The following is a 57671-nucleotide window of genomic DNA, read 5'->3' as shown; positions in this document are numbered from 1 at the left end:
AGGTAGAGCCACTGGCCCCGCTGGAAACCTCATAAGGAATTTCAGTCCCCTGCTTAATGCTGGCAGTTTGCAAATTCGTCGCCATCAAATGCGGGCTCGCAATAATCTCGACATTATCCTCCTGCTCAAGCGCTGAAAGCTCCAGTTCCAATAAACGGCCACCAATGCGAGCGATCTGAAATCCAGCATTAAATGAACGCCCTTCGGCAGGCAGTCCCATGTTGAATTGGTTCAGCCGAAAATTACTGGAGTCCGAATCTGAAGATGTTGTCTCATCGGAGCCAGCTGTCCCCCAGCGCACACCAAGTTCATTCAGACTTTCGCGATTAATCGTCACAATGTGCGCAGTGAGCTGCACCTGAGACACCGGTTGATCAAGCTCATCTATCCATGCCTGAACCGCTCTGGTGTTCTCAGGAAGGTCTCGCACCAAAATCGTATTCGTCCTAGGATCTGCACTGACTGTTCCCTGAGCGCTTAATAACCCGCCCTTTTGCTGCGTCAGATTTTTTACCACTGCATCAACATCCGCTTGCTGTAACGCGATGGTCAGAGAAATTGGCCGCTGCGCATTTTCCTGCAACTGCTTGTTGTGAACCCGCTCCTGTCGTTTATCAACCACGGCCATTGTCTGCACAAAAAGAATATTGCCTGTCTGCTCTATCGAGAGTTCATGTAGCCGCGCTATTGCCTGCATGGCCCGCTTCCAAGGCACATCGACCAGTTTCAACGAGGTATTGCCTTTCACATCCTCACTAACAATCAGATTAAGGTGTTGATTATCAGCCAGAGCCTGTAATACGTTAACTAATGGAGCATCAGAGAAGGCGAGTGTAATCGGCGTATCATCTCGTATTTTTGTAGCCCATGAGGCAAAGGCCAACGCCCACAGCAGGCAGCCATAACAGCATCCATATTTTAATCTCTTCATTCCCTTGCTCCATCTGCAATACTCTCAACAGCACAACCAAACGGATAAACAGTCGGCCGCCTGATGGCTGAATATTCGGCATGACCTTCGCCTTTAACGTTTTCGTCTTTCACTCGCGGGGAAAATTTAGGCACAGACATTACGCTCTCGCCATTTGGCAAAAGTAACCACACAGTCCAGCAGCGACCATTCCCAATAACCCCAAGAACTCTGGCTGCATCTGACTCTGTTTTTATTGATTCTGGTATCCAAGAGTGAAATGGATCACGCTCTGCCTGTGTGATGGATACCGGCGCCATTTCCAATATCAGCAGCAACGAAAGTCCCCCGAGGCGAATTGTGTGGCTCCACTTCATGACAGTTCACCGACCAGTAGCTGGACTGAAATCATTTCTGGCTCAGAGTGAAGCTCTATCTGCATAATCGGTCTAGCACACTGTGCCAATCTATCGATTAACTGCATCAGCTGAGTGAAGTTAAGCGTGGCATTCATTTGCCATCGCCCACTATTCGGTTCCTGCGTATTTTTGTCCTTCTGCCAGTTAATTTGCTGGGCAAAGCGCTCGCCGACAGGCAAATCGGTACACTGAGTGGCTAATGGCTTTAACAGCAACGTATCAACAGAAATTTTTAGTAGCAGCGTTCTTTGGCTCAAAACATCTTTGACCATGCGTTCTTGATGCATCTCCGCCCCATTTTTGGCTGTCCAAGTCGACGACTCCATCCACTGAGCTAGCGCCGTTAAACCAAGCCTTCCACCAATAAGACAAATCAGACACGCGGCAAGTAAAACAAAATAAAAACGCCGGGGTGATAGCATGCACAGCCAACAGATAAGCGGCTCTAGAGCACCACTATTGATCTTCATGTGAACGTCCCTGTGTATTGTCGCTTTGCCACTTCCCTTGCAACAAAAAGCTCTGCTGGCCTTGCCCCGAGTCAGCCATTTTCAGCAGGTGTAAACCTGCAGCGCTGTCAACTTTGCTGAAACGCTCAATAAAAACGGCGATCGCCTCGGGGGTTAACGCCGTGCCTTCAAGTTCAAGCTGATCCGATTGCAACGACAGGCGTGTAAACCATATTTGCGCGGGTACATAGCGCTGCATATCCACCAAAAGGGCTAAGAGTTGTAACCCTGACTCACGCCCCTTCTCATATCGTTGATACTGGCTAAGTTGCGTCTTTGCCTGAGAACTCCACATGAGTAACTGAGTTTTCTGCTGCTGCAGTCGTTGAGTTCGTTGCTGGTAAATCGCAATATCCATTCGCCAATGGTGCATGTGTCGATAAGCGCTATAGCTGACATAACAGGCCACTAGCGCTAATAAAATCGCAGTTGCTATCGCACACTGCGCGCACTTACGTAGCCGATTAGTGCGCAACGCCGCATACCACGGGCATAAGTTTATCTGCTCCATGATGTTCTCTCTGCGCATAGCGCCAAACCGATAGCCAAAGCAAACATTTCCGGCTGTGCCGGTAGTGGGGGCTGTAGGAAGGTCAATGCGCTAAATGGAGACCAGCCGCTAGATTGCACTGCGCCACAGCACAGCATCGAATGAGCTGGCACATCATATTGAGCAGCATGTGAAGTGACGCGCTCGGCCACGCTGGAATACTCTTCTCCAACCTCTCGTGGGATGTAGCCGAAAGCGAGCGACTGAGAGAACGGCGCAGCCCAAGTCAGCACAGACTCTCCCACATGCAGCAAAAGTGCCGTGGGCGATTGCCGACTGAGTGCGGCAGAACGGCGCATCGCGCAGGGGGTGATATCAGCAATACTGGGCGCTAAACCGGCATTTGCTAACGGAGTCATCCAATCCTGCATATCTTGTTGGCGGACTGCGGTCATTAACCAATCTTTAGGAGAGGAAGGTTGACGGCTGTAATCACATGCAAACTCGGATCGCGGCAATAACAAACTCTTCTCCGCCGCCAAATCAAGTAGGTTTTGCTGCAGACTGGTAGGGACGTCGGCATCCGGCATCGAAATGCTTTGTTGCATAATAATTTCGGGGGAGAGTCCGATTCGGACCGAAGTATTCGAGGGAAGCTGACTTCGCAGCTCGGATAGCAGATGATTCAACCAATCAGACTGGCGTAATCGCCCACTTTCAACCACATTTATGGGTGATGAAAACTGCCACCAACGCTTGAGCTGCCAGCCTTTGCGGTGAAAAGTGATCGCCACGGCACAAAGTGTGCGAGGCTGAATGTCTATCCCTAACTGCCAAGTCCGTGCGAACATATGTAACGATCTCCGAATCGTCAATGAAAGAAAAGAACGTATCCTCCGTGCAGGCTTGCCTTTATACTACTGCGCGTTTGTTTATAAACTGCCCAATTGACAAGTGATGGGAAATTCTAGGTGAAGTTCGTAAAGTATTTAATCATTCTTGCAGTCTGTTGCATTTTGCTGGGAGCAGCCGCTGTATTTGGCCTATACAAATACGTTGAGCCACAGCTACCAGATGTCGCGACGCTAAAAGACGTCCGACTGCAAACTCCAATGCAAGTTTATAGCGCCGATGGATACCTCATCGCGCAATACGGCGAAAAACGTCGTGTTCCTCTGCCGCTTAAGCAAGTTCCGCCGCAGATGGTCAATGCCTTTATTGCGACTGAGGACAGCCGCTTCTTCGAACACCATGGTGTCGACCCGGTGGGGATTTTCCGCGCCGCTTCCGTGGCGTTATTCACCGGTCATGCCTCGCAGGGCGCGAGTACCATTACCCAACAGTTGGCTAGAAACTTCTTCCTAAGTCCAGAACGTACTTTGATGCGTAAAATCAAAGAGGCTTTCCTCGCGATCCGCATTGAACAATTACTGACCAAAGATGAAATTCTAGATTTATACCTCAATAAAATTTATTTGGGTTACCGCGCCTATGGCGTTGGTGCCGCTGCGCAGGTCTATTTTGGCAAAACTGTCGATCAGCTAACGTTGAGTGAAATTGCTATGATCGCCGGCTTACCCAAAGCCCCCTCGACGTTTAACCCGCTGTACTCTCATGACCGCGCGTTGGCTCGTCGTAACGTCGTTCTGAGCCGTATGTTGGATGAAAAATACATCACCCGTGCGGAATATGACCAAGCGCGTAACGAGCCGTTAGAAGCGCGTTACCACGGACCTGAAATCGACTTCTCTGCACCTTATCTTTCTGAGATGGTGCGCCAAGAGATGGTGAAACAGTACGGTGAAAATGCGTATACCGATGGTTACAAGGTTTACACCACGGTAACCAAGCGCTTGCAGTTAGCGGCACAAAGCGCGCTGCGCAACAACGTTATCGCTTACGACATGCGCCACGGCTACCGTGGTCCATCAAACGTGCTATGGAAGGTGGGACAACCAACTTGGTCTCGCGAGCAAATTATTAATTCGCTGAAAACGCTGCCAACTTATGGGCCGCTGTTGCCAGCCGTCGTCACTGAATCCAATGCGGACGAAGCAACGGTTATGTTGGCAAATGGCACCAACGTGACACTACCAATGGCAACAGTCCGTTGGGCTCGTCCGTTTAAGACCGACCGCATACAAGGCCCGACACCGCGACGTGTTAACGATGTGATTCAAGCAGGCCAGCAAATTTGGGTTCGCCAAGATGAAGATCAGAAATGGTGGCTAGCGCAGGTTCCGGATGTTAACTCGGCGCTGGTTTCGCTGAATCCACAAGACGGTGCGGTCAAAGCGCTGGTTGGTGGTTTTGACTTTAACCAAAGTAAATTTAACCGCGTTACTCAGGCTCTGCGTCAGGCTGGCTCGAACATTAAACCGTTCCTGTATACCGCAGCGATGGACAAAGGTTTAACGCTTGCGACTATCCTGAACGACCTGCCAATTTCACGTTGGGATGCCGGTGCTGGCACCGATTGGCGCCCCAAAAACTCACCACCGACCTATGCCGGTCCAATCCGCCTACGTCAGGGATTGGGTGAGTCTAAAAACGTGGTGATGGTACGTGCCATGCGTGCGATGGGAGTGGACTATGCAGCAGAATACCTGCAACGTTTCGGATTCCCTGCGCAAAACATCGCGCATACCGAATCACTGGCATTAGGCTCGGCTTCGTTTACGCCAATGCAGTTGGTTCGTGGCTACGCCGCATTTGCCAACGGCGGTTATCTGATTGACCCTTATTTCATCACCAAAATCCTCGACGGTGAAGATAAGGTCATTTTTGAGGCCAAACCTAAAGTCGTTTGTGAAAGCTGTAACTTGCCGGTTATTTATGGACAGACACCAAAATCCGTTGCCCTGACAGATGACAACGTTGAAAACGTAGCTGTTTCTCAAAGTGGCAACGCTAACTCCACCGTTCCAATGCCACAGCTGGAGCAGGTAACCGCGGCACAAGCTAGCCAAGACTCAGATCAGCAATATGCACCACACATCATCAGCACACCGCTAGCGTTCCTGATGCACGATGCGCTAAACAGCAATATATGGGGTGAACCTGGTGGCGGCTGGATGGGCACCGGCTGGCGCGCTGGCCGCGACCTGAAACGTCACGATATCGGCGGTAAAACAGGTACCACTAACAGCTCGAAGGATGCGTGGTTCTCTGGTTACGGCCCTGATATCGTCACCAGTGTCTGGATCGGTTTCGATGATCATCGCCGTGATTTGGGTCGAACCACCGCGTCTGGCGCGATTAAAGATCAAATCTCCGGCGGAGAAGGCGGTGCCAAAAGCGCTCAGCCAGCATGGGATGACTTTATGAAAGCGGCGCTGGAAGGCGTTCCTGAGCAGAAAATGGCTCCGCCTCCGGGTATTGTCAGTGTCACTATCGACAAGTACACAGGTAAGCTTTCCAGCGGAGGCGCTGGCAGCAAGTCTGAATACTTCATCGATGGTACTCAGCCAACGGAATACTCGGTGCAAGAAGCAGGCACGACGGTGACAGACAGCGGCGGCGAAAGTCACGAGTTGTTCTAACCGGCATTCATCGCAGGTCAGGACAAAAACGAGAAAGGGGCCAATCGGCCCCTTTCTTTTTGATGCGATATCAATCAACTAATCGGTTTTAGATGTACGCGTAGCCAACAGTTCACGCACTAAAAATAGCGCGCTGACGTTACGAGCCTCGCGAAAATCAGGGTCTTCAAGCAGTTCCATCATGCGGGCTATCGGCCAGCGTACCACGGGCATCTGCTCCGGCTCATCACCTTCCAAACGTTCAGGGAACAGATTCTCCGCCAGCACGATATTCATTCGGCTAGAGAAGTAGGAAGGCGCCATGGTTAACTTATGCATAAAGGTAAAATGCTCAGCGCCAAACCCAGCCTCTTCCATTAGCTCTCGATTTGCCGCCTGAAAAACATCTTCGCCAGGATCGATCAATCCTTTAGGGAAACCGAGCTCATAGCTCTCAATGCCTACGGCATATTCTCGAATCAGCAACAGGTCATCACCCAAAATAGGAACAATCATCACGGCTTCACGCTCAGAAGGACGCATACGCTCATAGACTCGGCGTACGCCGTTGCTAAACTCTAAATCCACAGACTCCACATTAAACAAACGTGAGCGTGCGATAGTTTCCACGCTGAGAATTTTTGGCTTTTGTGGGAGTTTTTCCATGATGGCCCCGAATTAATGGTTTTTCCGCAATTAAGTATGATTCGGCAACGGCCAAAAGCACTGGCATAGGGCCAGACATGCGGTATATTTGAAATCCATATCTTACTTTATAGATACAGATCACAGTATTCATCTCATCTTGCATTGTGCGCAGATGACGTTGGATTCGCAACATTTGTTGAGGATATTTTGCAGCTTTGTTTCTGCCCGCATTGACTCACAAAATTCCGCTCAATACTTCTCTATTACTTGCCACACCTGAGAAAAATCGGATAATGCCGATATAATCAGCAGGTGTTGACTGCTAACCTTTTTATACGAATATGCGGCACACCAGTGCAAAACTGTAAATAAAATCACTTCATAACATATATTTATATTCGCTTTATGATTCATCCGTATAATGCCCTTTTTGGGCAAGGTAGAAAGGTGATGATTACCAAACGGGGTCGGCATGAGTGCACCAGTTATCGCATCAATTCTACTGAGCCTCTGCCTGCTGATTGCCGGATGTGTTTATTGGTTTAAGATGAAAAAATCTGCGTTACTAACTACATCTTTCCCATTTATTAAAACTAAACTACGTAAACTGCAAAAAGACGAACTTCAAGCCATTGAGCAATACATCAATAAGCTTGAATCCTCTTCAAGTTCCTCTCAAGCATCCTTGCCCGTAGCTCAACATCGCCTGATGCCTCAGGGGGATCGCGTCTATCCGCTTACCCATGCGATAACACGCTACGAGTTGACCACCGACGATCCCAACAAGCGCCGTTACTACCTCGATAATATCGAGGTACACCTCCCAGTTTTCTGGGAACAGTACATCGCCGACGATAACCAGCTTGAAGTCATTAAAACCCATAGTATTCCATTGGTTATCTCCATCAACGGTCACTCTTTAGTGGATGCGACTCAGGAGGACTTCCTCCCGCCGCCAGACAACACCAGCAGCGCATCCATCCGCCAAACCGAGAGTGAGAAAGTTGAACTGCAAGGCGTGCGTAAAGAGACGCTGCAAGAATACCAACTCAGCCAACAAGGCGGCATCCGCGAATCCGTCGTTATCGTGATCGCCTTGCTCATGCTCTATACTAGCCTCATCAGTCCCAATGCCGTCATGCCTTGGTTGTTAACCACCGCGACCGGACTGATTGCGTGGGGGATCTGGCGTTTATACAGTCGCCCTTCCGAACGCGATCTCAAAGAAGTTCACTGCATTCGAGGCATTCCCAAGCGCTGGGGACTGTTCGGAGAATCCAATATTGGGCAAATTAACAACGTCTCTTTAGGGACGTTGGATCTTATCTATCCAGCACATTGGCAGAACTATATTCAAAAAGATCTCGGGCAAAAAACCGATATCGAAATGTACCTTAACCGCCAAGTCGTCAGGCAAGGACGCTTTCTGTCACTGCACGACGAAGTGAAAAATTTTCCACTGCAACGCTGGGGGCGCAATATTGTCCTCATGAGCGGTGCATTACTGACACTAGCGCTGCTGCTCTCTACCCAACCACTCAGTATTCCATTTAAGCTCAGTTCAGCTTGGCTACATGGTAATCACACCGTAGATGTCAATAACGTAAAGTCTCTCGCGGCACTACCGCTGCATGTAGGCGATAGCTTGAATATTCAGGGCACTGGCATGTGTCATGTTCCGGATTCTTATCAGGAAGGCACTCGCTATCCATTTATGCCTTTCGATTGCTCCGCCATATACTGGAGTAATGCCACGCCAATGGCGGCTCCAGCTTCAGATGTTATTGATAATGCAGCAGCATTACTGAGCACCGTTAATCGCCAACTCAACGCAAATAACGAAGAGCAGAAGGTCAACCCAGGGCTTGCCAATGCCATTCAAAAATCAGGCATGATCTTGTTAGATGACTTTGCTGATATCGTTTTGCGTACTGAAGATCTGTGTGCGCAGGAGTCAGAATGTACTCGGCTAAAAAATTCATTGGTCAATCTTGGCAACAGCCGCTCTTGGAACGCACTGCTGAAGAAAGCTCAAAATGGTGGACTCGACGGTGTGAACGTTCTTCTACGTCCGGCCAGCGCTCAGTTGTTATCTAACATAGTGAATAGTGCGGTTTCATCGTTCTATTACCGAGAAACACATCAGGCAGCTCAGTCACTTAGCGCCACGCCACCGGGCGGTTTCTTGATTATTAGCGACGAAGGAAAACAGCTGGTCAATCATCCGCAACCGGCAATCTCACTCTATGATTACACTGCGATCGATCAGTGGCGCGAGCTTGAATCATTATCACAGCAGCTATTGTCAACGCCGTTCAAAGCTAGCGGTGTCATCACTGAAATCAGCACAGATGCTAACGGTACCCGACATATCATGCTCCACAGTGAGCCTGATGGACTCACGCTGTGGAGATATATCCTGACCTGCATACTGCTCCTTGCCGTGGCGCTTATCATCGTGGTCAACGCCATGATGTTTATGTTCAGGATACAAAAATCAATGAATCGCATCCCTGATATCCAGCGCTATTATGATCAATGTATCAACCACAGTATCATGCCGTTTGATACGCCCCCACGACGCTAATTTCATCGGCTGGCATGACAAGCCATCAGAGTAAAAATATAATTGATTAGCCAGCATTTGCTGGCTTTTTCGTCTATCTCCCAAGGAGCCCTTTTATGTCCCTCATCCCAAACCAACAGCCTGATTTTAATTGGCAGGAAATTGAAACCGTCCTGCTGGATATGGATGGGACATTATTGGATCTCGAATTTGACAGCTACTTCTGGCTCAATCTCGTGCCACAAACGCTCAGCGAACGCCGCGGCATTGAACTCGACGAAGCCAAAAAGCTGATCCGTAATGAATACAACGCCGTTCAGCACACGTTGAACTGGTACTGTTTTGATTATTGGAGCGAACGTCTTGATCTGGACATCTACCAGATGACAACCGAAGTTGGAGCCCGAGCACGCTTACGCCAAGATACTCAGCCATTTTTAGAGGCACTACGCGAGAGCGGAAGAAAAACTATTTTGCTCACCAATGCCCATCCACATGGGCTCGCCGTGAAGTTAGAACACACCGGACTCGACCAACATCTTGATTTATTATTTTCCACCCACACATTTGGTTATCCGAAGGAAGATCAGCGCTTGTGGCAGGCGATACAAAAACGTACCGGTTTTAATCCTGCAACAACGCTTTTCGTCGATGATGCCGAACCCATTCTGGATGCTGCGCAAAGCTATGGTATTCGCTACTGCCTCGGCGTGCGCAACCCGGACTCAAGCATGGCCGAAAAGCAATTCTCACGCCATCCGTCCATGAATGACTACCGCACATTACTGCCAGCCTTTCAGCTACGATAAACGCTATTCACAACGCTGAAAGCCCTGCGCCTTAGGTTATCGCCACAGAGGTAGGAGCCCGTATGAAAGGTAAGAACGAACAGGATGACAGTGCCATTCGTTTGGATAAATGGCTCTGGGCTGCGCGATTTTATAAAACCCGCGCCATCGCACGCGAAATGGTTGATGGCGGGAAGGTTCACTACAATGGACAGCGTGGTAAACCCAGTAAAATTGTGGAAATTGGCGCAGAAATCAAGCTACGCCAAGGAAATGACGATCGCACGATCGTAGTGACTGCGCTCACCGCCCAAAGGCGCGGTGCTGCAGATGCCCAACAGCTCTATGAAGAGACTGCGGCCAGTATCGAAAATCGAGAAAAAGTCGCACTCGCACGCAAAATGAATGCGCTGACCATGCCGCATCCCGATCGTCGACCAGATAAGAAAGAACGACGTACGTTGCTGAAGTTTAAAAACGATCAGGCTTCAAGCGAATAAATTAAACACGGCAAACAAGCCTAATTAATTGGAGCGGCGACAGCGGCTTCAAGTCAGTAAGGGTAAAGCCCTAAGAGAGAAAACCATGTCTAATCACGACCAATTACATCGCTATCTGTTTGAAAATATGGCCGTTCGCGGCGAACTGGTTACGGCCAGCCACACTTTCCAGCAGATGCTCGAAAACCACAGCTATCCGGCACCGGTGCAAACGCTGCTGGGTGAGCTATTGGTTGCCACCAGCCTGTTAACTGCCACGCTGAAATTTGATGGCGATATCACCGTTCAGATCCAAGGTGATGGCCCTCTAAAAATGGCGGTGATCAACGGCAACAACCAGCAAGAAATGCGCGGTGTTGCACGATTACAGGGTGATATCGCTGAAGGCAGCAGCATGCGCGAAATGCTAGGCAACGGTGTGATGGTGATTACTATTACCCCTAACGAAGGTGAACGCTATCAAGGCGTTGTTGGCCTAGAAGGTGAAACGCTGGCCGAATGCCTCGAGGCTTACTTTATGCAATCCGAGCAGCTGCCAACCCGACTGTTCATTCGCACTGGTGAGCATAATGGAACCGCATGCGCGGCAGGTATGTTGCTGCAAATAATGCCCGCTCAACCCAATAACGTGGAAGATTTGTCGCATCTGGCGCAGTTAACCGCAACGGTGAAATCCGAAGAGTTGTTCGGCTTACCCGCTAACGAAGTGCTATATCGTCTGTACCATCAGGAAGAAGTGACTCTGTATGAACCACAAGATGTAACCTTCCGCTGCACCTGTTCGCGTGAGCGTAGCGCTAGCGCCCTGTTGACGGTTCCGGTTGAAGAACTGAATCATATGCTAGAGGAAGATGGCAACATCGATATGCATTGTGAATACTGCGGTAATCATTATGTTTTTGATAAAATTGATATTGAATCGCTGTTTGCCGGTGGACAGAGCCATAATGAAGATTGCGTTCACTAAGCGCTGATTTCTCCCCAAAAAAGACGAAGCCCGCAATATGCCCGATAGATTTGAAGATGACGGGAATGCGGGCTTTTTCATTGATCCTGCTCAGCATATATAGATTATCTGGAGGTAAATTCCGTGTTGTTCATCTCATAACTGAATGAAAGGCGGATGAAAATTGGTTTTTTTGATGATTCTCTCGGTTAAACGAACTTCAATCTCTGACACTAGAAGCAGCTAAAAATCTAATCTTACAAGGAAAGGAGTAGTGTCATGCATAAGAAAGGCTTAACCCCACAGGATTTAGCAGAATATGGAATCACTGACGCAGCTGAAATCATTTACAACCCAAGTTATGACCTGCTCTTCCAAGAAGAAACTGCCCCAGATCTAAAAGGCTATGAGCGTGGCACTGTGACCAATCTAGGCGCAGTCGCGGTAGATACCGGAATCTTTACCGGTCGTTCCCCTAAAGATAAGTACATTGTGCGTGATGACGTCACACGCGATACCGTTTGGTGGTCAGATCAAGGAAAAGGTAAAAACGACAACCATCCGCTTTCCGTTGAAGTTTGGCAGCATTTGAAGTCATTGGTAACCAAAGAGCTTTCAGGTAAACGCCTGTTTATCGTTGACGCATTCTGTGGCGCCAACAGCGATACTCGTCTGAGTGTTCGCTTTATTACCGAAGTCGCTTGGCAGGCGCATTTTGTTAAGAATATGTTTATCCGTCCAACTGACGAAGAACTTGCCAACTTTAAGCCCGACTTCATCGTGATGAACGGTGCTAAATGCACTAACCCACAGTGGAAAGAACAAGGCCTGAACTCTGAAAACTTTGTGGCCTTCAATTTGACCGAGCGTATCCAACTGATTGGTGGTACTTGGTACGGCGGGGAAATGAAGAAAGGTATGTTCTCGATCATGAACTACCTGCTACCGCTGAAAAACATCGCGTCTATGCACTGCTCTGCCAACGTTGGCGAAAAAGGCGACGTGGCTATTTTCTTCGGTCTTTCCGGTACCGGTAAAACAACGCTTTCTACCGATCCGAAGCGCCAGCTTATCGGTGATGACGAACATGGCTGGGATGACGACGGCGTATTCAACTTTGAAGGTGGCTGCTATGCAAAAACCATTAAGCTATCAGAAGAGGCTGAGCCCGATATCTATCACGCGATAACTCGTGATGCGTTATTGGAAAACGTAGTGGTACTAGAAGATGGTTCGGTTGATTTTAACGACGGGTCTAAAACGGAAAACACCCGTGTTTCTTACCCGATCTACCACATCCATAACATTGTTAAGCCAGTGTCGAAAGCCGGTCATGCTAAGAAAGTGATTTTCTTGACCGCGGACGCCTTTGGCGTATTACCACCGGTTTCTCGTTTAACCGCCGATCAAACCCAGTATCATTTCCTGTCTGGCTTTACCGCCAAGTTAGCGGGCACCGAGCGTGGAGTCACTGAGCCAACGCCAACCTTCTCTGCATGTTTTGGCGCAGCGTTCCTGTCGCTGCACCCAACTAAATATGCGGAAGTTCTGGTTAAGCGCATGCAGGCCGCCGGGGCTCAGGCCTATCTGGTCAATACCGGCTGGAATGGAACGGGTAAACGTATTTCGATCAAAGACACCCGTGCGATTATTGATGCCATCCTGAGCGGTGAAATCGATAATGCGGAAACGTTTACACTGCCAATCTTTAATCTGGCAGTACCAACGGCGCTGCCAGGTGTGAACCCAGAGATTCTGGATCCACGCGACACCTACGCCAGCAAAGAACAGTGGCAGGAAAAAGCCGAAGACCTGGCCCAACGCTTTGTCACCAACTTTGATAAATACACCGACACCCCTGCAGGTGCGGCACTGGTGAAAGTAGGACCAAAGGTTTGATTTAATACGATAAAAAACCAAAGGAGCCGTAAGGCTCCTTTTTTACTTAAGAATCCAAGTAAGACCCTATTCAGTGATGAGGCTCTTTATCTTTCTTCTTATGGCTATTTTTGACGCTGTGAGAGGGCGCTGGCGTAAGCTCAGGTGTCAACAGCAAAGCACGAATACGAAGCCCGCCGCGTTCACTGGTACCAATATCCAGACTGCCGGAATGACCATCAATAATTCGCTGCAAAATTGCCAAGCCCAATCCGGTGCCGCTGGTTGTACGAGCACTTTCGCCACGCACAAACGGTTGGAATAAATGTGCCAGCTGTTCAGGCGCAATCCCAGGGCCGTCGTCCTCCACTTGGAACCACGCTTTTTTGCCCTCAGTGCCGCTGCTGACCTTAATCCAACCATTACCGTAACGCGTAGCGTTAACCACCATGTTCACCACAGCACGTTTGATCGACAGGGGATGAGCATCCACCAACAGCTCACCCTCGGCAAAATCAGTATCAATCACACGCTCATAGCCACTTTCAGCCGCGACAACTTCGGCTAAGATACCGTTTAGGTCGCAAACTTCAGTCTGCATCTCTTGTCCGGTGCGCAGATAATCAATGAACTGCTCAATGATGGCGTTGCACTCTTCAGTATCTTTATTGATCGATTCGGCCAGATAACCATCTTCGCTGCTCATCATCTCCGTAGCTAAACGGATACGCGTGAGCGGCGTACGTAAGTCATGACTCACACCGGCCATAAGCAGCGTTCGATCATCAGCGAGCTGCTTAACCCCGGCTGCCATCTGGTTAAATGCACGCGTTACTGAGCGAACCTCTGACGCCCCATATTCTCGTAGCGGTGGCGGTATATGCCCCTTCCCTACCTGAATAGCGGCGTGTTCCAGTTCAACTAAGGGTCGGTTCTGGATACGAATAAATAACCATGCACCGCCTATCGCCAACAGCATAATGGCCAGCGTATATCTAAATAGCGGAGAAAAATCGCCCTGATGGATTTCTGTTAACGGGACTCGAACCCAAATATCAGGCGACAGCCACGTTTTCAGCCACACCACGGGGGTATTTTTACTGATTTCAACACGCACATCAGTTGGGCCACCCAGCTGTTGAGCCATCTGCTGGCTGAGGAACTGATAGTGTTGCGCCCAGCGCAAACCACTCTCCTCCGCCGCAGAATTGGTGTAGAGCGAAATGCCCAACTCACGGTAAATCTCACGACGAAAAGCCGGAGGAACCTCCAGCTGTGTGCCATCTTCCAACTGCAGCTTGTCCGTCATCAACATCCGGACTTCGTAGGCCAACACTTTATTGAACTGCTGTAGGCTTGGCAGAATCGCAAAATTCAGCACCACCAAATACGTTGTCACCAAACTGACAAACAGTAAGGTGACAATCAGCAATAACGTGCGGGCAAACGAGCTACGCGGAGAGAAGCGCAGTCTCCTCATGCTTTACTGCCGTCCGGAACAAAGACGTAGCCGAGACCCCAAACGGTCTGGATGTAACGAGGATGAGCAGGATCTTCTTCAACCATGCGGCGCAGGCGAGAAATCTGCACATCGATGGAACGTTCCATCGCACTGTATTCACGTCCACGAGCCAGATTCATCAGTTTATCGCGAGACAGTGGCTCACGCGGATGGCTAACTAAGGCTTTAAGCACGGCAAACTCACCGCTGGTTAACGGCATAGGTTCGTCTTCACGGAACATTTCGCGCGTGCCAAGATTCAGTTTGAACTTACCAAAGGAGATAACCGCATCTTCCTGTGAAGGTGCGCCCGGTAATTCGTTAGCCTGACGACGTAATACGGCGCGGATACGAGCCAACAGTTCGCGTGGGTTAAACGGTTTAGGAATATAGTCATCAGCACCGATTTCCAAACCAACGATGCGATCGACCTCTTCGCCTTTCGCCGTCACCATAATAATTGGCATCGGGTTGCTTTGGCTGCGCAAACGGCGGCAGATGGAGAGACCATCTTCACCTGGCAGCATTAAATCCAGCACCATCAGGTGGAAAGATTCACGGGTTAGCAAGCGATCCATTTGCTCGGCGTTGGCGACGCTGCGTACCTGAAAACCTTGTTCGGTCAGATAGCGCTCTAACAACGCACGCAGGCGCATGTCATCATCAACAACTAATATTTTGTAGTTCTCTTGCATGGTGTTCTCCCAAAGGCGCCAAAGGCTGGATGCCCGACACGCTGAGCCGTTATAAAAATAAAGGGATCTTTTAAAGACACCTATTGTTCAGAAACTGCGGCAATTGAGACAGCAGATAATGGTTTATATTCTAGCCTAAATTGTTACAAAGGTTATTTATCTTATGCTTACGGACAGTTATTGCACTTTTTATAGCAGAAATGCGATCAAATCGGCATCGTAAGACGACTCGTCTAGGCTCGAATTGTATTCTTGCGGATCCTAAGTTAACGTTCCACCCCCGCACATGGGGAAAATCCTGCAAGTTACAGAGTAGAAGTCAGAATGGCGATAGCTAGGAAGACGAAGGTGACAAGCGGGCATTAATGAGTCTCCCGATTTTTATTTTATGTGTTTTACAGGGCAGCAAAGAATGAAAACGCAACTGATTACACGCGGCGGCTACGAAAAGCTCAAACAGGAACTGGACTATCTCTGGCGAGAAGAACGACCGGAAGTCACGAAAAAAGTGACGTGGGCGGCGAGTCTAGGCGACCGTAGCGAAAACGCGGACTATCAATATAACAAAAAGCGCCTGCGCGAAATTGACCGTCGAGTTCGCTATCTGACCAAATGTCTTGAACAGTTGCGGATCGTAGACTATTCCCCACAGCAAGATGGCAAAGTCTTCTTCGGCGCATGGGTTGAAGTAGAAAACGATGAGGGCACCATCAAACGCTTTCGTATCGTCGGCTATGATGAAATTTTCGGCCAAAAAGACTATATCTCTATCGATTCACCGATGGCGCGAGCCTTACTCAAAAAAGAGGTTGGCGACGCCGTAACCGTCATGACTCCCGCCGGTGAAGCGGTGTGGTACGTAAATGAAATTGAGTATCCGAAGGCATAATTCGGCATTATCTGAGCGCTTCGCGGCCCTCTGAACTGGCATGTTTGTGCATCAAAAAGTATATACTTGCCCATGATTTTTAAACTTACGGACATACTGATTCTATGAATGATTCATTGAGCCGCATTATTGCTAGCGAACTGCAAGCACGGCCAGAGCAGGTTGACTCAGCAATTCGCCTCTTGGACGAAGGTAACACAGTCCCTTTTATCGCTCGCTACCGTAAAGAAGTCACTGGTGGTCTAGACGATACCCAGTTACGTCAGTTAGAAACTCGTTTGGTTTATCTGCGCGAACTGGAAGAACGCCGAGCCACGATCCTGAAGTCTATCGACGACCAAGGTAAGCTCACCGAACAACTTGCTGGTGCCATTAACGGCACAATGAGCAAAACTGAATTAGAAGATTTATACCTGCCCTATAAGCCTAAACGTCGTACTCGTGGACAGATCGCCATTGAAGCCGGTCTGGAACCTTTAGCCGATTCGCTTTGGCAAGACCCACAGCAAGAGCCTGATACTCTGGCGGCAAACTTCGTCGATGCCGACAAAGGCGTTGCCGATACCAAAGCCGCCCTAGATGGGGCTCGCTATATTTTGATGGAACGTTTCTCCGAAGACGCCGCTCTGTTGGCCAAAGTGCGTAACTATCTATGGAAAAACGCCCATCTCGTCTCCAAAGTCGTGGAAGGAAAAGAGGAAGAAGGCGCGAAATTCCGTGACTATTTCAATCATCACGAGCCTATTGCTAACGTTCCTTCTCATCGCGCGCTAGCCATGTTCCGTGGCCGTAACGAAGGCGTACTGCAACTTTCACTGAATGCCGATCCTCAGTTTGATGAAGCACCGCGTGAAAGCTACTGTGAACAAATCATCATCGACCATTTAGGTTTGCGTCTGAACAATGCACCGGCTGATGCGTGGCGCAAAGCCGTAGTGAACTGGACATGGCGTATCAAGGTGTTATTGCATCTGGAAACCGAGCTGATGGGCACGCTGCGCGAACGCGCAGAAGACGAAGCTATCAACGTATTCGCCCGTAACATGCATGATCTGCTGATGGCAGCCCCTGCAGGGATGCGCGCAACGATGGGACTCGATCCTGGGCTGCGTACCGGCGTTAAAGTTGCCGTGGTGGATGGTACTGGCAAACTGGTTGCCACAGATACCATTTATCCACATACCGGGCAGGCCGCTAAAGCCGCTGCGGTGGTTGCAGCGCTGTGTATCAAACACAACGTTGAGCTGGTTGCGATTGGCAACGGTACCGCATCTCGCGAAACTGAACGTTTCTATTTAGACGTACAACGTCAGTTCCCTGAAGTTAAGGGACAGAAAGTCATCGTCAGCGAAGCGGGCGCATCGGTTTACTCGGCGTCAGAATTAGCGGCTCAAGAGTTTCCCGATCTGGATGTATCCATTCGTGGAGCGGTATCTATCGCCCGTCGTCTGCAAGATCCCTTGGCTGAGCTAGTCAAAATCGATCCAAAATCAATCGGTGTTGGTCAGTATCAGCATGATGTCAGCCAAACTCAGCTGGCTCGCAAATTGGATGCGGTTGTCGAAGACTGCGTAAACGCCGTCGGCGTAGACCTGAATACAGCCTCAGTGCCATTGCTAGCGCGAGTTGCGGGTCTAACCCGTTTAATGGCGCAAAATATCGTTGGCTGGCGCGATGAGAATGGCCGCTTCAGCAACCGTGAACAACTGCTTAAAGTTAGCCGTTTAGGCCCTAAAGCGTTTGAACAATGTGCCGGCTTCCTGCGTATCAATCACGGCGATAACCCGCTTGATGCATCCACCGTTCATCCTGAAGCTTATCCCGTTGTGGAGCGTATTCTGGCAGCAACGCGTCAGAGCCTGCAGGAGCTAATGGGTAACCCAACCGAACTGCGTAACCTGAAGGCCAGCGAATTTACCGATGAGCGCTTCGGTGTGCCAACCGTGACCGATATCATCAAAGAGCTGGAAAAGCCGGGCCGAGATCCTCGCCCTGAATTCAAAACGGCAACCTTTGCCGACGGCATTGAAACCATGAACGACCTCCAGCCGGGGATGATTTTGGAAGGCTCCGTAACCAACGTGACCAATTTTGGTGCATTCGTTGATATCGGTGTTCACCAAGATGGTTTGGTTCACATCTCGTCCTTGGCCGATAAGTTTGTTGATGATCCACATAAAGTGGTTAAAGCAGGCGATATAGTGAAGGTTAAAGTCATGGAAGTCGACATGCAGCGCAAGCGTATCGCTTTAACCATGCGTCTGGACGAACAACCGGGTGAAGGGGGTTCACGTCGTGGTAGCGCAGAACGCACCACAGAGCGTCAGCGTCCAGCCAACGGCAATGCGCGTCCCGCACGCAATGATAAGAAACAAGATAGCGGCAATAACAGCGCCATGGGTGATGCATTGGCCGCTGCCTTAGGAAAGCTGAAGCGCTAAGGGAATCCTCAAATCACCTTCCCTCTCTTCGATTTTCGATGAGGGAAGGTGAGATTCATCACATTTTACAAATCTAAATGAGTATTTATTGCAATTACATCAGTGATTCTCACATGTGTTACTCATCCAATTTGATAACAAATAGTTAAAAACAGTTTCTTTGTTGTGTGATTTTTAACATTATTAATGTTTAGAAACTCAGTTTTATTAACCTATTAATTTTCCAACTTTACTGACAAACAGCCACCTTTCATTCTAATTTGTTTCCTTCTCCCTACAAACCTCATGAGTTTTATCAAATATATTGAACATGTAACCGCCATATCATTTAATGTCATGAAGATAAGCCGCGAAAAACATACAAATTATTAACTCTTGTAACCAATGATTCTCATTTGCGATAGCTGAAAAATAGTGCTAAAACGGCACAATAAGGATTGAATTACAGCTAATCCGCCGAGGACGTTGACGACAGATTTCACAGCCCTTGGCGACTTTTTTCCTGTGATTTTAATAATGATTCTCAATATTATTATATTACGCATTCTCCAATGCCATCTTGCATCACTCTTCTAGAATGCGCGGCGCTATCGCCAAGGATAAAAATAATCCGGTTCTCCCGTCTGATATAAAACCTCAGACCCGAGTATTTCTCCGTAGCAAATTACCGAATGTAAGAAGGTTTTTATGCATCAGCTTATTCCGGGCCACCAATATAAAATCATTGGCTTTTCGCCTTTAATTAGCCCTGCCTACCGTCAGAAATTACTTTCTCTGGGTTTTTTGCCAGGCTCTCCGTTCAGCGTGGTTCGCATTGCGCCACTTGGCGACCCAATTGAAGTGAAATCGCGCCGTGTAAGCCTCGTTCTGCGTAAAAAAGATCTTGAATTATTGACGATTGAATCGATGCCGCTGGACGATAAAACTAAAACCAGCGTCATGACGCCTCAGATTACGGCTAACGGCGCATAGATACGCGACTCGCTTTGCTGCTGACCAATTATCAGCGGCGATCATTTATGGGATGGCGATAAGACCGACGGTCTGCTCGTCTGCTGCACACTCTCCTTATAAAATGTTGGATTATGAAACAACTCACCATCGGGTTAATCGGTAACCCCAACTCAGGTAAAACCACGCTATTCAACCAGCTGACAGGTTCCCGCCAGCGCGTTGGCAACTGGGCTGGCGTTACGGTAGAACGTAAAGAAGGTCATTTCACGACTCAGGAACATCAAGTCAAACTGGTAGATCTACCGGGTACTTATTCGCTGACAACGATTTCAGAACAGACATCGTTGGATGAGCAGATCGCTTGTCACTATATCCTGAGCGGGGACGCTGATTTAATCATCAACGTTGTTGATGCCTCTAACCTTGAGCGCAATCTGTATCTAACGCTGCAACTTCTCGAGTTGGGTATCCCCTGCATCATCGCACTGAATATGCTGGATATCGCTCACAGTCAGCAGATTGAAATTGATATTGAAGCCCTTTCTCGTCGCCTCGGTTGCCCAGTAATCCCACTCGTCTCTACCCGTGCCAGTGGCATTGTTGAGCTTAAAAAAGCCATCGATTTGCCGCCGACATGCGCGGTTGAAGCGCTAGTCGAATATCCCCCTCTGCTGCTGGGACAGGTGGATCGTTTGTCTCAAGCGATGCCTGACACTTTAGCCGTACAGCAACGTCGTTGGCTGGCACTACAGTTGCTGGAAGGAGATATTTATAGCTCAACGCGCGCCAGCAATGCATTGAAAATTCTGCCTGAAGTGCAGGAAACGCTGAAGCGCACGCTAAACGAAGATCCTGCATTGATCATTGCGGATTCGCGCTATCAAAGTATTACGGATATTTGCGATTCCGTGAGTAATACCACCACGGCGCTGCCTAATATCCTGACGGAAAAACTAGACCGCATTATTCTCAATCGCTGGCTGGGCATACCGATTTTCCTGCTGGTGATGTACATCATGTTTGTTTTGGCGATCAACATTGGTGGCGCGCTGCAGCCGCTGTTCGACGTTGGTTCTTCAACCATCTTTGTCCAAGGTCTACAGTGGCTTGGGTATACACTGCACTTCCCTGAATGGCTGACCATTTTCCTTGCTCAAGGCGTTGGTGGCGGTATTAACACCGTACTGCCTCTCGTACCGCAAATCGGCATGATGTATCTGTTCCTCTCCTTCCTTGAGGACTCCGGTTATATGGCACGCGCCGCTTTCGTGGTTGACCGCATGATGCAGGCATTGGGCTTACCAGGTAAATCATTCGTTCCGTTGATCGTCGGTTTTGGCTGTAACGTGCCTTCCGTTATGGGAGCTCGTACGCTAGATGCACCACGTGAACGCCTGATCACCGTGCTAATGGCACCATTTATGTCCTGCGGTGCGCGTTTGGCGATCTTTGCTGTGTTTTCTGCAGCGTTCTTCGGACAAGGTGGCGCACTGGTAGTGTTCTCGCTGTATATGCTTGGTATTGTCATGGCGATTCTGACAGGGCTGATGCTTAAGCACACTATCATGCGCGGTGAAGCATCTCCGTTTGTGATGGAACTACCGGTCTATCACGTCCCTCATTTGAAAAGCCTGCTTTTGCAAACTTGGCAGCGTCTGAAAGGCTTCGTACTGCGCGCGGGTAAAGTTATCATCATCGTCAGTATCTTTATCGGTGCGCTGAACAGTTTCTCCTTCAGTGGAAAAGCCGTAGACAGCATCAACGATTCTGCGCTGGCCTCTGTCAGTAAAGTGATGACGCCCTTGCTACAACCTATCGGCGTTCACAGCGATAACTGGCAGGCTACCGTCGGTTTGGTGACTGGCGCTATGGCGAAAGAAGTGGTTGTTGGTACCTTGAACACCTTGTACACCGCCGAGCAAATTCATGAAGAAGAGTTCGATCCAGCAGCCTATAGCCTGATTGGTGGCTTAGAAGAAGCCGTGGGTGAAACATGGCAAAGCCTGAAAGACACCTTTAGCCTGAGCGTATTCGCCAACCCAATCGAAGCCAGCAAAGGTGACGGGGAGATGGAATCGGGTTCAATGGGCGTCATGGGCAGCAAATTTGGCAGCGCGAGTGCCGCTTATGCCTACTTGATCTTCGTTTTGCTCTACGTACCTTGTGTATCAGTGATGGGCGCTATTGCTCGTGAAAGCAGCCGGGGCTGGATGACATTCTCCATTCTGTGGGGCTTGAACGTCGCATATTCACTAGCAACCGTGTTCTATCAGGTGGCTAATTTCACCAGCCATCCGCAGTACAGCTCCATAGCCATTGCTCTTGTCGTGATATTCAATGCGTTAGTATTGGTCGCCCTACGCCGTTCACGCGACCGAGTGAGCGTGCGTTTAGTTAACGACCCAGCCAGTTGCTGCTGTAATACCAGTAAGGGCAGCTGTCATTAAGGCTAATGACACACGGTGAGTATTAAGAGGAAGACAGAATGGCAAGCCTGCTAAAAGTACGCGATACGGTTGCCCTACACGGCCGCATCGAGCTCAATCAGCTCTGCCGCGAAGTCAACGGCTCGCCAGCCATGGTGCTGGCGATGCTAGAACGCTTAGAGCAAATGGGCTGTGTAGAAAAAGTTGAGGACATCGATAATGGCTGCGTAAGTGGCAGCTGCAAAGGATGCCCTGAGACGAGTAAGAACTGTGAGACGGTGGTATACAAGACGAAGGGAGTCCACTGATGACTGCCTGCGGTATGGTTTTCGGTGTAAGGTTTCGCACGCCCAGAACGCTACGATCTACATGAACACTGTGCGGGCGTCCGAGCAAGGCGACTCAAGATAGAGCCGTCACGACAGGGATGTCGTGACGGAGTTTGGAGCGGCCTGGATGGCCGATACCAAACCGGAGCGAAAATGGCGTCTAGGATAAAACCCTCTTACGCCCCTCTCACCCACGTCTCCACCACCTCACAAAACTCCGCGGGGTGTGACACAAACGGCGCATGAGCTGATTTTTGAATCACCACGGACTCGCTCTTAGGACAAGACTCATCCAGCAACGCAGCGACCTTGCGAGGTACTAATCCATCCAGATAACCGTAAATACGTAGCAGCGGCATAGATAAGCCTGCAATCTGCTCACGTAAATCTTCAGTACGAAGAATATCCAACCCCCCGTTGAGTACCTCAACTGATGGCATTTGCTGTGTTAACACCACGTCTTTCAAAATACGGGCATCCTGCCGTGCACTTTCCGTACCCAAAGTCTGTAATGCTAAAAAACGTTCTACGGTGCGTTTAAAATCTTCACTTAGTTGATGTTGAAAACCGCTTAACACCTCATTTTTAATCCCAGGCCATCCTTCTCGAGCGGTAAAGCACGGAGAGGAAGAAACAGTAATCAGCGCGGAAACTCGCTCTGGGTAACGCAGCGCAATATCACTTGCGACTAACCCCCCCATCGACCATCCCAACCAAATGGCTTTCTTTGGCGCTTGCCGGATCACAAGGTCACTCATCTGTGCCAACGTTAGCGCACCAAATCCCTGACTGCGACCATAGCCCGGCAGATCCACCAAATGCACACGAAATTGCGCACTCAATCGCGGCAAAATGCAACGCCACACCTCGGCATTCAGCCCCCATCCGTGCAACAACACAAGATCGCGGTCGCCTTCGCCACAAGTATGCCAATAGAGCTCATTCATCAGTTATTGTCCGTCTGTTAGGTCTGCATTCTCAGGAGGAGAAAATGTTCATTATCAGTGCCCGCTGCTGGATCTGTCAGCTTCCGCTCAGAGTCCCCATACAAGGAATTTGCAGTTTCTGTACCTCGGCTAGCTTAAACACACTCTCGGTTTGCCCACGCTGTGGACTACCCAATGGCGACCCAAAGCGGGTCTGCGGTCGGTGTATACAAAAGCCTCCGTATTGGCAGCAGCTCATTTTTGTCAGTGATTACCAGCCGCCACTGAGTCAATTGATACATCGTCTAAAATACCAAGGAAAATGGCAAATAGGATCGGCGCTAGCGCGGCTCATGCTATTGAGCTATCTCGACGCTCGCCGAACGCGGCTCCTGCCAACTCCCGATCTCGTTACGATTATACCGCTGCATCGGCAACGCCAATGGCGAAGGGGTTTCAATCAAAGTGACAGACTCGCGAAGCCGCTCGCCCGATGGTTACAATGTCCATATTCTCCCGAACTGCTGAAGCGTACACGCAATACCCGCCCTCAACAAAGCCTCTCCGCAGTGAGACGTCGTCGCAATTTACGCAATGCATTTACCTGCCAGCAAAATCCTTCAGGTAAACATATTTTATTAGTCGATGATGTATTCACCACCGGCAGCACTATCGGAGAAGTTAGCCGCCTGTTAATCGCCCAAGGCGCCAAATCCATACAAGTTGTATGCCTTTGTCGAACCTTGTGAGCACTTTACAATCGGCGTATTATAACCAACCAGATGAGTCAACTATTGAGCAAATGCCATGATCCGTATTACCGAAGCTGCCCAAGAGCACTTTGCCAAGCTGCTGGCAAACCAAGAAGCAGGCACCCAGATCCGTGTTTTCGTGATTAATCCAGGCACGCCAACCGCAGAGTGCGGCGTTTCCTATTGCCCACCGGATGCGGTAGAAGCGAACGATACCAAACTCGATTTCGAGAAACTATCAGCCTATGTTGACGATGTAAGTGCCCCCTATCTGGAAGATGCAGAGATCGATTTTGTTACCGATCAGCTAGGTTCTCAGCTAACGCTGAAAGCGCCTAACGCCAAAATGCGTAAAGTAGACGACGATGCTCCGCTGATCGAACGCGTGGAGTACGTGCTGCAATCGCAGATTAACCCACAGCTGGCGGGTCATGGTGGTAAGGTAACGCTGATGGAAATCACCGAAGATGGCATTGCCATTCTGCAGTTCGGCGGCGGCTGTAACGGCTGTTCAATGGTGGACTACACCTTGAAAGAAGGCATCGAGAAAGAGCTGCTGCAGAAATTCCCTGAGCTGAAAGGCGTACGCGATCTGACTGAACACGAACGCGGCGAGCACTCTTACTACTGATTTTCTGATACTACTGATTTTCTCAACTCCGCCCAGCCCCTGAAGTTAGCGCGGCTGGGAGGGGTAATTTATTACTGCGTTAGACCAAAATCACTTCCACACCTTGGGCTTTCAGTTGTTCAATGACTTTCTCGTCAGCGGCTTTGCCCGTTATCACGATATCAATCTGCTCGGCGCGGCTGAATAGCATGCCTGCCCGCTGTCCAACTTTGCTACTATCCACCAGCACCACCAATTTCCCGACATAGTTGAGCATCTTCTGCTCAGCCATCGCCGTCAGCATATCGGTCTTATATAGCCCTTCAGCGGTGAGCCCCTTGCCACTTGTGAACATCCAGTGCCCCGCATATAACGAAGACTCACCTTCCTGCGGTGCCAATGTAATAGCTTGGCTACGATTATATTGGCCCCCCATAATCACCACGCTGTCATGTTCCTGTTCAATCAGGAAATTGGCCAACGGCAAATAGTTAGTAATCACCTGCGCATCCTTACCACAAATTTCACGCCCCAGCGTGAAAGCCGTCGAACCACAGTTGATGACGATGCTTTCCCCTGGCTTTACCAGCTGTGACGCTGCGCGCGCGATGCGAACTTTCTCTTCATGATTCTGCGCTTGATGAATATTCATCGGGGTCCAAGCCACACGATTTTGGCTTACCGCTTCAGCACCGTTACGTACTTTCTTCAGCTTACCGCTTTCGCCCAGTTTGTTAATGTCACGACGCGCCGTCGCAGGAGAAACTTGAAGGCGATCAATTACCTGCTCAACGGTAACAAATCCAGTTTGTTGCAGCATTTCCAGCAAGAGCTGATGCCTTTGCGATTCAGTCATGATTAATTCCAGCGCATAGATGATTATTTGGTGATTATATTTGAAGATAGTAAAAAAAACACGTTTTAAAGCAGTGGTTATAAAACGTAAAAGCCGAGTATAAAACTCGGCTTCAAAGGCAGTATTAGACTGATTATTATAAGAATGATTTGAACGGTAAATCAGGTTCAATAGTGAAACAATCATCAAAGCCGCGTGGATAATGATATTCGAAATTATCCTTATCCAACGGATAGGTAAATTTGCCGCCAACCTGCCAAATAAATGGCTTGAATCCATATTTCAGACGATCTTTTTTCATTTCCCACAGTACGCGAATCTCTTGAGGATCGGCTTGGAAGTTTGACCAAATATCGTGATGGAACGGGATCACAACCTGCGTTTTTAGCGATTCCGCCATGCGTAAAATATCCGAGCTGGTCATCTTGTCGGTAATTCCACGTGGATTCTCACCATATGAGCCCAACGCCACATCAATTTTATGCTCGTTGCCATGCTTCGCGTAGTAGTTGGAATAGTGCGAGTCACCGCTGTGATACAGATTACCGCCTGGGGTTTTAAATAAATAGTTCACCGCGCGCTTATCCATACCGTCCGGTAATACACCCGCGGCTTTTTCATTGGCAGGCAGCGTAATCAGCGCCGTGCGGTCAAAAGCATCCAGAGCGAGGATCTCCACATCCTTGATTTTCACTACGTCGCCGGGTTTCATCACGATGCAGCGCTCACGCGGCACGCCCCAGCCAACCCACAGATCTACGCAGGTCTGCGGGCCGATAAACGGAACGCTGCTATCGCAGTTTTGCATCACCGCAGCGGCGACATTAACGTCAATGTGGTCATTGTGGTCGTGGGTAGAAAGCACCGCATCAATCTGGCGGATGGCAAATGGGTCTAGCACAAACGGCGTGGTGCGTAGGTTCGGCTGCAATTTTTTCACCCCAGCCATGCGCTGCATCTGATGACCATCCTTCATCAGTGGGTTACCGTGGCTCTGTTTCCCTGTACCACACCAGAAATCGACGCAGATATTGGCACCCCCTTCAGATTTCAGCCAAATGCCCGTACAGCCGAGCCACCACATGGCAAAAGTACCCGGCACAACTTTCTCCTGCTCAATCTCTTCGTTTAGCCAAGAGCCCCATTCTGGAAAAGTACTTAGGATCCAAGACTCTCGGCTGATGCTTTCAATCTTACTCATGGTGTGCCCCTCATCGTATTCAGGTCTGCGGCTGGGAGAGTGACGCTCCTCACCTTGGCTGTTTAAATCAAAATAAATCACAAAAAGAATAAATATGATTTGTTATGAGAAATCTACCATGATTAAAGTCAGACGCAAAACCTAATTTTCTATGATGACACTCACAAAAACATCATTAAAAAAGACGCTTACGCGTGTTATCGCACAACAATAACAACATAACCAATTGTTTTAAATAAATAAAAAAAGAAAGCGAAATAAGTTAAGATAAAGCTTAATAACCACACAGTTCAAGTTGGGATACACCTCACAAATAATCAAATAAAATCTTTAAATGATTCTTTGTGATTGTTAGAGTGATTTTGTACAACACAGAACCTGTCTGTGAATAACAAAGAGAAACACGACAGGAATAAAAGCCAAAAGCCGAGCGGAGTGCTTTATGGAAACCCTCTACAACATCTTCACCATATTCTTTAATCAGGTCATGACAAATGCCCCGCTGCTGCTGGGTATCGTGACATGCTTGGGATATTTGCTATTACGCAAGAGCGCAACTGTCATTATCAAAGGCACCATCAAAACTATTATTGGTTTTATGCTACTTCAGGCGGGTTCAGGCATTCTGACCAGCACCTTCAAGCCAGTTGTTGCCAAGCTGTCAGAAGTTTATGGTATTAACGGTGCAATATCAGATACTTATGCAGCAATGATGGCTACCGTCGAACGCATGGGGGATGCTTATAGCTGGGTGGGATATGCCGTGCTGCTAGCGCTGGCGCTCAACATTCTCTACGTGCTGTTTCGTCGTATTACCGGTATCCGCACCATCATGCTAACCGGCCACATCATGTTTCAGCAGGCCGGTCTTATCGCGGTCTTCTTCTACATTTTTGGCTACCCGATGTGGACAACGATTGTCTGTACCGCGATTCTCGTCTCGCTATATTGGGGCATCACCTCCAATATGATGTTTAAGCCAACTCAAGACGTCACCGACGGCTGCGGTTTCTCCATTGGTCACCAGCAGCAATTCGCAGCGTGGATTGCCTGTAAGGTCGCACCTTATCTCGGCAAAAAAGAAGAGAGCGTTGAAGACCTCAAGCTGCCGGGCTGGTTAAACATTTTCCATGACAACATCGTTTCTACCGCCATTGTCATGACCGTATTCTTCGGCGCCATCCTCTGCTCCTTCGGCATCGACACCGTGCAACAGATGGCAGGGAAAACACACTGGACAATCTATATCTTGCAAACCGGCTTCCAATTTGCCGTCGCTATTTTCATCATTATTCAGGGCGTACGCATGTTCGTGGCGGAACTCTCTGAAGCTTTCAACGGTATTTCTCAACGTCTGATCCCCGGTGCTGTTCTGGCTATCGACTGCGCAGCTATCTATAGCTTTGCACCTAACGCCGTCGTATGGGGCTTCATGTGGGGGACTATCGGACAGCTGATTGCGGTAGGCATTTTGGTTGGTATTGGCTCTTCCATCATGATTATTCCCGGCTTTATTCCTATGTTCTTCTCCAATGCCACCATTGGCGTGTTTGCCAATCACTACGGCGGCTGGCGCGCAGCACTCAAGGTTTGTCTCATCATGGGAATGATTGAGATCTTTGGCTGCGTTTGGGCGGTCAAATTGACCGGACTGAGCGCATGGATGGGAATGGCTGACTGGTCGATCTTGGCACCGCCAATCATGCAAGGCTTGACCTTTGGTCTGTGGTTTATGGGCGTCATTATTGCCATCGCACTGATTTACATGTTCTTCGCTGGCCGCTCGCTGCGCGCTGAAGAGGATGCAGAAAAAGCAGCACTCAATAAATCTTCTGCAAATTAATTAACTGGAGCACAAATCATGACAGTACGAATCCTAGCGGTATGCGGTTGTGGGCAAGGCAGTTCCATGATTATGAAAATGAAAGTCGATCAGTTTCTGACACAGCAAAACATCGATCACAGCGTCAATAGCTGCGCCGTTGGTGAATATAAATCAGAACTAAGCGGCGCAGATATCATCATTGCCTCGACCCACGTCGCCGATGAAATCACTGTGACCGGCAATAAATACGTCGTAGGCGTACGCAACATGCTTTCTGCCGCAGACTTTGGTCCTAAGCTGATGGACGTGATTAAAGAGCACTTCCCTAAAGACATTAAGTAACAGGAGCAGGTATGAAACTGCGTGATTCTCTGGCTCAAAACCACTCTATCCGTTTGCAGGCTGAAGCCAGCACTTGGCAAGAAGCGGTCAAGATTGGCGTTGACCTCTTGGTTCAAGCCGAAGTTGTCGAGCCTCGTTACTATCAGGCCATTCTTGATGGCGTTGAGCGATTTGGTCCTTACTTCGTTCTGTGTCCCGGTTTAGCGATGCCGCACGGCAGGCCGGAAGAAGGGGTGAAGAAAACCGGTTTTTCTCTGGTGACTCTCAAAACGCCACTCTCGTTTAACCATGAAGATAACGATCCGGTTGATATTCTGATCACCATGGCGGCCGTTGATGCCCATACGCATCAGGAAGTAGGGATCATGCAGATCGTTAACCTATTTGAAGATGAAGCAAATTTTGATCGCCTACGTGCGTGCCGCACCGAACAGGATGTTCTAGATCTGATCGATCAGGCCAACGCCGTACAGGATTAACACTCACCAGACCTACCCGCCCTCCCCTTTATGGGGAGGAAATACACAGCATCATTCTGCTCCACCCTAATAAGGGCGGCTGGGTAGGCTCATGTCAAAAACTTACTTTTGGAGTACACAAATGTCTCACTCATTACCGATGCTGCAGGTGGCACTTGATAATCAAACCCTAGATGACGCCTACAAAACCACTCGCTTAATCGCCGAAGAGGTCGACATTATCGAAGTTGGCACTATTTTGTGCGTTGGTGAAGGCGTACGCGCGGTGCGCGATCTTAAAGCGCTCTATCCGCACAAAATCGTGCTGGCTGACGCCAAGATCGCCGATGCAGGGAAAATCCTCTCGCGCATGTGTTTTGAAGCCAATGCCGATTGGGTCACCGTCATTTGCTGCGCAGATATCAATACTGCCAAGGGCGCCTTAGATACTGCCAAAGAATTTAATGGCGACGTGCAAATCGAGCTGACCGGTTACTGGACTTGGGAACAGGCTGCAGAATGGCGCAGTGCCGGTATTCAACAGGTCGTTTATCACCGCAGTCGTGATGCTCAGGCCGCTGGCGTGGCATGGAGCGACGCCGATATCGCATCAATTCGCCGCTTAGCCGATATGGGTTTCAAAGTGACCGTCACCGGTGGACTCGCGTTAGAGGATTTACCTTTGTTCAAAGGGATTCCAATCCACGTATTTATCGCAGGCCGCAGCATTCGCGATGCCGCTAGCCCAGTAGAAGCAGCGCGCCAATTCAAACGTTCTATCGCCCAACTGTGGGGCTAAGGTAAATCTCATGCTCCAGAAAGCCGTCCCTCTCGGAATATACGAAAAAGCACTGCCTGCGGGTGAAGACTGGCTGCCGCGTTTGCAGCTGGCCGCAGAACTCGGATTCGATTTCGTTGAAATGTCGCTCGATGAAAGCGATGTGCGTTTGGCGCGGCTTGACTGGAGTCGTGAACAGCGTTTGGCATTGGTCAATGCCATTGCCCAAACCGGCGTGCGCGTCCCCTCGATGTGCCTAAGCGCGCACCGCCGTTTCCCTCTAGGCTCAGAAGACGATGCTGTTCGCGATCAGGGCTTAGAGATCATGCGCAAAGCCATTTGTTTGGCACAAGACGTCGGCATCCGCGTGATTCAGTTGGCTGGCTATGATGTCTATTATCAAACGGCCAATAACGCTACCCGCGAACGCTTCCGCGACGGCCTGAAGCAGTCGGTAGAAATGGCAAGCCGTGCTCAGGTAACGCTGGCGATGGAAATTATGGATTACCCGCTGATGAACTCAATCAGCAAGGCTCTCGGCTATGCCCACTATCTCAATAATCCATGGTTCCAACTCTATCCTGACATCGGCAATCTTTCCGCATGGGATAACGACGTGCAGATGGAATTGCAGGCTGGCAGCGGCCACATCGTCGCCGTTCATGTCAAAGACACTCAGCCCGGTAAGTTTAAAAATGTACCGTTTGGTACTGGTGTCGTGGACTTTGAACGATGTTTCGCCACGCTCAAAGAGAGCGGCTACTCCGGCCCTTATCTGATTGAAATGTGGAGCGAAACCGCAGCCAACCCGATTATGGAAGTGAAAGCCGCCCGCGACTGGGTTAAGCAACGCATGGCGAATGCAGGGTTAGCAGTAGAGGAGGTCGCATAATGCAGTCACTTAAGCAGCAAGTTTTTGATGCCAATATGGCGCTGCCACACTATGGTCTTGTCACATTCACATGGGGCAACGTGAGTGCCATCGACCGCGAACGAGGAATCGTCATTATCAAACCCAGCGGAGTGCCTTACGACACCATGAAAGCTGATGATATGGTGGTGGTCGATTTGCAGGGCAATATCGTGGAAGGCAATTATCGCCCCTCATCCGACACACCTACTCATCTGGAACTTTATCGCCGTTATCCTCATCTCGGTGGCATTGTGCACACCCATTCGACTCATGCCACCGCGTGGGCGCAGGCAGGGTTATCCATTCCCGCTTTAGGAACCACACATGCTGACTATTTCTTCGGTGACATTCCCTGTACCCGTGCGCTGACCATTGACGAAGTCGCTGGAGACTATGAGCTCAATACCGGCAAAGTAATCGTAGAAACACTGGGGGATACAAATCCTATGCATACCCCCGGAATAGTGGTTTATCAGCATGGACCATTCGCATGGGGTAAGGATGCTTTAGATGCGGTGCATAACGCCGTGGTGATGGAAGAGGTTGCCAAGATGGCATGGATCGCCTGCGGTATTAATCCGCATATACGGCCGATTGACCATTATTTAATGAATAAACACTTCAGCCGCAAACACGGCCCAAATGCTTACTATGGGCAACAATAAGCTAACTGATATCTAAGGAGGGCTACCATGTCTGTGAAAGACTTGTTTGTACAAACCGATCCTGCTCGCCGCCGTTATGGCGTAGCGACTTTAGTGGGCTTTGCTGCGGGGATTATGTCTGCTTTCGTCAAGTGGGGCGCGGAAGTGCCATTGCCGCCACGTACCATTAGCGATGGTCGTGCCGAGTTTAATCCGCCATATCTGTTTTTACGCGATTATCTCGGTATTGATCCCACCAGCACCGTCTATACCTTTTCCGAACACATCATTAATCCGGTGATGGTGACACATATTCTCTTCTCGCTCGTGTTCGCAATAGGTTACTGCATCGTCGCCGAACGCTTTCCAAAAGTGAAAATGTGGCAAGGCGTGATGGCAGGGATTCTTTGTACTATCGCTGTACATGGGATCAGTTTCCCTCTACTTGGGCTAACGCCGCCGCTGTCACAGTTACCTGCCGATGAATACCTCTCAGAAATCTTTGGTCATATCGTCTGGTTCTGGGCCATAGAGCTAATCCGCCGCGATCTACGTAATAGAATCACGCATGAGCCTGATGCGGAAGTCCCGCTAGATGCTTCTTATCGGTAAAGCACGGTAATACTTCGTTCGCCAGTTAGCCAGACGCGTTCAAAACACCACTCGCGCTGGCGAACGAAATCTATCTCACCGTTACTTATCCAGATACATCTTGCGCAAATAATGTGGCACAGCATCATCCACGTTGCTGCCAATCACTTCCAAATTTGGCAGTGCGTCTTTCAGGCGCTGATGAGAATCGCGCATGATGCAACCTTTCCCAGCCATGGATAGCATCTCCATATCATTCATACCATCACCGAAGGCGATGCAGTCTTTCAACGTATAACCTAGTAGCTTGGCCACATATTCCAGCGCGTGACCTTTGGATACACCGCCCGCCATCACTTCCAAACAGGTTGGCAATGAGAAACTGACATTTACACGATCGCCCCAGCGCGCATTTATGGCCTCTTCCAACGGCAGCAGTTTTTCATGCGTCTCGCTGGTGAAATAGACTTTGCAGATCCCATCAGTTGGCAGCAGAGCAGGCTCAAAAACCTGATAGTGGAATACGGACTCTTGGAAGAACTCCCTTTGCTCTGGACTTTCACGGTTCATAAACCAATCGTCATTACGATAGACATTGGTCAGAATCTCGGGGTCATCGTGCACGATAGTATAGAGATCACGAGCGATATCTTCGTCAACGTTATGGCTAAAGATTAACTCACCGGCGGTGTTATGAACGCGTGCGCCATTAGACGTAATCATAAAAGCGCTGATACCTAAGCTATCGCGAACCTGTGCAATATCAATATGATGGCGACCAGTTGCAAAGACAAAATTCACACCTAGCTGGGTCAGCTGTTGCAGAGTTTCGCGCGCAAAGGGAGTCAATGTATGAGCAGGAGACAGCAGGGTGCCGTCCATATCAGAAGCAACAATGTGGTACATAAAGTGTGTTCTAACCTCAGCTGGGGTTGGCGGCAGTTTCTGCCTGTGAATCAGTATGTAAGGCGTAAAAATCCAAAATGGCATTTAACGCTTCAGAGCGCTGTGCGTCCCGCTCAAACAGGATCTCATGGCGTGCGCCTTGAATGATGTGGGGAACACCGCCGTAAGGTGGATTTCCCGCTTTCGAGAGTGCCTGACAAAAAGCAAAATGTGATGCATTTGTGACGACCCTATCGCCACCGGCTTGTAACAGCAGCAGCGGCGTAACAATATTCTTCGCCTGTGCGATAGCCCGCTCTCCTGCCTGAATGCTTTCGCGCACCCAGTGGTAAGTTGGCCCACCGACCTGTAGTTCAGGGTAATCGGCGTAATAACGTAAAAAACGGCGGTAGCGTACACGACTATGAGTTAACTCATTGACGATAAAAGGCAGTGGACGCCAGTGGCCAGTACCGAGCGCATAATTATCGCGCATAGTAGGATAACGTTCGGCCCAGTCAGTAATGCGTTTGGCTAACCACAGCGGCATAGGCAACTTAATGCCGGTCATAGGCGAGCATAGCGCTGCGGCATCAACACCCTGCGGCTTACGCGCCAGAAAGAGCGCCATGATTGCGCCCCCCATCGAATGCGCTAGTGCAAAGCGTCGCTGGTAAGGCTTAGACAGAATCTCCTGCTGCCAAAGGATTTCGAGGTCATCGACGTAATCATCAAAACGAACTACGTGACCGCGGTGATGATCTTCTAGCATTCGACCCGACTTCCCCTGACCGCGATGATCGACAATCACCACGTCGTAGCCGCTATGAAACAGATCGTAGGCTAATTCAGGGTATTTCATGTAGCTTTCGATGCGTCCCGGAGAAATCAGTATCACGCGGGTGTGCTGTTCGGACGTAAAACGGACAAAGCGAATCGAGACATCATCCACGCCCATGAATACATCTTCCTGACGCTGCTGCCAGAAATCAAGCAATGGGCCGGTGGTAAATGCTGCAAATTCGTTCTCGCGCTGCAACCAGCTTTGGGTCAGAGCAGACATATGAGTCGTTATCGTCCTTTAGTCATTTTGTGAACAATCGCACAAGAAATAGCTGATTTGTATTGTGGCACAAAAGCCTTCATTCAGGGAGTGATTACCCTATCGTTGCCATAACTCGTGCCAAAACAGCGATTATTAGTTACGCACATGAATACATTCACTCATATCTAATAAATTCACTTGCGCATCGTCACACATTTTGTAAGTTTGGTTAATGGGGCAAGCCCCACCGCACAGACAGGCGGCTTCAATGTTTTATTCAACTTCTTATTAATATAAAAACCTCCAAGGTAGGACAGCATATGAAAAACGTTGGTTTTATCGGTTGGCGCGGAATGGTCGGCTCCGTTCTCATGCAGCGCATGATTGAAGAGCGCGACTTCGACGCCATTCGCCCGGTTTTCTTCTCCACATCCCAGCATGGTCAACCCGCGCCTACCTTTACCGGCCAGCAGGGTACCTTGCAAGATGCCTATGATATCGATGCGCTGACAGCATTAGATATTATCATCACCTGCCAGGGCGGCGATTATACCAACGATATTTACCCTAAGCTGCGCGCCAGCGGCTGGCAGGGCTACTGGATCGATGCCGCTTCATCGCTGCGCATGAACGAAGATTCAGTGATTATCCTCGATCCCGTGAACCACGATGTGATTCACGATGCATTAGACAGAGGGATTAAAACTTTCGCCGGTGGTAACTGCACCGTTAGCCTGATGCTGATGTCACTCGGCGGGCTATTTGCCAATGATTTGGTGGATTGGGTTTCCGTTGCCACCTACCAAGCTGCCTCCGGTGGCGGCGCTCGGCACATGCGTGAATTACTGACGCAAATGGGCATGCTGCATAACAGCGTAGCTAAAGAGTTGCAAAATCCTGCATCGGCCATTTTAGATATCGAGCGTAAGGTAACGGAACTTGGCCGCAGTGGTACTCTGCCAACGGATAATTTTGGCGTACCATTAGCCGGTAGCCTGATCCCATGGATCGATAAAGCTCTGGATAACGGGCAAAGCAAAGAAGAGTGGAAAGGCCAAGCCGAAACCAACAAGATTTTGGCAACCAAAGAGATCATTCCAGTTGATGGCTTATGCGTTCGCGTAGGCGCACTGCGCTGTCATAGCCAAGCCTTTACCATCAAACTGAAGAAAGATGTGGAAATTCCCGAGATCGAACAGATTCTGGCTAGCCACAATGACTGGGTAAAAGTCGTGCCTAATGACCGCGAACTGAGCATGCGTGAATTAACGCCTGCTGCCGTCACCGGCACACTGTCAACTCCGGTTGGCCGTCTGCGCAAACTCAATATGGGACCACAGTATCTGTCAGCATTCACCGTTGGTGACCAGTTGCTATGGGGTGCAGCGGAACCTCTGCGTCGCATGCTGAAGTTTGTGCTGTAAGTTTTTATGCCCCCCTTCCAAGGGGGGCGTCGTTAATCGATAGATGTCCTATCACACCTCTGCTACCGATTTCGGTACGCGTACCACTATGCGGGTAAATTTATCCGCTTCGGTCTCAACGCTTACCCCAAATCGTTCGCCATAACGGGCTTTAATCCTACGATCGACCAGATTCATCCCCAGCCCATCGCCGCGTGGTTTCGACTGATAGAGACCGGCGTTATCTTCGATGCTTATCAAGATATCTTCCCCATCACACCAGCTATGTAGGCGAACTTCTCCAACACCAAACAGCTGTGAGGTACCATGCTTAATCGCATTCTCAACAATAGGTTGCAGCGAAAATGCAGGCAAACGCTCATTCAACAAAGACTCATCAATATCAAAATCAATCATCAAATGATCGGCAAAACGCGCCTTTTCGATTTCTAGATAGGCTTTCACATGTTCGATTTCATCGCCTAGCGTCACTTCATCACTGCTGCGCTTAAGGTTTTTGCGGAAAAAGGTTGAGAGTGAAAGAACCAGTTTACGCGCATGATTAGGGTCTCGGCGGATCACTGCCGATAAAGTGTTAAGCGCATTAAATAGGAAATGTGGGTTCACCTGCGCATGCAGAAGCTTGATTTCCGACTGCACCAACAACTGCTTTTGCTGTTCATATTTACCCGCCAAAATCTGTGCTGACAGCAGGTGGGCAATGCCTTCCCCTAACGTGCGGTTAATGCTGGAAAACAGCTTATTCTTTGGCTCATACAGCTTGATACTGCCCACGACACGGTTATCTTCGCCGCGCAGGGGGATCACAAGCGTTGACCCCAGCTTGCAATTCGGCGTAATGGAGCACTGATAGGCGACTTCATTACCGTCTGCGTAAACCACCTGATCGAGCTCAATAGCACGATGCGTATGGTGAGAGGTGATAGGCGCACCGACTAAATGGTGATCGTCACCGATGCCAATAAATGCCAGTAGTTTTTCTCGGTCAGTGATCGCAACAGCCCCAACACCGAGCTCTTCATAGAGCACGCGCGCAACTTTCATACTGTTTTTTGGATTGAATCCCTGCCGCATTACCCCCTCGGCTCGCGCTGCAATTTGTAGCGCTTTGGAGGAAAATGCCGACGTATATTTTTCGAAGATCGCCCGCCGATCGAGCAAGATCTGCATAAACATCGCAGCGCCAACGGTATTGGTGATCATCATAGGTAAAGCGATGTTCTCCACCAGCTCTTCGGCCTCCCAGAAAGGGCGCGCCACGATCAGGATGATCAGCATCTGCAAACATTCAGCCAAAAATGTTATCGCTGCGATCACCAGAGGCTGGAATAGCAGATCCAGTCGGTTATTTTTCAGCATATAGCGATGCAATAATCCACCAACCAAACCTTCAACGACAGTTGAAATCATGCAGGCCATCGCCGTCATACCGCCCATCGAATAACGATGTAAACCTCCGGTGAGCCCCACCAGAAAACCAACCGATGGCCCACCCAGCACACCCCCTAGCACCGCACCAATGGCACGCGTATTCGCGATAGAATCGTCTATATGCAAGCCGAAATAGGTACCCATGATGCAAAACATCGAGAACGTGAGATAACACACCAGCTTGTGCGGCAGTCGAATCGTAACCTGCATCAGCGGGATAAATAGAGGAGTTTTACTCAGCAAATAGGCAATAACCAGATAGACGCACATCTGCTGGAGAAGGGAGAGGATTAAATCGATCTGGCTGACACCCATGGAAAATATCCTTCATTCACATGGCAGGTTGTATAAGGAAATGATTGTAACCTTACTCCTGAACATCATGTAGAGGGTTTATCTGCGCTTATCCTACCTCAAGCGACATTTTCGTTGGTTGTACTCACGCTTCTTTCCCCTTTATCAACGTTATAGTGTAGATATCGTGTTTTACGGAGAGATAGATATAAAATTTAGGCAAAAAAAAAGCCAGCACCCGAGCTGGCTAAAAAAACACTGGAAGCAATGTGAGCAATGTCGTGCCTTCTCGAAAGGACATCTTAGATAGCACTACCTGAATATGAGCTATCCCGGTACTGTATCTCTAAGACTGTCTTCCCTAGAACGCATGGCAATGATAATCATTATCAATATCACTTGTAAAGTGTTTTTTTATTGATTAATAACCCTACTAAAATAAATTTTATCCTTTATATTTAATAGGTTATTAGGTAAGCCATTGACAGGAAAAACAAATGATCGAGATTATAATTAGAGCCGCGACACCGCTAGACGTAGAAGAATTGCACAAATTACATACGCATCCACAGGTCTACGCACAAACGTTGCAGTTGCCATATGCCACAACAGAGATTTGGGAAAAACGACTGGTTCACACCCCCGTCGGCCACTATCATCTCGTCGCCGTGTGTGAAGACCGAATAGTTGGATGCATTAGTCTGGAAGCTTACCAACGCCCTCGAATGCGCCATAGCGGCACCTTCGGAATTAGCGTTCACTATGATTTTCAGGGGCAAGGCGTGGGCCGTAAACTCATGACGGCAATGGTAGAGTTGGCCGATAAATGGCTCGATTTAAAACGCATTGAGCTTACGGTATATACCGATAATGCGGGAGCCATCGCATTGTATAAAAAATTTGGCTTTGAAATTGAAGGAACCAGTCGCGGCTATGCTTATCGCGACGGGCAGTATGTTGATGTTTTTCATATGGCACGCTTACGTACGCTCACCCACTAACACCGCTTTATGGCTAACCAAATAACGGCAGAAATTGGCGTGATTCGTTAGCCCAAGCTTACGCATAGCGCTGCGCTTATGCCCACTGATGGTTTTTTCACTCACCTTTAATCTGCGTGCAATCTCTCCGATACTTTGGCCCTGCTGCAGACAACTCATCACTCTCTCTTCGCTGCGAGTAATCTGTACACTATCCTGCCCCATACTCTTCTCTAGAAAACGTCTTATTGCGTCACTACGCACAACAGCGCCCGAGAAGAGGTGATGCATAATCGCCTCACGTAGTACAGAAAGCGGCTCTTGTTTCGACAAAAGAGTATAAGTTTTATAGGACATAACCCTAGATAAAACATAAGGATCTTCTGAACGAGTCAATACGATCACCGGCAGATTAGGAAATGATACTTTCAATAATTGAAGTGTATCCAACGCACCCGATAACCCATATTCAAAAGGAACTATCTCAATGATTAAGGCATCAAAAGGTTTTAGCCTTTGCTCACTGATAAACTGAGAACATAAGTCGAATAGTTGACATTTTACCTTGATACCTTTCAGACAACTGTATATTCCCATCGCATCAACATATGAAGTTTCAACCAATGCAACTCTTAACATTTTATTCCCAAGAAAAATTAAATGAGGAAAAAACGGATTTCAAATTATTCTATAAATTTGCAATTCCATGTATAAATTCTTATAGAAAATAAATAGCAGGACTCTCAAGAAAACTATATCACTCTAATTTGTTATAAATACATGAACATTTCTGGTATGTTTTGTTTCTATTTAATCACAAATCAATAGAATTATTATCTAACATACTGGTAATTATTAGTGATATAAACCAAATAATTGCCATTATACAAGCTCAATAAATCGATTTATTGTCATTTGCAGATCAATATAATTATAGGTTATACAATTAGCATAGTGGATTAGTATCATGACATTATGGTCAATCTATATATAATGATTCTGGAGTACTAAAAAACACCTTTATGCTTATGGGATTAAATACCCATATTTCGGTATTACCTATTCACCTTACAAAGAAAAATATGAAAAAAAACAATTTAGAAAAAGAACTATTTCTTTATAGCTCACACATACAAAAGCTACCCAATTTCAGAAAATGTGTTGAAAAGCACTATGACTTAATGTTATCAATGTGTAAAACACATCCATTGTTTTATAAAACGATGTTTAAGGATACTCGCTTTAATATTGCGATTACCGTTCTATGCTTTTATTTCACTCAAAAAGCCCCTACATTATCTGATGTAAAGAACTATTGTGTTAACCACGGACTAGGAAGTCATAACAGCTTAGAATCATTGATGTTTTTCCTCAGAGTTGGCGGAAGATTAAATGTATTCAAAAGCGAAAAAGACAAGCGGATTCTGTTGTTTAACCCCACAGAAAAAGGGTTAAACGAAACTCGGCGTTATTTAGCTAACTCACTCGCCATTTTTCCTGAATTGCTACCTAATTATCGGTTAGAAAAAAACCATTTGGATAGCTATGAGGGATTAGAAAAATTCTTTATCCGCTGTGCTGAACTGTTCTTTAATGAAGTTATTGTGAGCAACATTCTTCCTGACTCTCAGATTTTTTTATTGAAAGATGCGGGACATATGATCTTCATCCGTCTTTACCTTGAAGCATTAAAACAAAAGGAAAATCCCGGAGTCGCAACAACTATTTCCTACAGCCAAATTGCCAAAGAAACTTCTGTTTCGCGTACACATTTAAGGAGAATTGTTGATGCCGCGGCCAAGAAATCTCTGATGACACCACATGAAAATATGACGCTGACGTTACATGATTCGTTCATCACTCTCGCTGAGGAATATATGGGGCTGTACTTCGCTTTTGTTTTGTACTGTTTAGAGATTAATCCTAGTGATGAAAAATCGATATAGAATGCTATCAGCGAATTGACGCTTCATTTTTGTGATACAAATATGCCTAATTATCACTTAAATGACTACTTAATCGCTCGGGTGTAATCCCAAGAATTACCTTCATCGTTAATGAGTGAAAATGATATTGTCTCATTCATAGTATTAAGCGTTGGAGGTAATGGAATCTGACGGTGGCTCTTTGGCGGTAATACTCCTATATCCAAAGGAATATTACGTATTGTCACACCAATAATGCTCAGATAATACTGCGTTGGATTTTCAATATTGAGGACACCGTTTTGTCGCTGAAACCTAATTTTATTTCCTACCGATTCTTGTAGGTGCGAGATCCCCGATGGGCGTAAAAAAAGCTTCATCTGTGTGCGCAGCGCTATGGTCACTTTTTGCGTAGATTCACCAGACATACGCGGTGGAATCTCATAGATATTCAGCCAATACATCGACTCTCGCTCTTTTGGCAATGTGCTATCTATCACCATCAAGCGTAGGCTTTTCATCTCTTCAGGTTGTAATTTGAATACCGCAGGTAAAACCAAGATCGGTGAAGTACTTTTATCCGGAGTCGACTGCGGATCGCCATTATCAGACCAAGCCTGCACCACCACAGGGTAACTATTTTTATTCACAAGCTGTAAAGATGCCTCAGTTTCTCCATCGTTAAACACCACTCGAGTGGCTTCCGCGTTGACGGCGGCCTGTGTGCTCTCGGAGGCTAGCAGGATGAAAAATACGCCACCGATAAAACTACTGAATACGGATAAGAATCTGCGCATGCGCTTGATAGCTCCCTGCCGTTAGTTCATCACCACCGAACTTCTCTAACTGTGCCATAAACGTTTCGGTGTAGCTGTTGATCCCTTGAGCCGTATTTGAATCCACCAATGTTTGGTCGCCACCCAGAATCGGTGACCAGCCCGTTGTTTTCGTCGTATCTGTCGTCAAAAACTGCATTGGCTGGTTACTGCGATAAATTTTCACCCCAACTCCTCGCGCATGACCAGCCGCACCGTACTGTTCATCTAACAAATAGTTAGCTGCCCCAGAGGTAATCAAACCATATTTGGTCGCAGCGGCAACACTCGCAGGCGGAGCCAAAAATCCCAAGGCAATTTGTCCTGTTTTCAATCCCGAGGTTGCTGCCGACTGGCACTGAAAGTCCAATGTAAACGGTGACTGACTGACCTCGCCGGCCTGTAAAGCGCTAATATTAATCGCGGGTAAAGTGACTACCGGAGTAAAGTTACTCACTTTGCAGGTCGCTCCTCGTCGGAACGTCACATAGTTATATAACCCTATCGACGCAGGCCACGTTCCATACCACCCTGGGAAACTGGTTTGAGAGTCAGCGCCGTCGGCAGGTCCAGTAATCCCTGGCCCACGAAACGCAATATAGGCATTTGGCTGGGTATAAGCGTATAAGTAGCTGGCCGCATTATTCGTACCGGAGCGGGCGTAGTTCAAACGAAATATCTCGGTTTGTACTGCACTGAAATTCTTTGCTTTAACCAGTAATCTTCCTTGGCTATCCGTATCGAGCCCAGTAAGTGGGCGAGATTTCCAGATTTTGTCGTAAAACTCACCGGTTTCCATATTAGTAAAACGAATAGCAATATTACGCACATAGGTGGCATAGGCTTTCGGAGCAACACCAGTGATACTGCCGTCATCATACATCCCCGCATACACCGCATCGCCGTTGGTCGCATAAACCTCATAAACCTTACCAGCGTCTGCGGCATCACAGCGAAATAGCACCTGTTCGCTCACGTATCCCGAATTAACCGCATAGGAGGTGAAGGGAGCAACACTGGATGCCAATAACGTCCCGTCGGGCTGGAAGTCATTGCTCGTGCTGATATCCACAACGCTCGGCAGCCCTAGAGATCCGTTGTTATAGTCCAAACTGCCATACCATAGAGCGCCTACGCCATCGTTGGTACTGCTCAGTTGTGATTGAGCCGTAATTTTTGTGCATTGTGCAATGGCGGATGAAGACATCATCAGCAGGAAAAACGTGGATATCATCCCTGCCCTGACTTTTATCCCGAACATATCATTCCCCTTAATGAACAACACATTGCCCAGCGACAGAAACGAGCTCCTGCTGCTCTGAAGATTCTGGTAATACATAACTCACACGGCACATTTCTTGAGGGCTATCCCCCCACTTAACCGTCAGTATTCCCTGTCGTTCACGCACACGAGCATAAATTAGGCTGGCTTGGCCAGACATTCCCACCACATTATTCTGATCGTCGAGCACGCTAGCCCCCATCGGCAGGGCTTCTGTACCGTTGATTTTGGCCTTGATTAGCACGCCATAACCGCTCAGGGTATCGAAAGATGCTTTCACTGCGGCGCCAGCATAGGGAATAACTCGGCTTTGAGTACTTTTGAGCTCCGTATGCTTATTGATCCCCTTCGGATCAAGACTGATCGTGTTATATCGGTATGGCGTTAGCGAAGGAACGATGGCGTAGCCGTTGCTATCAATACGCGCACCTTGTCCATTTTTAACTAATGCTCCCTTCGCGCCTTTTGCTTCAACCAGTCCAAACGTTTCACTCAGGTATGGGCCAAGTGTGATCCCTCCGCGGTGAATAACCGCAGCACCACGCCCACCAACGCCCCACTGAGTGTAATCACTGGACGCTGAGTAACTCCCGTTAAGCGTGCCGAACGCTGAGTTTTTTTGCAGATTCGCGCCCCAGTTTTTAGTGCTACCGGCCTGACTTTCTCGATTTTGCTGATATCCCGCATATACGGAATAATTCAATGTTCCTGCGTCGTCTAACATACCTGATACCGACGTTTGCCCTGAATTACCTGAGCTGTCAGCATGGCTAAGTGACGTGGATATATAGTTGTCCCGTCCGCCAAACGACAATGGGATTGAGAAAGTTAACGTAATCAAATTCTCAGTATTTCCTAAATAGCTACGGCTGCGCCCTTGCTCTGAGCCATCCATATCTATCTGATTGCGGTATACCGACTGCTGGCGACTAATTGCCAAGTTATAACTGATGTTCTTCCAACTGTTGGAATAGCCCACTTGGAGTTGCGTGTTACGCGATTGATTATCGTAGTAATCCATCACCGAACCGGATAAATACAGGCTCCCATAATCTCCTAACGACTGGTTGATCATCGCTGTAAATTGGTTACGCTGATTTAGGGTGTCCGATTTGAATACATTATTAGAGCCGTGCTTTTTGCTAGCTCTTTCACCCAGCACATCACTCAATTCACGATAACCTTCCGTAGAATAGCGGTATCCAGCTAAGGCCACGTTAGTTCCGGTATAGTCGAATGTACGGCTATAAGATGCCTGCACTCGCCAGCCTGATTGGCTTTGATTATCATCAATTTGGGCATGTGACCACGTGGTATTAAGACCAAAGGCACCTAGCCAATGACTCCATACGCCACCGGCTAAAATCGCCTGATAATCGTCAGCAATACGCAAACCAAGGTTTCCCGTAAAACTATTGGAAATACCGCGCTCATAGGTAAAATCGCCAAACAGATTTTGTGTATCGCCATAGTCACGCGCACGCCCAACAACCGCGTTATAACGGCTTACGCCAGGACGCATTGAATCGGGTACGGCAGAAAATGGCACGGTGAACGTTGAACTCCGACCATCCGCTTCAATAATTTCGACCTTTAGGTCACCCTCATAGTGAGTGCTACTGAGATCGTCAATAACAAACGGCCCCTGCGGAACGTTGGTTTCATAAATCGTGCGACCGTTTTGGCTCACCACGACACGGGCATTGGTTTGAGCCGTACCCCGAATCTCAGGCGCATAGCCACGGCGAGACTGCGGCCACATGCGCTGATCGGTTTCAAGCTTGACGCCGTTATACGCCATACTGCCAAACAGCGATCCGCCGCTGTAACTTTGGCCGATCATTAGGTTGCTATCCAGAGCCGCAATCGGCCTTTGCATATAGGTTTGTAGCGACTGCCATTGATAGCGAGAACGGCTTGGTGATTGGCTATAGGTTGCCGAAGATTGCTGACGCAGCTGCCACAGCCCCAGATTGATACCCGACTTTAGCCCAAGAAAACCATACTGGCTGGTGCCTCCAGAACCCGAACGGTATCGGCTTTGATAATAGTTAGTGCTGTAGTTGAGAAACATCAGCGACTCCCCAGCATCCCAGCTTTCAACAGGCACAGCATCACGCGGAGAGCGAGTTAATAGCGCTTGAGGAATATACAAATCCAATCGTAAGCGCGGTTGATCAAACGACCAACTGGCTCCCTTGACTAAGGCTTCAGGGCTTTTGCACTGGCTCTTAGCCAACTCATCACCCTGCGGCAATGCACTTTCATTTACACCCGATTGGACGTAAAACTCGCGACTCAGACAAGGTTCGCTCTCTTTTTGAGCTGAGTTGTTAACAAAATCCACGCTGTCACGCTGTATAAAACGACCATTGAGATAAATATCCACTGAATACTTTCCCGCAGGGGTATTATTATCAGCGTTAAAACGCTTTAAACCTTTGCCAAAATCACCACCAAGGAACAGAGACTCATCAAAGGTGTATTGGCTATTTTCTGCAGCCCATGAACAAACGCTCATTGGAAATAGGGCATAGGTCACCCATGAGGCTATTTTGCGATGATTCATTAAAACACCCTCTCATTCCATGAGGCGCAGAAGGATACGATCACAACTGGTAACGCTGTGTTATTTTCGCCCCTTGATCATTTATATAATTAATAGTCAATGCGGAATTTGAGAACCTATGACTAAGAGGCCACCTTTCCGTACTAAACGGAGCAATCATTCTACTACCGAGCTGAGCAACCTTATTTTCAGATAGAATACTTGCTCCAGAAATGGAGAGGTAGTAACCACTATTATTATTTACTTCCAGTACGTAAGAATTTCCTTGCTGAATTATTTTTGGTTTTACATTCTGAGCAATATCCGCTGGCGATGTTGCTATTCCGGCGGGGCGATAAAACACCTTTACTCTATTACGCAACATGATCAGCATTTGATTACTGCTGCTTTTTGCTTCTCTGGGTGGGATCTGCAAAAAATTAAGGTAAAAAATGGATTCTCGATCTTGGGGTAATTCCCCACCTGAGAACATCAACCGTACTGTTTGACCGGCTTTAGCGGCCATTTTAAAAAACGGCGGCGTAATGATGAATGGGGCTTGTCCAGTATCAGGTGTTGAATCTTCATTGCCGCTGTCCATCCACACCTGAATCACATTAGGAAAATCATCATGGTTCGTCAGTTGAATGTTCACCTCCTTGTTTTGCGCGGGATAGATAACCCGGTTCCCTGTCATGACTACGCTTGCCTGTGCAGCCACAATCCAAAGAAGTGCAAAAGTGCATCCTGCAATAACATTCCTAACAAATAACATATTGTTGTTCCTAAACAATAAGTAGGCCGGCGTACCGGCCTACATCAATTACTGGTAAGAAATCGCGTACTGTAATGAACCCGCTACGGTGCCAGCAGTAGCTGCTGCCGTAGCGTAATACTGCACGGCAAAGTCATGCGTCGCTTCGGTATCGCCTTGTTTCAGAACCAAGCCATCAACACTTTGTGGACTCGTTAAGTTAATACCCGCGGTGTCTTGGGTGCTTTTCAAAATCTGTAATTCAACGTTTCCAGCGCCACCGGTATTCCCTAAATTACCGCTATTAGTCACGTTATTTCCGACAAAAACGGTTTTAATGTTGGTGTCTGCTGCATCATTTTTAGTGCAGCCAGTAACGCCCAGCGTAAATACTGTCTGGCCAGCAACATCACCTGGATTAGCCAATTCTGTCGCTGCTACCGTAGGCAATAAAACAATCGGGCTAGCATCATTTCCATTAATAGACACCGAACACGTTTGAGCGGTAACTTCACCTTGGAAAGTAATAGTATTCGCACTGATTGCCATTGCTGAAGAGGAAACAAAACAGCCCGCGATGAATGCGATAGGTAATATTGTCTTATTCATTGATTCTATCCTTTTATCTATAATGACTATTATCGTTATTTTCACTTAACGATTTTATTAAATCTAAATCCCTGTTTTTCTAGTCGCTAGAATAAAAACGGGCTATTGGGTTTCTACTCCAGAGTGGCGCGCCCCACTCTGGAGTAAAAACCTAGACCGCATTATCCATCTGAGAAAACTAAATATTAAAAATAATGTGGAGACTACAATAAAAAACTGTATGCATCCCCTTCATCCGCATAGGACAAATACAAATTTAAATGCTTTCGCGTAGCAAAAATCCTCCTCACAGACGAGAAGAAAATAGCAGTTTAAGCAAATGATTTATTGTTTATGTCTTAATTCTATTTAGCTCAACCTTTGAATAATGTGGGTGAAAAGTAAGAAAAAGACTAACAGAGTGGTCAGAAGATTCCTATACCCACAAAGTGAATAAGGTGTTAATTAAATGTTATTTCATTCGAAAGATCAGGTCATTTCAGATGTTCTAGAAATTCAATCCATGAATGTAAAATATAAAAACATCATATTTTACATATGATTAACTACGCAGCGCGGCACCTCCGGTGGCGTTCCCCCCTACAAATCGTCCCTTTTTTGTTCAGGGTGTACATTTTTGGGGTCATCTCTAAAAACGCTGTTTTACATAAAACACCAGAGTGTAATCACGATCAATTTTTGCAAAAAACAGATCCATTCTCCCCTTTTATGCCTGATTGCAGGTGGCAGCAAAATAACTTGCGTTGACTATTGGTTTAGCAAATGAACCTTTACACACTACGCAACCGGGCTTATAGTTTCGGCAGTTAATCAACGGAGATTCCTTCATTGGAAAGTCAGAGTAGTAATCAACTCAGTAGTGACATAACACTGGCAAGCTGACCATCTCCTCAGATGTTTTGCTTGCCGGACTCGGCGGGCAGCATCACTTCTCACATCAAGAACTGTTGCAGACCCACTAAAAAGTGCCTCGTCGGTGATTATACCGAGAGGACTGTATGCGGACAGTTATCATGCAAATTTACACTCGCGCTCTATTTCCTCCAGGCAAAGCCTAACGATGTGAGTAATGGGTAACGTTTAACGTCGCCGATTTTCTCGCACCCTGTTTTCTTGTCGCTGTGACCTACGACAGGGGGCTTATCAGTGCCCATCATTTAGCTTGATGAACGCGATAAGCAACGAGCGTAATCATTTCCAGTACCAACCGTATCTCGCCGTGAGGCGTAAGGAGCCAATATGGACGAGCACCCCAGAAGCAACGTTATCCGCGTTGCACGGGCTGACGTGAGTTAAATCCGTCCCTAATCTGCAACGCATACTTTTAGCCTTAGGCTAACTAAGACATTTAGCGAAAGAAAACTCCTCATTTTGGGGCGGGTTTCTGCACGCTAAAATTAGCGATGAGTATTGTGTTATGGCCCAGATGATCGAACAAACTGCTGAAAAACGCAGCCGCAAAAATAACAAGAAAGCCACCTATCTGATTGCAGAAGAATCTGTGGTCAGCCTAGATGCAACTTTGTCTAATCTTTCCTCTAACCTCAATGGATTAGAAGAGGAAGACGCACGCGAACGCCTGCTGGAAACAGGTCCCAATCAGGTAGCTCATGAAAAAGTGCCGCCGGCTTTGGTGCAGCTAATCAGTGCGTTTAATAATCCATTTATCTTTGTACTGATGGTGCTTGCTGCGATCAGTTTCTTCACCGACTATTGGCTGCCGCTACAACGCGGTGAAGAAACAGATCTCATCGGGGTGATCATCATTTTAATCATGGTGTCTTTGAGTGGATTACTGCGCTTCTGGCAGGAGTTTCGCACTAATAAAGCCGCCGATGCGTTGAAATCCATGGTGAGAACCACCGCCACCGTTCTACGCCGAGCTCATCCAGCAGCAAAAACCGAATGCAAAGAGATCCCTCTGCAAGACTTGGTACCGGGCGATATCATTCTGCTCTCCGCAGGAGATATGGTTCCAGCCGACGTTAAATTGATCGAATCTCGCGATCTGTTTATCAGCCAAGCCGTGCTAACCGGCGAGGCGATCCCGATTGAGAAATACGACGTCACCGCCAGCGTTAGTCAAAAATCCTGCGACACTGGTAGCAGTGAAGGCGATCTGCTGGAGTTATCCAACATCTGTCTGATGGGAACAAACGTGGCCAGCGGCACCGCCAAAGCGGTCGTGGTCGCTACGGGGGCAAAAACCTACTTTGGTTCACTGGCAAAATCTATCGTCGGCACTCGTTCGCAAACCTCGTTTGACCGTGGGGTAAACAGCGTAAGCTGGCTGTTAATTCGCTTCATGCTAGTGATGGTGCCAGTCGTTCTCCTGATCAACGGCTTCACCAAAGGTGATTGGGCCGATGCCGCACTGTTTGCTTTAGCGGTTGCCGTGGGCTTGACCCCTGAAATGCTGCCGATGATCGTAAGCTCAAACCTTGCCAAAGGTGCGATCGCGATGTCTCGCCGCAAAGTCGTGGTTAAGCGTTTGAACGCCATCCAGAATTTCGGCGCAATGGACGTCCTGTGCACCGATAAAACCGGTACGCTGACTCAGGACCGTATCATTCTCGAACACCATATAGACATCAATGGGCGCGAGAATAAAGAGGTGCTTCAACTGGCGTGGCTGAATAGCTATCACCAAAGCGGCATGAAAAATCTGATGGATAAAGCGGTGATTCGCTTCGGCCGCGCGCGTCCTGAAGTTGAAGCAATGGCGCGCTTTAGCAAGATTGATGAGCTGCCTTTCGATTTCATTCGTCGTCGTCTATCTATTGTGGTCAGCGACGAGCATCGCCGCCACACGCTGATTTGCAAAGGTGCCGTTGAAGAAATGCTGGCTATCGCCACCCATATCAGCGATGACGGCAATATTTTACCGCTCGATGAGAAGGCGCGTGCCGAGCTGCTGCAGTTAGCAACCCACTACAACGAACAAGGCTTCCGCGTGCTCATGGTGGGAACTCGTGATTTGGGTATCGATGGTTGCGTATTCCCACTCAGCAACAGCGATGAACGCGATTTGGTCATCTGCGGATTACTGACGTTCCTCGATCCACCAAAGGCATCTGCCGCAGAAGCGATCACTGCGCTGCGCGAAAATGGCGTCATGGTCAAAGTGTTGACCGGTGATAACCCAATCATCACCAGCAAAATTTGCCGTGATGTGGGCTTAGAACCCGGTGAACCCTTGCTAGGCAGCGAAATTGAAGGAATGAGCGACGAGCAACTATCACTGTTAGCGGAGCAGCGTACCGTCTTTGCCAAGCTCACGCCGCTGCAAAAATCTCGCGTACTTAAAGCGCTGCAGGGCAACGACCATACCGTTGGCTTCCTCGGTGATGGTATCAATGATGCACCAGCGCTGCGCGATGCCGACGTCGGTATCTCAGTCGATACGGGCACTGATATCGCGAAAGAGTCAGCCGATATTATCCTGCTGGAAAAAGATCTGATGGTGCTGGAAGAAGGTGTGATCACCGGACGAGAAACCTTCGGCAATATCATTAAATACCTGAATATGACCGCTAGCTCCAACTTCGGCAACGTGTTCTCCGTTCTGGTGGCAAGTGCCTTTATCCCATTCTTACCAATGTTGGCGATTCAGCTGTTACTGCAAAACCTGATGTACGACATCTCACAGCTCTCTTTGCCGTGGGATAAAATGGACAAAGAATTCCTGCGTAAACCGCGTAAATGGGATGCAAAAAATATTGGACGTTTCATGTTATGGATTGGGCCAACGTCGTCTATTTTTGACATCACGACCTACGCCATTATGTGGTTTGTGTTTGCTGCCAATAGCATCGAACATCAGGCATTGTTCCAGTCTGGCTGGTTTATTGAAGGGCTACTGTCACAAACACTCGTTGTGCATATGCTGCGTACTCAAAAAATCCCGTTTATTCAAAGCACTGCGGCGCTGCCGGTAATGCTAACAACGGGGCTAATTATGGCGCTGGGTATTTATATTCCCTTCTCACCGCTCGGCACTTGGGTTGGTTTGCAGCCGTTGCCATGGCAGTATTTCCCATGGTTAGTGGGTACGCTGTTCAGCTATTGCGTTGTTACTCAACTGATGAAGCGCTTCTACATTCGTCGCTTCGGGCAGTGGTTCTAAACTAGCACTTCTATTTACTCTCTAAGCTGCGGCAGTGATGTCGCAGCTTTTTAACTGCAATATCGCTTATTACTCACATTCTCTTTTTCAATTTCTCCCCTTCGGCACTTCTCGCATACTCAACAAACCTTGCGGCATTATATTCTCGTGTCAGGCCAGCATATTTCATGCCTAGCCACTGCTCACAACTTAAGGAAAGCCGCTATGCAAGCATTTTGGGAAGACCGTTTGATAATTGCCGATTTAATGACGGGTTGGATGCACCGCGATCTCGCCGAATGGGACAAAATGCTAGAGCTATTCCATACAGATGGCATCATTGAGGTCACCTGGTTTGAAGGGTTGTTTACTGATTTCGTAAAAGGCTCGCAGCGCATGGGCGGCTCAGCGCTGGTGACCAAACATCTCATCAGCTCACCGATGATTGAATTTCACGGTGATAAAGCCATCGCAGAAACTAACGCCATGATTGTGATCGAAAATGCGCAGATGAGACTCGGCGCTACCGTCCATAATCGTTTTTACGATTGGGTAGAAAAACGTAACGGTGTATGGAAAATTACCCGCCGTCAGGCAATTTACGATTTTGGTTCGTTTAATTTCCCTCAAGGAATTATCGACATCGATACTGCCTGTGCTAACAAATATCCGATTGCCTACGCGCCGCTTGCCTATTTACTTGAGAAAAGTGGTTTTCCGGTAGAGCGTGAATTTGCCACCAAGGGCAGTCATTTAGAAACCACAATGAAGGCCGAAGGGCAGGCTTGGTTGAAAGGATAATAATAATAATAAAGGTAGCCTGACTCCGCTCCGGTCTGGAGCGGAAGTCTCAATGTCACACATTCGCCACCGCTTGCGCACAGGCCCAAGCGGAACTCCATGCCCATTGGAAATTATAGCCACCGAGCCAGCCCGTCACATCAACCACTTCGCCAATGAAAAACAGCCCCGGCACTTTATGTACCTGCATGGTTTTCGAGGAAAGCTCGTGGGTATCAACGCCGCCCAACGTCACTTCTGCGGTACGATAGCCTTCGGTGCCATTCGGCACGACCTGCCATTCTTGTAATGTTTCAACTATCTGCACCTGCTGTGGAGCATTCAGCTGTTTAAGCGTGACGTCAGGAATTTGCCCCAACGTTTGTAAACATTCAACCAAACGCTTCGGTAGTTGTTTTGCTAGCGTATTTTTTAGGCTTTGATTTGGGTGCTCAGTGCGCTCCGCGTCCAAGAAAGCGGCAAGATCGCAATCCGGTAGCAGGTTGATTGTCACTTTCTCACCGGCTTGCCAGTAACTAGAAAGCTGGAGGATCGCTGGACCCGAGAGGCCACGATGGGTAAACAGAATACTCTCGCGGAAACTGGTGCCTGATTCAGCGGTGACTACCGATGGAACCGCTACGCCAGACAGCGTTTGCAGATGATCCAATAGTGGCTTATGCAGTGTAAACGGAACCAAACCCGCACGAGTCGGCAGCACGTTCAGGCCGAACTGCTCAGCAATCTTGTAGCCGAAAGGCGTCGCGCCCAATCCAGGCATCGACAAACCACCGCTCGCGATCACCAAAGATCGGCAGTTCACCTGTTCACCGTTAAGCTGAAGCGAAAATTCTCCGCTGTCTAAACGCTCAACGCTCAAGATTTCGCTGCGCAAACGAAGACTAACCTGCCCTAGCTCGCACTCTTTAAGCAGCATATCCACGATCTGTTCAGCGGAATCATCGCAAAACAACTGCCCCAACGTTTTCTCGTGATAAGCAATCTGGTAACGACTCACCAGCTCAATAAAATCCCATTGGGTATAGCGAGCCAGAGCCGATTTGCAGAAGTGTGGGTTCTGCGATAAATATGCCGCGGGTTCGGCATACATATTCGTAAAATTACAGCGACCGCCGCCCGACATCAGGATTTTTCGCCCTGCCTTTTTGCCGTTATCAACGACGAGAACGCGCTGACCGAGTTGCCCTGCTTGAGCCGCACAAAACAACCCCGCGGCACCAGCGCCGACGATCACTACATCAAAATTTTCCACACATAACCTCTTATTTCGTGGTTCTAAATGCAACCACGAACGCTAATACCGATTTTTCTAATATGAGCTACTCTGGTAATAAACGGCAAAACAAACCCAGACTCACGGCGGTGGATTGTAAACGGGGTAAATCCTCATCGCCAGCGCGAGAAAAAATTTATCTCGAAATATTCATACAACATACTGAAATGATAGGACTAATCCGAGATATGTATCTATTAACTGCGTGAATAAATCAAAAAAACGTCATATTTTGCTTTTCCCCAGCACGCGTTCTCGCAGATAATGCGCCGCGTTCATGACCACTAACTGGCGTAACGCTTATGCTACATCTATTTGCAGGGCTGGATTTTCACACTGGCCTCATGTTAGTCCTGGCACTGCTGTTTGTTCTGTTTTATGAAGCCATCAATGGTTTCCATGACACAGCAAACGCAGTCGCAACAGTTATCTATACTCGTGCACTTCGTTCGCAGATTGCGGTCGTTATGTCGGGTATTTTCAACTTCTTAGGTGTGATGTTGGGTGGCCTCAGCGTCGCCTACGCAATTGTGCACCTCCTTCCAACAGATTTGCTGTTGAACGTGGGATCGACTCACGGTCTAGCAATGATGTTCTCTCTGCTTTTAGCGGCGATTATCTGGAACCTCGGCACCTGGTATTTTGGTCTGCCGGCATCCAGTTCTCATACGCTAATCGGCGCGATTATCGGTATTGCACTGACTAACGCACTGATGACCAACACTTCCGTGGTGGATGCTCTCAACATTCCGAAGATGATAGAAATCTTCTTATCGTTGATTTTGTCCCCACTGATCGGCCTAGTACTGGCTGGTCTGATGGTATTTGCACTGCGTCGCTATTGGAGCGGAACGAAAAAACGTCGCCGCATCCATATGACACCTGCTGAACGTGAAAAGATTGATGGCAAACGCAAACCACCATTCTGGACGCGTATTGCCCTGATTCTGTCGGCGGTTGGCGTGAGTTTCTCTCACGGTGCTAACGATGGTCAGAAAGGCATCGGTCTGTTGATGCTGGTATTAATTGGTGTGGCTCCGGCCGGCTTTGTGGTTAACATGGACGCCACTGGCTATGACATCACCCGTACCCGTGATGCGATCACGCATCTGGAACAGTATTACCAGAAGCATCAGGAAGCCCTACCACATATCGTTGGTATTGAAGAGCATCAGCCAGTGGCACCAACCACCGGTAACAATGATTTCCATTGTGATTCTTCTCGTGCGCTGATTGCTATCGACCACAGCAAAGCTTTGCTGAATAACCTGCAACGTTATGATGAGCTAAGCGTCGATCAACGTAATCAAATGCGTCGTTTACTGATGTGTGTTGCAGATACCGCAGGTAAAGTGGCTAAGCTGCCTGAAACAGATGCTCAGGATAAGCGCTTCCTGAACGATCTGCGTAAAGATCTGCTGGAGACCGTTGAGTACGCACCGATGTGGATTATCGTTGCCGTTGCTTTGGCCCTGTCTCTGGGGACCATGATTGGCTGGCGTCGTGTGGCGACGACTATCGGTGAGAAGATTGGTAAGAAAGGCATGACCTATGCGCAAGGCGTTTCCGCGCAGATGACGGCTGCCATCTCCATCGGTGTAGCAAGCTATACCGGTATGCCGGTTTCAACCACTCAGGTGCTCTCTTCTGCGGTTGCGGGTACCATGATCGTGGACGGCGGCGGTGTTCAGAGTAAAACCATTAAGAGCATTCTGTTGGCATGGGTTCTAACCCTTCCGGTAGCGATTGTTCTTTCCGGTGGTCTGTACTGGCTAGCCCTGACTTTCGTAGTCTAAAGCTCGTTTAAACGATTAAAAAGCCCGTTTAATAAACGGGCTTTTTTTTGACTTACATTAGGCCTCTAATCAGAATAATACCGATAAACAGCGGGCCAATGTAACGCCAGGTAATGCGCAGACATGCTCGCCAAAAAGGAGAGATATCCTGCGGTACCAGCGTCGCAGCACGTGGCGACCAGCCAAAGACCAGGCAGATAATAATACCGAACAACGGCATCATCAGATTCGACGTCAAGAAATCCAACACATCAAACAGCGTTTTTCCAGCCAGCGTAAAACCGCTTAATTCGCCAAAGGACAAGGTCACAGGGATCCCCGCTAGCATAATACTTGCGGTAATAATCAGGCTCGCGTTACGGCGTGACCAGCCCCAGCGTCCTTGGGCAAAGGCCACGATATTCTCTAACAACGATATCGACGAGGACAGCGCTGCAACTAACAGCAACAAGAAGAAAGCCACCGCCAGAATACTTCCCCCCGGCAGATGAGCAAAGAAAACGGGCATGGTCATGAAGGTCAGCCCCGGCCCCGCAGCAGGATCTAATCCGGCTGAGCTTAATGCAGGGAAAATCATCAGCCCCGCCAACACACAAACCAGACACGACAATGTGACGACCCAAACACTAGAGCGCCCAATGCCTCGGCTATCTGGCAGATATGCGCCATAGGTAACATGAATCCCTAAACCAATGGACAGAGAGAAGAAAGCCAGCCCCAACGCATCCAGCACGCTTTTACCCGTCAGATGGCTAAAGTCTGGATACAGGAACATCTTCAGACCCGCACTGGAGCCCGGCAATGTCATCCCCACGACAATCAGCACCAGCATAATCAAGAATAACAAAGGCATCATGACCTTAACCGCTTTCTCAACGCCGCGCTGCACACCGCCCAACACCACATAGCACGTCAAGGCCGCAAACAATAAATGAGTGATAACCGGCAGGTAAGGATTGCTTATAAAATCAGTAAACAACGAATTCAACTGGCTGGAGTCCGTAATGTTCAGTTTGCCTGCTCCCGCCATGAACGTGTAGCCCACCGTCCAGCCCCCCACCACGCTATAGAAACTGAAGATGCACCATGAACACGTCACGCCCAGAACGCCTACCCAGCCCCAATGACGCCCCGCCAGCTGTTTGAAGGCCTTGACCACGCCTTCGCGCGTATGACTGCCCAGCAGTGTCTCAGCCATGAATACGGCCAGTCCCAGAGTAAAGCTGAACACCAAGAAAACAATCAGGAATGCACCGCCGCCATTGGTGGCAGAAACGTAGGGAAACTTCCAGATAGCACCAATGCCAATTGCCGAACCTGCTGCGGCTAAGATATGTCCAATCCGAGATGACCATTGCTGGCTCATGCAGACCTCCGCAGGGAGGGGATAATGCTGAACGTCATGTTGAAACTCCGGTGTTAAGAAAATGGTGCCGGAGGGTGCTAGAAACAACAAGGCCGCCCTTCCGGCGGCCTTGTTTAATATGGATGCGTGCAGGCCACCTAGCTGATAAGGAGAAGAAGGAGGCTGAGTTGGAGGTTAACTGTGTGCACGTTAGGATGTCCTAAAATTGAATACCGTTTCAAATTAATCAATGCACATCGTCCCTGCAATCATTATTTTCAGTTTTACCTTTTTGCAACATGCTGATACTGCATTTCACGCGTAGTGCTTATCTGCACCCTCGCCAGAACGAAGGTGCCATAATTTCATTAATATCAATTGTCTACTAATACCAAATCGCCATAGCGCACAGACATACCACGACGAGGCCACACAGTCCGCTGGTTAAAACAAACTGGCGACGCAAACGCTCACAGCGGCGAATAAACTCATCATCATGGTGATCGAGGTAGCGCTGAGCCTGAATATAACGCACTAAGCGCACTTGCTTACTAGGCTGTCCATGAGACGTAAAGAATCCGCCACCATCAACATATTGATAAAGCAGCGGATCACAACCGCGTAAAACAACCAGTAGCGCGCGTAGCGAGGAGTAATAACGCAGCATGTTAATCACGCACACAAGAAACAATGCCCAAAAAAGCGCGACGGTATTAATCATGATCTCCTCCCGGCATCCTCTCCAGCAAATAATGAGAGCTGTGAGATAACGGTGCCTTGTCTATTACTCGCCAGACAACCTTAGCCCGACAGTTTCGTCAGGCTAAACCACGATGTTTATTATCAAGGTAGGCAAAAGGCTAGTAGCACAATAACAAATCACGCTACGCGGCACTGCCTCATTAATCAGTTTAGGAAAAGAACGGAGAAACGGTATCGAGATCACAAAATTAATTTTGCTGATTTTATGATGAAACGCAGAATGCGCTAGCTAATGATTTAGCTTCGCTATTAATTCCTATAAAAAAACGGCGAAATAGAGAGAAAGCGAATAACAAAAGCAAAAAAAGGTGAAAATTTTTCCTCCTAAGATAATCAGCTCTTGCTTTACAACCGCGCTATCCTTATAAAAAACGGGTCTACTTTTTTTAGCTGCTGGCAAAAATGCTCTTTTCTTTAACCGCCTGAATTGGTGTTTTTTTCCTCACTTAACGTGTTTTTGCATTTAAAGTGAACCTTTTCAGCTGAAAGTATGTGCAGCCTTAGCGTAAAAGAGTAAAACAGTAGTTAAAAGCAATATGTTAAGAAATTTGCATTGTGAGTGTGAGCAGGACGACACCCTCGCAATCTGAACGATGCTAACATGCAGGCATGCAAGAGAAGCCAGGTAGCGACACCCAATGCCTGCTCCCCCGTTAACCGGCTTTATGGAAGGAGTAAACTTATGGCTTATAAACACATTCTGGTTGCTGTAGACCTTTCCCCAGAAAGTAACATCTTGGTTGAGAAAGCAGTATCTATGGCGCGCCCTTATGACGCTAAAGTTTCTCTGATTCACGTGGATGTTAACTATTCTGACCTGTACACCGGCCTAATTGACGTGAATCTGGGCGACATGCAGAAACGTATTTCTGACGAAACTCACCACGCCCTGACCGAGCTGTCTCAGAACGCAGGCTATCCAATTACGGAAACCCTGAGCGGGAGCGGTGATTTGGGTCAGGTACTGGTGGATGCGATTAAGAAATACGATATGGACTTGGTACTGTGCGGCCACCATCAGGATTTCTGGAGTAAGCTGATGTCTTCTGCTCGCCAGTTGATCAACACCGTACACATCGACATGCTGATTGTTCCATTGCGTGACGAAGATGAAGATTAAGTCTTAGTAAACTTCATCTTTCTTAAGTTTAGTTTTCAGCGCCCGCTTTGCGGGCGTTTTTGTTTTTGTGCTGCGTCGATGCTAAAGCGGGGGGACTCTGCGCGCTTATGGTGCCAGAGAGTAGGGATGAGGCCTTGTACTCTAGTTGTTTAGTGGAAATTTCGCCCGCTG

50 protein-coding genes (1 of these 50 running past the window's edge) are annotated in these 57671 nt (G+C 48.3%); 27 read left to right on the top strand and 23 right to left on the bottom strand.

Features of this window, described 5'->3' with window-relative positions; translation table 11 throughout:
• The 5 genes in view from hofQ to pilM are tightly spaced (each overlapping or abutting the next) and all read right to left on the bottom strand, a layout consistent with a single transcriptional unit that may run on beyond the window.
• A protein-coding gene (gene hofQ, locus M988_RS01115) for a DNA uptake porin HofQ (protein WP_008815503.1) crosses the window boundary here: on the bottom strand, positions 1–931 show its 5' portion. The gene continues 383 nt to the left of window position 1, outside the view; the window shows 931 of its 1314 coding nt (coding positions 1–931); its start codon is at positions 929–931; its stop codon lies off the left edge, out of view.
• On the bottom strand, positions 928–1287 hold the full coding sequence (locus M988_RS01110) for a hypothetical protein (protein WP_020303558.1): 360 nt from the start codon (positions 1285–1287) through the stop codon (positions 928–930). The genes hofQ and M988_RS01110 overlap by 4 nt, the downstream gene beginning before the upstream one ends.
• Entirely contained in the window at positions 1284–1799 is a 516-nt protein-coding gene (locus M988_RS01105; protein WP_061059445.1) for a hypothetical protein, read from the bottom strand. The genes M988_RS01110 and M988_RS01105 overlap by 4 nt, the downstream gene beginning before the upstream one ends.
• A complete protein-coding gene (locus M988_RS01100; protein WP_064572526.1) occupies positions 1786–2349 on the bottom strand; it encodes a PilN domain-containing protein in 564 nt (187 codons plus the stop codon). Before M988_RS01100 ends, M988_RS01105 begins: the two co-directional genes overlap by 14 nt.
• Positions 2337–3179, bottom strand: coding sequence for a pilus assembly protein PilM (gene pilM / locus M988_RS01095; RefSeq protein ID WP_064572525.1), 843 nt, complete (start codon positions 3177–3179; stop codon positions 2337–2339). The genes M988_RS01100 and pilM overlap by 13 nt, the downstream gene beginning before the upstream one ends.
• Positions 3180–3299: 120 nt before the next feature.
• Between pilM and mrcA the strand changes: the two genes are divergently transcribed.
• Positions 3300–5870 (top strand): peptidoglycan glycosyltransferase/peptidoglycan DD-transpeptidase MrcA, encoded by a 2571-nt coding sequence (gene mrcA, locus M988_RS01090; protein WP_008815507.1) that lies wholly within the window; start codon positions 3300–3302, stop codon positions 5868–5870.
• 78 nt (positions 5871–5948) lie between these two features.
• Here mrcA and nudE read toward each other — a convergent pair whose 3' ends face one another.
• Positions 5949–6515, bottom strand: coding sequence for an ADP compounds hydrolase NudE (nudE, locus tag M988_RS01085; RefSeq protein WP_064572524.1), 567 nt, complete (start codon positions 6513–6515; stop codon positions 5949–5951).
• A gap of 454 nt (positions 6516–6969) precedes the next feature.
• Here nudE and M988_RS01080 point away from each other — a divergent pair, with 454 nt between their 5' ends.
• From M988_RS01080 to pckA, 5 genes are all read left to right on the top strand, one after another.
• Positions 6970–9084 (top strand): IgaA/UmoB family intracellular growth attenuator, encoded by a 2115-nt coding sequence (locus tag M988_RS01080; RefSeq protein WP_008815509.1) that lies wholly within the window; start codon positions 6970–6972, stop codon positions 9082–9084.
• 95 nt (positions 9085–9179) lie between these two features.
• The gene (gene yrfG, locus M988_RS01075) at positions 9180–9872 is read left to right on the top strand and encodes a GMP/IMP nucleotidase (RefSeq protein ID WP_008815510.1); all 693 of its coding nucleotides are present in this window, start codon (positions 9180–9182) and stop codon (positions 9870–9872) included.
• 62 nt (positions 9873–9934) lie between these two features.
• Complete coding sequence (hslR, locus tag M988_RS01070; RefSeq protein ID WP_008815511.1) at positions 9935–10351, top strand: ribosome-associated heat shock protein Hsp15; 417 nt, start codon at positions 9935–9937, stop codon at positions 10349–10351.
• An 85-nt stretch (positions 10352–10436) separates the two neighbouring features.
• A complete protein-coding gene (gene hslO, locus M988_RS01065; protein ID WP_008815512.1) occupies positions 10437–11318 on the top strand; it encodes an Hsp33 family molecular chaperone HslO in 882 nt (293 codons plus the stop codon).
• A 258-nt stretch (positions 11319–11576) separates the two neighbouring features.
• On the top strand, positions 11577–13196 hold the full coding sequence (gene pckA / locus M988_RS01060) for a phosphoenolpyruvate carboxykinase (ATP) (protein ID WP_064572523.1): 1620 nt from the start codon (positions 11577–11579) through the stop codon (positions 13194–13196).
• Positions 13197–13266: 70 nt separating this feature from the next.
• Here the strand turns inward: pckA and envZ are convergent, their stop codons facing one another.
• The gene (envZ, locus tag M988_RS01055; protein WP_039189274.1) at positions 13267–14655 is read right to left on the bottom strand and encodes a two-component system sensor histidine kinase EnvZ; all 1389 of its coding nucleotides are present in this window, start codon (positions 14653–14655) and stop codon (positions 13267–13269) included.
• The gene (gene ompR, locus M988_RS01050; RefSeq protein WP_004091002.1) at positions 14652–15371 is read right to left on the bottom strand and encodes an osmolarity response regulator transcription factor OmpR; all 720 of its coding nucleotides are present in this window, start codon (positions 15369–15371) and stop codon (positions 14652–14654) included. Before ompR ends, envZ begins: the two co-directional genes overlap by 4 nt.
• Positions 15372–15783: 412 nt before the next feature.
• Between ompR and greB the strand changes: the two genes are divergently transcribed.
• The 5 genes from greB to M988_RS01025 all read left to right on the top strand — a co-directional run bounded on the left by greB (position 15784) and on the right by M988_RS01025 (position 22389).
• Entirely contained in the window at positions 15784–16260 is a 477-nt protein-coding gene (gene greB, locus M988_RS01045; protein WP_008815514.1) for a transcription elongation factor GreB, read from the top strand.
• Positions 16261–16364: 104 nt separating this feature from the next.
• On the top strand, positions 16365–18701 hold the full coding sequence (locus M988_RS01040; RefSeq protein WP_008815515.1) for a Tex family protein: 2337 nt from the start codon (positions 16365–16367) through the stop codon (positions 18699–18701).
• 687 nt (positions 18702–19388) lie between these two features.
• The gene (gene feoA, locus M988_RS01035; protein WP_008815516.1) at positions 19389–19673 is read left to right on the top strand and encodes a ferrous iron transporter A; all 285 of its coding nucleotides are present in this window, start codon (positions 19389–19391) and stop codon (positions 19671–19673) included.
• Positions 19674–19786: 113 nt separating this feature from the next.
• On the top strand, positions 19787–22102 hold the full coding sequence (feoB, locus tag M988_RS01030; protein ID WP_039189270.1) for a Fe(2+) transporter permease subunit FeoB: 2316 nt from the start codon (positions 19787–19789) through the stop codon (positions 22100–22102).
• Between the two features lie 38 nt (positions 22103–22140).
• Positions 22141–22389 carry a FeoC-like transcriptional regulator gene (locus tag M988_RS01025; protein WP_008815518.1) on the top strand — a complete coding sequence of 83 codons (249 nt, stop codon included), beginning with the start codon at positions 22141–22143 and terminating at the stop codon, positions 22387–22389.
• Positions 22390–22586: 197 nt separating this feature from the next.
• Here M988_RS01025 and bioH read toward each other — a convergent pair whose 3' ends face one another.
• Positions 22587–23357: a pimeloyl-ACP methyl ester esterase BioH gene (bioH, locus tag M988_RS01020; RefSeq protein ID WP_064572520.1), complete on the bottom strand. Its 771-nt coding sequence runs from the start codon at positions 23355–23357 to the stop codon at positions 22587–22589.
• 44 nt (positions 23358–23401) lie between these two features.
• Between bioH and gntX the strand changes: the two genes are divergently transcribed.
• Together gntX and nfuA are read left to right on the top strand one after the other, a co-directional pair.
• A complete protein-coding gene (gene gntX / locus M988_RS22210) occupies positions 23402–24085 on the top strand; it encodes a DNA utilization protein GntX (protein ID WP_008815520.1) in 684 nt (227 codons plus the stop codon).
• A 58-nt stretch (positions 24086–24143) separates the two neighbouring features.
• A complete protein-coding gene (gene nfuA / locus M988_RS01015) occupies positions 24144–24719 on the top strand; it encodes a Fe-S biogenesis protein NfuA (RefSeq protein ID WP_004091023.1) in 576 nt (191 codons plus the stop codon).
• Between the two features lie 79 nt (positions 24720–24798).
• Here the strand turns inward: nfuA and ulaR are convergent, their stop codons facing one another.
• The gene (gene ulaR / locus M988_RS01010; protein WP_008815521.1) at positions 24799–25554 is read right to left on the bottom strand and encodes an HTH-type transcriptional regulator UlaR; all 756 of its coding nucleotides are present in this window, start codon (positions 25552–25554) and stop codon (positions 24799–24801) included.
• Positions 25555–25690: 136 nt separating this feature from the next.
• On the bottom strand, positions 25691–26755 hold the full coding sequence (gene ulaG / locus M988_RS01005) for an L-ascorbate 6-phosphate lactonase (RefSeq protein WP_061059438.1): 1065 nt from the start codon (positions 26753–26755) through the stop codon (positions 25691–25693).
• Positions 26756–27197: 442 nt separating this feature from the next.
• Between ulaG and M988_RS01000 the strand changes: the two genes are divergently transcribed.
• The 7 genes from M988_RS01000 (at position 27198) to M988_RS00970 (ending at position 32327) form a co-directional block, all read left to right on the top strand.
• A complete protein-coding gene (locus M988_RS01000) occupies positions 27198–28598 on the top strand; it encodes a PTS ascorbate-specific subunit IIBC (RefSeq protein ID WP_008815523.1) in 1401 nt (466 codons plus the stop codon).
• Between the two features lie 18 nt (positions 28599–28616).
• Positions 28617–28922, top strand: coding sequence for a PTS ascorbate transporter subunit IIB (gene ulaB / locus M988_RS00995; RefSeq protein ID WP_020303557.1), 306 nt, complete (start codon positions 28617–28619; stop codon positions 28920–28922).
• A gap of 11 nt (positions 28923–28933) precedes the next feature.
• Positions 28934–29401 carry a PTS ascorbate transporter subunit IIA gene (gene ulaC, locus M988_RS00990; protein WP_064572518.1) on the top strand — a complete coding sequence of 156 codons (468 nt, stop codon included), beginning with the start codon at positions 28934–28936 and terminating at the stop codon, positions 29399–29401.
• A gap of 121 nt (positions 29402–29522) precedes the next feature.
• Entirely contained in the window at positions 29523–30179 is a 657-nt protein-coding gene (locus tag M988_RS00985; protein ID WP_020303556.1) for a 3-keto-L-gulonate-6-phosphate decarboxylase UlaD, read from the top strand.
• Positions 30180–30189: 10 nt separating this feature from the next.
• A complete protein-coding gene (locus M988_RS00980) occupies positions 30190–31050 on the top strand; it encodes an L-ribulose-5-phosphate 3-epimerase (RefSeq protein WP_008815525.1) in 861 nt (286 codons plus the stop codon).
• A complete protein-coding gene (locus tag M988_RS00975) occupies positions 31050–31736 on the top strand; it encodes an L-ribulose-5-phosphate 4-epimerase (RefSeq protein WP_008815526.1) in 687 nt (228 codons plus the stop codon). The genes M988_RS00980 and M988_RS00975 overlap by 1 nt, the downstream gene beginning before the upstream one ends.
• Positions 31737–31763: 27 nt before the next feature.
• Entirely contained in the window at positions 31764–32327 is a 564-nt protein-coding gene (locus M988_RS00970; protein WP_064572516.1) for a YagU family protein, read from the top strand.
• A gap of 81 nt (positions 32328–32408) precedes the next feature.
• On the opposite strand, the gene yigL is transcribed toward M988_RS00970, so the two are convergent.
• Together yigL and pldB are read right to left on the bottom strand one after the other, a co-directional pair.
• Entirely contained in the window at positions 32409–33212 is an 804-nt protein-coding gene (yigL, locus tag M988_RS00965) for a sugar/pyridoxal phosphate phosphatase YigL (protein ID WP_008815528.1), read from the bottom strand.
• Between the two features lie 16 nt (positions 33213–33228).
• Complete coding sequence (gene pldB / locus M988_RS00960) at positions 33229–34254, bottom strand: lysophospholipase L2 (RefSeq protein ID WP_008815529.1); 1026 nt, start codon at positions 34252–34254, stop codon at positions 33229–33231.
• A 302-nt stretch (positions 34255–34556) separates the two neighbouring features.
• Between pldB and asd the strand changes: the two genes are divergently transcribed.
• Positions 34557–35660, top strand: a complete 1104-nt coding sequence (gene asd / locus M988_RS00955; RefSeq protein ID WP_008815530.1) for an aspartate-semialdehyde dehydrogenase — start codon at positions 34557–34559, stop codon at positions 35658–35660.
• Between the two features lie 51 nt (positions 35661–35711).
• Here the strand turns inward: asd and M988_RS00950 are convergent, their stop codons facing one another.
• Positions 35712–37406 carry a sensor histidine kinase gene (locus tag M988_RS00950; protein WP_008815531.1) on the bottom strand — a complete coding sequence of 565 codons (1695 nt, stop codon included), beginning with the start codon at positions 37404–37406 and terminating at the stop codon, positions 35712–35714.
• A gap of 476 nt (positions 37407–37882) precedes the next feature.
• Between M988_RS00950 and M988_RS00945 the strand changes: the two genes are divergently transcribed.
• On the top strand, positions 37883–38386 hold the full coding sequence (locus M988_RS00945; RefSeq protein WP_064572514.1) for a GNAT family N-acetyltransferase: 504 nt from the start codon (positions 37883–37885) through the stop codon (positions 38384–38386).
• On the opposite strand, the gene M988_RS00940 is transcribed toward M988_RS00945, so the two are convergent.
• Entirely contained in the window at positions 38366–39004 is a 639-nt protein-coding gene (locus M988_RS00940) for a response regulator transcription factor (protein WP_008815533.1), read from the bottom strand. The genes M988_RS00945 and M988_RS00940 overlap by 21 nt on opposite strands.
• Before the next feature lie 443 nt (positions 39005–39447).
• On the opposite strand from M988_RS00940, the gene M988_RS00935 reads away from it, so the two are divergent.
• Entirely contained in the window at positions 39448–40311 is an 864-nt protein-coding gene (locus tag M988_RS00935; RefSeq protein ID WP_227743538.1) for a hypothetical protein, read from the top strand.
• Positions 40312–40376: 65 nt separating this feature from the next.
• Here M988_RS00935 and M988_RS00930 read toward each other — a convergent pair whose 3' ends face one another.
• From M988_RS00930 to M988_RS00910, 5 genes are read right to left on the bottom strand one after another with little or no spacing between them, the layout of a single operon-like run.
• Positions 40377–41087 (bottom strand): fimbrial biogenesis chaperone, encoded by a 711-nt coding sequence (locus M988_RS00930; RefSeq protein ID WP_008815535.1) that lies wholly within the window; start codon positions 41085–41087, stop codon positions 40377–40379.
• Complete coding sequence (locus M988_RS00925; protein ID WP_008815536.1) at positions 41059–42366, bottom strand: fimbrial protein; 1308 nt, start codon at positions 42364–42366, stop codon at positions 41059–41061. The genes M988_RS00930 and M988_RS00925 overlap by 29 nt, the downstream gene beginning before the upstream one ends.
• Positions 42367–42376: 10 nt before the next feature.
• The gene (locus M988_RS00920; RefSeq protein ID WP_064572508.1) at positions 42377–44956 is read right to left on the bottom strand and encodes a fimbria/pilus outer membrane usher protein; all 2580 of its coding nucleotides are present in this window, start codon (positions 44954–44956) and stop codon (positions 42377–42379) included.
• Between the two features lie 40 nt (positions 44957–44996).
• Entirely contained in the window at positions 44997–45710 is a 714-nt protein-coding gene (locus M988_RS00915) for a fimbrial biogenesis chaperone (RefSeq protein WP_064572506.1), read from the bottom strand.
• A 48-nt stretch (positions 45711–45758) separates the two neighbouring features.
• On the bottom strand, positions 45759–46298 hold the full coding sequence (locus M988_RS00910; protein WP_035502768.1) for a fimbrial protein: 540 nt from the start codon (positions 46296–46298) through the stop codon (positions 45759–45761).
• A gap of 1426 nt (positions 46299–47724) precedes the next feature.
• Here M988_RS00910 and mgtA point away from each other — a divergent pair.
• Positions 47725–50424 (top strand): magnesium-translocating P-type ATPase, encoded by a 2700-nt coding sequence (gene mgtA, locus M988_RS00905; protein ID WP_371272876.1) that lies wholly within the window; start codon positions 47725–47727, stop codon positions 50422–50424.
• 204 nt (positions 50425–50628) lie between these two features.
• Entirely contained in the window at positions 50629–51204 is a 576-nt protein-coding gene (locus tag M988_RS00900) for a nuclear transport factor 2 family protein (RefSeq protein WP_064572504.1), read from the top strand.
• A gap of 55 nt (positions 51205–51259) precedes the next feature.
• On the opposite strand, the gene M988_RS00895 is transcribed toward M988_RS00900, so the two are convergent.
• Positions 51260–52456, bottom strand: coding sequence for a BaiN/RdsA family NAD(P)/FAD-dependent oxidoreductase (locus M988_RS00895; protein WP_064572503.1), 1197 nt, complete (start codon positions 52454–52456; stop codon positions 51260–51262).
• Positions 52457–52779: 323 nt separating this feature from the next.
• On the opposite strand from M988_RS00895, the gene pitA reads away from it, so the two are divergent.
• A complete protein-coding gene (gene pitA, locus M988_RS00890) occupies positions 52780–54273 on the top strand; it encodes an inorganic phosphate transporter PitA (RefSeq protein WP_008815543.1) in 1494 nt (497 codons plus the stop codon).
• A gap of 52 nt (positions 54274–54325) precedes the next feature.
• On the opposite strand, the gene M988_RS00885 is transcribed toward pitA, so the two are convergent.
• Positions 54326–55639, bottom strand: coding sequence for a sodium-dependent transporter (locus M988_RS00885; protein WP_008815544.1), 1314 nt, complete (start codon positions 55637–55639; stop codon positions 54326–54328).
• Positions 55640–56003: 364 nt separating this feature from the next.
• A complete protein-coding gene (gene uspB / locus M988_RS00880) occupies positions 56004–56339 on the bottom strand; it encodes a universal stress protein UspB (protein ID WP_008815545.1) in 336 nt (111 codons plus the stop codon).
• 723 nt (positions 56340–57062) lie between these two features.
• Between uspB and uspA the strand changes: the two genes are divergently transcribed.
• A complete protein-coding gene (gene uspA, locus M988_RS00875; protein WP_008815546.1) occupies positions 57063–57500 on the top strand; it encodes a universal stress protein UspA in 438 nt (145 codons plus the stop codon).
• Positions 57501–57671 lie beyond the last annotated feature (171 nt).

The organism is Hafnia paralvei ATCC 29927, assembly GCF_001655005.1.
GTDB classification, from domain to species: Bacteria; Pseudomonadota; Gammaproteobacteria; order Enterobacterales; family Enterobacteriaceae; genus Hafnia; species Hafnia paralvei.
Note: the sequence above shows the minus strand (reverse complement) of the source record. Positions and strands in the feature narration are given on the sequence as shown.

Coding starts and splice junctions, on each gene's coding strand:
- M988_RS00985 (WP_020303556.1), top strand. CDS start 29,523: ATGTCTCACTCATTACCGATGCTGCAGGTGGCACTTGATAATCAAACC.
- yrfG (WP_008815510.1), top strand. CDS start 9,180: ATGTCCCTCATCCCAAACCAACAGCCTGATTTTAATTGGCAGGAAATT.
- M988_RS00885 (WP_008815544.1), bottom strand. CDS start 55,639: ATGAGCCAGCAATGGTCATCTCGGATTGGACATATCTTAGCCGCAGCA.
- M988_RS00970 (WP_064572516.1), top strand. CDS start 31,764: ATGTCTGTGAAAGACTTGTTTGTACAAACCGATCCTGCTCGCCGCCGT.
- ulaB (WP_020303557.1), top strand. CDS start 28,617: ATGACAGTACGAATCCTAGCGGTATGCGGTTGTGGGCAAGGCAGTTCC.
- M988_RS01100 (WP_064572526.1), bottom strand. CDS start 2,349: ATGGAGCAGATAAACTTATGCCCGTGGTATGCGGCGTTGCGCACTAAT.
- M988_RS01080 (WP_008815509.1), top strand. CDS start 6,970: ATGAGTGCACCAGTTATCGCATCAATTCTACTGAGCCTCTGCCTGCTG.
- yigL (WP_008815528.1), bottom strand. CDS start 33,212: ATGTACCACATTGTTGCTTCTGATATGGACGGCACCCTGCTGTCTCCT.
- feoB (WP_039189270.1), top strand. CDS start 19,787: ATGAAACAACTCACCATCGGGTTAATCGGTAACCCCAACTCAGGTAAA.
- pckA (WP_064572523.1), top strand. CDS start 11,577: ATGCATAAGAAAGGCTTAACCCCACAGGATTTAGCAGAATATGGAATC.
- nudE (WP_064572524.1), bottom strand. CDS start 6,515: ATGGAAAAACTCCCACAAAAGCCAAAAATTCTCAGCGTGGAAACTATC.
- M988_RS00945 (WP_064572514.1), top strand. CDS start 37,883: ATGATCGAGATTATAATTAGAGCCGCGACACCGCTAGACGTAGAAGAA.
- ompR (WP_004091002.1), bottom strand. CDS start 15,371: ATGCAAGAGAACTACAAAATATTAGTTGTTGATGATGACATGCGCCTG.
- bioH (WP_064572520.1), bottom strand. CDS start 23,357: ATGAATGAGCTCTATTGGCATACTTGTGGCGAAGGCGACCGCGATCTT.
- ulaR (WP_008815521.1), bottom strand. CDS start 25,554: ATGACTGAATCGCAAAGGCATCAGCTCTTGCTGGAAATGCTGCAACAA.
- asd (WP_008815530.1), top strand. CDS start 34,557: ATGAAAAACGTTGGTTTTATCGGTTGGCGCGGAATGGTCGGCTCCGTT.
- M988_RS01105 (WP_061059445.1), bottom strand. CDS start 1,799: ATGAAGATCAATAGTGGTGCTCTAGAGCCGCTTATCTGTTGGCTGTGC.
- M988_RS00915 (WP_064572506.1), bottom strand. CDS start 45,710: ATGTTATTTGTTAGGAATGTTATTGCAGGATGCACTTTTGCACTTCTT.
- pldB (WP_008815529.1), bottom strand. CDS start 34,254: ATGTCTGCTCTGACCCAAAGCTGGTTGCAGCGCGAGAACGAATTTGCA.
- M988_RS00940 (WP_008815533.1), bottom strand. CDS start 39,004: ATGTTAAGAGTTGCATTGGTTGAAACTTCATATGTTGATGCGATGGGA.
- M988_RS00920 (WP_064572508.1), bottom strand. CDS start 44,956: ATGAATCATCGCAAAATAGCCTCATGGGTGACCTATGCCCTATTTCCA.
- M988_RS01040 (WP_008815515.1), top strand. CDS start 16,365: ATGAATGATTCATTGAGCCGCATTATTGCTAGCGAACTGCAAGCACGG.
- hslO (WP_008815512.1), top strand. CDS start 10,437: ATGTCTAATCACGACCAATTACATCGCTATCTGTTTGAAAATATGGCC.
- M988_RS00925 (WP_008815536.1), bottom strand. CDS start 42,366: ATGTTCGGGATAAAAGTCAGGGCAGGGATGATATCCACGTTTTTCCTG.
- ulaC (WP_064572518.1), top strand. CDS start 28,934: ATGAAACTGCGTGATTCTCTGGCTCAAAACCACTCTATCCGTTTGCAG.
- gntX (WP_008815520.1), top strand. CDS start 23,402: ATGTTCATTATCAGTGCCCGCTGCTGGATCTGTCAGCTTCCGCTCAGA.
- M988_RS00975 (WP_008815526.1), top strand. CDS start 31,050: ATGCAGTCACTTAAGCAGCAAGTTTTTGATGCCAATATGGCGCTGCCA.
- greB (WP_008815514.1), top strand. CDS start 15,784: ATGAAAACGCAACTGATTACACGCGGCGGCTACGAAAAGCTCAAACAG.
- pilM (WP_064572525.1), bottom strand. CDS start 3,179: ATGTTCGCACGGACTTGGCAGTTAGGGATAGACATTCAGCCTCGCACA.
- M988_RS00935 (WP_227743538.1), top strand. CDS start 39,448: ATGAAAAAAAACAATTTAGAAAAAGAACTATTTCTTTATAGCTCACAC.
- pitA (WP_008815543.1), top strand. CDS start 52,780: ATGCTACATCTATTTGCAGGGCTGGATTTTCACACTGGCCTCATGTTA.
- M988_RS01110 (WP_020303558.1), bottom strand. CDS start 1,287: ATGAAGTGGAGCCACACAATTCGCCTCGGGGGACTTTCGTTGCTGCTG.
- M988_RS01000 (WP_008815523.1), top strand. CDS start 27,198: ATGGAAACCCTCTACAACATCTTCACCATATTCTTTAATCAGGTCATG.
- feoA (WP_008815516.1), top strand. CDS start 19,389: ATGCATCAGCTTATTCCGGGCCACCAATATAAAATCATTGGCTTTTCG.
- M988_RS00930 (WP_008815535.1), bottom strand. CDS start 41,087: ATGCGCAGATTCTTATCCGTATTCAGTAGTTTTATCGGTGGCGTATTT.
- mgtA (WP_371272876.1), top strand. CDS start 47,725: ATGATCGAACAAACTGCTGAAAAACGCAGCCGCAAAAATAACAAGAAA.
- hslR (WP_008815511.1), top strand. CDS start 9,935: ATGAAAGGTAAGAACGAACAGGATGACAGTGCCATTCGTTTGGATAAA.
- M988_RS00950 (WP_008815531.1), bottom strand. CDS start 37,406: ATGGGTGTCAGCCAGATCGATTTAATCCTCTCCCTTCTCCAGCAGATG.
- uspA (WP_008815546.1), top strand. CDS start 57,063: ATGGCTTATAAACACATTCTGGTTGCTGTAGACCTTTCCCCAGAAAGT.
- envZ (WP_039189274.1), bottom strand. CDS start 14,655: ATGAGGAGACTGCGCTTCTCTCCGCGTAGCTCGTTTGCCCGCACGTTA.
- ulaG (WP_061059438.1), bottom strand. CDS start 26,755: ATGAGTAAGATTGAAAGCATCAGCCGAGAGTCTTGGATCCTAAGTACT.
- uspB (WP_008815545.1), bottom strand. CDS start 56,339: ATGATTAATACCGTCGCGCTTTTTTGGGCATTGTTTCTTGTGTGCGTG.
- M988_RS00980 (WP_008815525.1), top strand. CDS start 30,190: ATGCTCCAGAAAGCCGTCCCTCTCGGAATATACGAAAAAGCACTGCCT.
- M988_RS00910 (WP_035502768.1), bottom strand. CDS start 46,298: ATGAATAAGACAATATTACCTATCGCATTCATCGCGGGCTGTTTTGTT.
- M988_RS00900 (WP_064572504.1), top strand. CDS start 50,629: ATGCAAGCATTTTGGGAAGACCGTTTGATAATTGCCGATTTAATGACG.
- M988_RS01025 (WP_008815518.1), top strand. CDS start 22,141: ATGGCAAGCCTGCTAAAAGTACGCGATACGGTTGCCCTACACGGCCGC.
- nfuA (WP_004091023.1), top strand. CDS start 24,144: ATGATCCGTATTACCGAAGCTGCCCAAGAGCACTTTGCCAAGCTGCTG.